At 72.9% G+C, this 56,751-nt stretch carries 52 protein-coding genes (2 of these 52 running past the window's edge); 20 read left to right on the top strand and 32 right to left on the bottom strand.

Translation table 11 applies throughout. From position 1 onward, the window contains the following. Window positions 1–994 carry the 3' portion of a DUF1266 domain-containing protein gene (locus ACGFI1_RS19695; protein ID WP_392786861.1) on the top strand. Its footprint begins 449 nt before the window's first position, so only the last 994 of its 1,443 coding nucleotides appear in the window; the start codon falls outside the window, past its left edge; the stop codon is at window positions 992–994. Between the two features lie 31 nt (window positions 995–1,025). Here the strand turns inward: ACGFI1_RS19695 and ACGFI1_RS19690 are convergent, their stop codons facing one another. Then, the gene (locus ACGFI1_RS19690; protein ID WP_203596557.1) at window positions 1,026–1,484 is read right to left on the bottom strand and encodes a hypothetical protein; all 459 of its coding nucleotides are present in this window, start codon (window positions 1,482–1,484) and stop codon (window positions 1,026–1,028) included. Between the two features lie 245 nt (window positions 1,485–1,729). On the opposite strand from ACGFI1_RS19690, the gene ACGFI1_RS19685 reads away from it, so the two are divergent. Then, window positions 1,730–2,542 carry a hypothetical protein gene (locus ACGFI1_RS19685; RefSeq protein WP_392786858.1) on the top strand — a complete coding sequence of 271 codons (813 nt, stop codon included), beginning with the start codon at window positions 1,730–1,732 and terminating at the stop codon, window positions 2,540–2,542. 117 nt (window positions 2,543–2,659) lie between these two features. On the opposite strand, the gene ACGFI1_RS19680 is transcribed toward ACGFI1_RS19685, so the two are convergent. Beyond that, window positions 2,660–4,396 (bottom strand): nucleotide-binding protein, encoded by a 1,737-nt coding sequence (locus ACGFI1_RS19680; protein WP_301176444.1) that lies wholly within the window; start codon window positions 4,394–4,396, stop codon window positions 2,660–2,662. 143 nt (window positions 4,397–4,539) lie between these two features. Beyond that, on the bottom strand, window positions 4,540–4,824 hold the full coding sequence (locus tag ACGFI1_RS19675) for a hypothetical protein (protein WP_301176445.1): 285 nt from the start codon (window positions 4,822–4,824) through the stop codon (window positions 4,540–4,542). Between the two features lie 208 nt (window positions 4,825–5,032). Between ACGFI1_RS19675 and ACGFI1_RS19670 the strand changes: the two genes are divergently transcribed. From ACGFI1_RS19670 to ACGFI1_RS19625, 10 genes are read left to right on the top strand one after another with little or no spacing between them, the layout of a single operon-like run. Further along, window positions 5,033–5,434 (top strand): YbaB/EbfC family nucleoid-associated protein, encoded by a 402-nt coding sequence (locus ACGFI1_RS19670; protein WP_138641914.1) that lies wholly within the window; start codon window positions 5,033–5,035, stop codon window positions 5,432–5,434. Continuing rightward, complete coding sequence (locus ACGFI1_RS19665) at window positions 5,431–5,733, top strand: WXG100 family type VII secretion target (protein ID WP_138641915.1); 303 nt, start codon at window positions 5,431–5,433, stop codon at window positions 5,731–5,733. The genes ACGFI1_RS19670 and ACGFI1_RS19665 overlap by 4 nt, the downstream gene beginning before the upstream one ends. Before the next feature lie 8 nt (window positions 5,734–5,741). After that, window positions 5,742–16,904 (top strand): WXG100-like domain-containing protein, encoded by an 11,163-nt coding sequence (locus ACGFI1_RS19660; protein ID WP_392786856.1) that lies wholly within the window; start codon window positions 5,742–5,744, stop codon window positions 16,902–16,904. Between the two features lie 39 nt (window positions 16,905–16,943). Then, on the top strand, window positions 16,944–17,798 hold the full coding sequence (locus ACGFI1_RS19655; RefSeq protein WP_392786854.1) for a hypothetical protein: 855 nt from the start codon (window positions 16,944–16,946) through the stop codon (window positions 17,796–17,798). Window positions 17,799–17,807: 9 nt separating this feature from the next. Then, complete coding sequence (locus tag ACGFI1_RS19650; RefSeq protein WP_138640551.1) at window positions 17,808–18,224, top strand: hypothetical protein; 417 nt, start codon at window positions 17,808–17,810, stop codon at window positions 18,222–18,224. Next, complete coding sequence (locus ACGFI1_RS19645) at window positions 18,224–19,204, top strand: hypothetical protein (RefSeq protein WP_392786852.1); 981 nt, start codon at window positions 18,224–18,226, stop codon at window positions 19,202–19,204. Before ACGFI1_RS19650 ends, ACGFI1_RS19645 begins: the two co-directional genes overlap by 1 nt. A gap of 26 nt (window positions 19,205–19,230) precedes the next feature. Next, on the top strand, window positions 19,231–20,667 hold the full coding sequence (locus ACGFI1_RS19640; protein WP_392786849.1) for a hypothetical protein: 1,437 nt from the start codon (window positions 19,231–19,233) through the stop codon (window positions 20,665–20,667). A gap of 54 nt (window positions 20,668–20,721) precedes the next feature. Continuing rightward, complete coding sequence (locus tag ACGFI1_RS19635) at window positions 20,722–21,210, top strand: hypothetical protein (protein WP_386870739.1); 489 nt, start codon at window positions 20,722–20,724, stop codon at window positions 21,208–21,210. 40 nt (window positions 21,211–21,250) lie between these two features. After that, window positions 21,251–22,063 (top strand): hypothetical protein, encoded by an 813-nt coding sequence (locus ACGFI1_RS19630; RefSeq protein WP_392786847.1) that lies wholly within the window; start codon window positions 21,251–21,253, stop codon window positions 22,061–22,063. After that, a complete protein-coding gene (locus tag ACGFI1_RS19625) occupies window positions 22,060–23,259 on the top strand; it encodes a hypothetical protein (RefSeq protein WP_392786846.1) in 1,200 nt (399 codons plus the stop codon). The genes ACGFI1_RS19630 and ACGFI1_RS19625 overlap by 4 nt, the downstream gene beginning before the upstream one ends. Window positions 23,260–23,284: 25 nt before the next feature. Here ACGFI1_RS19625 and ACGFI1_RS19620 read toward each other — a convergent pair whose 3' ends face one another. From ACGFI1_RS19620 to ACGFI1_RS19605, 4 genes are read right to left on the bottom strand one after another with little or no spacing between them, the layout of a single operon-like run. Continuing rightward, a complete protein-coding gene (locus ACGFI1_RS19620) occupies window positions 23,285–23,614 on the bottom strand; it encodes a hypothetical protein (RefSeq protein WP_392786974.1) in 330 nt (109 codons plus the stop codon). Window positions 23,615–23,632: 18 nt separating this feature from the next. Further along, window positions 23,633–24,436 carry a hypothetical protein gene (locus ACGFI1_RS19615; RefSeq protein ID WP_392786844.1) on the bottom strand — a complete coding sequence of 268 codons (804 nt, stop codon included), beginning with the start codon at window positions 24,434–24,436 and terminating at the stop codon, window positions 23,633–23,635. A 50-nt stretch (window positions 24,437–24,486) separates the two neighbouring features. Beyond that, a complete protein-coding gene (locus tag ACGFI1_RS19610) occupies window positions 24,487–24,804 on the bottom strand; it encodes a DUF6317 family protein (RefSeq protein WP_392786843.1) in 318 nt (105 codons plus the stop codon). Continuing rightward, window positions 24,801–25,274, bottom strand: a complete 474-nt coding sequence (locus tag ACGFI1_RS19605) for an SseB family protein (RefSeq protein WP_392786841.1) — start codon at window positions 25,272–25,274, stop codon at window positions 24,801–24,803. Before ACGFI1_RS19605 ends, ACGFI1_RS19610 begins: the two co-directional genes overlap by 4 nt. Window positions 25,275–25,857: 583 nt before the next feature. Here ACGFI1_RS19605 and ACGFI1_RS19600 point away from each other — a divergent pair. Next, a complete protein-coding gene (locus ACGFI1_RS19600; RefSeq protein WP_301177650.1) occupies window positions 25,858–26,292 on the top strand; it encodes a hypothetical protein in 435 nt (144 codons plus the stop codon). Between the two features lie 9 nt (window positions 26,293–26,301). On the opposite strand, the gene ACGFI1_RS19595 is transcribed toward ACGFI1_RS19600, so the two are convergent. After that, entirely contained in the window at window positions 26,302–26,586 is a 285-nt protein-coding gene (locus ACGFI1_RS19595) for a hypothetical protein (RefSeq protein WP_392786839.1), read from the bottom strand. A 243-nt stretch (window positions 26,587–26,829) separates the two neighbouring features. Between ACGFI1_RS19595 and ACGFI1_RS19590 the strand changes: the two genes are divergently transcribed. Beyond that, on the top strand, window positions 26,830–27,645 hold the full coding sequence (locus ACGFI1_RS19590; protein ID WP_392786838.1) for a hypothetical protein: 816 nt from the start codon (window positions 26,830–26,832) through the stop codon (window positions 27,643–27,645). Between the two features lie 16 nt (window positions 27,646–27,661). Here ACGFI1_RS19590 and mycP read toward each other — a convergent pair whose 3' ends face one another. The 7 genes from mycP to eccD all read right to left on the bottom strand — a co-directional run bounded on the left by mycP (window position 27,662) and on the right by eccD (window position 34,590). Beyond that, on the bottom strand, window positions 27,662–28,936 hold the full coding sequence (gene mycP, locus ACGFI1_RS19585; RefSeq protein ID WP_392786836.1) for a type VII secretion-associated serine protease mycosin: 1,275 nt from the start codon (window positions 28,934–28,936) through the stop codon (window positions 27,662–27,664). An 80-nt stretch (window positions 28,937–29,016) separates the two neighbouring features. Beyond that, window positions 29,017–30,168 carry a hypothetical protein gene (locus ACGFI1_RS19580; RefSeq protein ID WP_392786834.1) on the bottom strand — a complete coding sequence of 384 codons (1,152 nt, stop codon included), beginning with the start codon at window positions 30,166–30,168 and terminating at the stop codon, window positions 29,017–29,019. A gap of 26 nt (window positions 30,169–30,194) precedes the next feature. Continuing rightward, the gene (locus ACGFI1_RS19575; protein WP_392786832.1) at window positions 30,195–30,800 is read right to left on the bottom strand and encodes a hypothetical protein; all 606 of its coding nucleotides are present in this window, start codon (window positions 30,798–30,800) and stop codon (window positions 30,195–30,197) included. Between the two features lie 98 nt (window positions 30,801–30,898). Beyond that, window positions 30,899–31,195, bottom strand: a complete 297-nt coding sequence (locus tag ACGFI1_RS19570) for a WXG100 family type VII secretion target (RefSeq protein WP_240808131.1) — start codon at window positions 31,193–31,195, stop codon at window positions 30,899–30,901. Between the two features lie 45 nt (window positions 31,196–31,240). Next, window positions 31,241–31,528 carry a WXG100 family type VII secretion target gene (locus ACGFI1_RS19565; RefSeq protein WP_138638848.1) on the bottom strand — a complete coding sequence of 96 codons (288 nt, stop codon included), beginning with the start codon at window positions 31,526–31,528 and terminating at the stop codon, window positions 31,241–31,243. Between the two features lie 208 nt (window positions 31,529–31,736). Next, complete coding sequence (eccB, locus tag ACGFI1_RS19560) at window positions 31,737–33,182, bottom strand: type VII secretion protein EccB (protein ID WP_392786829.1); 1,446 nt, start codon at window positions 33,180–33,182, stop codon at window positions 31,737–31,739. 7 nt (window positions 33,183–33,189) lie between these two features. Then, on the bottom strand, window positions 33,190–34,590 hold the full coding sequence (eccD, locus tag ACGFI1_RS19555) for a type VII secretion integral membrane protein EccD (RefSeq protein ID WP_138638846.1): 1,401 nt from the start codon (window positions 34,588–34,590) through the stop codon (window positions 33,190–33,192). Between the two features lie 174 nt (window positions 34,591–34,764). Here eccD and eccCa point away from each other — a divergent pair, with 174 nt between their 5' ends. Next, window positions 34,765–38,739 carry a type VII secretion protein EccCa gene (eccCa, locus tag ACGFI1_RS19550; protein ID WP_387073544.1) on the top strand — a complete coding sequence of 1,325 codons (3,975 nt, stop codon included), beginning with the start codon at window positions 34,765–34,767 and terminating at the stop codon, window positions 38,737–38,739. 100 nt (window positions 38,740–38,839) lie between these two features. Here eccCa and ACGFI1_RS19545 read toward each other — a convergent pair whose 3' ends face one another. Next, window positions 38,840–40,141: a S8 family serine peptidase gene (locus tag ACGFI1_RS19545; RefSeq protein ID WP_364545885.1), complete on the bottom strand. Its 1,302-nt coding sequence runs from the start codon at window positions 40,139–40,141 to the stop codon at window positions 38,840–38,842. A 102-nt stretch (window positions 40,142–40,243) separates the two neighbouring features. Between ACGFI1_RS19545 and ACGFI1_RS19540 the strand changes: the two genes are divergently transcribed. From ACGFI1_RS19540 to ACGFI1_RS19530, 3 genes are read left to right on the top strand one after another with little or no spacing between them, the layout of a single operon-like run. Beyond that, the gene (locus ACGFI1_RS19540; protein WP_392786826.1) at window positions 40,244–40,858 is read left to right on the top strand and encodes a hypothetical protein; all 615 of its coding nucleotides are present in this window, start codon (window positions 40,244–40,246) and stop codon (window positions 40,856–40,858) included. Then, a complete protein-coding gene (locus ACGFI1_RS19535) occupies window positions 40,855–41,451 on the top strand; it encodes a hypothetical protein (protein ID WP_392786824.1) in 597 nt (198 codons plus the stop codon). The genes ACGFI1_RS19540 and ACGFI1_RS19535 overlap by 4 nt, the downstream gene beginning before the upstream one ends. After that, entirely contained in the window at window positions 41,448–42,026 is a 579-nt protein-coding gene (locus ACGFI1_RS19530) for a hypothetical protein (protein ID WP_138638841.1), read from the top strand. Before ACGFI1_RS19535 ends, ACGFI1_RS19530 begins: the two co-directional genes overlap by 4 nt. Here the strand turns inward: ACGFI1_RS19530 and ACGFI1_RS19525 are convergent. The 10 genes from ACGFI1_RS19525 to ACGFI1_RS19480 form a co-directional block, all read right to left on the bottom strand. Beyond that, window positions 41,914–43,215: a hypothetical protein gene (locus tag ACGFI1_RS19525; RefSeq protein ID WP_392786822.1), complete on the bottom strand. Its 1,302-nt coding sequence runs from the start codon at window positions 43,213–43,215 to the stop codon at window positions 41,914–41,916. The genes ACGFI1_RS19530 and ACGFI1_RS19525 overlap by 113 nt on opposite strands. 214 nt (window positions 43,216–43,429) lie before the next feature. Continuing rightward, a complete protein-coding gene (locus ACGFI1_RS19520) occupies window positions 43,430–43,738 on the bottom strand; it encodes a DUF1416 domain-containing protein (protein ID WP_138638839.1) in 309 nt (102 codons plus the stop codon). Between the two features lie 31 nt (window positions 43,739–43,769). After that, window positions 43,770–44,609 (bottom strand): sulfurtransferase, encoded by an 840-nt coding sequence (locus ACGFI1_RS19515; RefSeq protein ID WP_301176962.1) that lies wholly within the window; start codon window positions 44,607–44,609, stop codon window positions 43,770–43,772. Further along, window positions 44,606–45,043 carry a DUF4395 domain-containing protein gene (locus tag ACGFI1_RS19510; RefSeq protein ID WP_301176961.1) on the bottom strand — a complete coding sequence of 146 codons (438 nt, stop codon included), beginning with the start codon at window positions 45,041–45,043 and terminating at the stop codon, window positions 44,606–44,608. Before ACGFI1_RS19510 ends, ACGFI1_RS19515 begins: the two co-directional genes overlap by 4 nt. Before the next feature lie 78 nt (window positions 45,044–45,121). Beyond that, a complete protein-coding gene (locus ACGFI1_RS19505; protein ID WP_353070578.1) occupies window positions 45,122–45,187 on the bottom strand; it encodes an Ms5788A family Cys-rich leader peptide in 66 nt (21 codons plus the stop codon). Between the two features lie 116 nt (window positions 45,188–45,303). Continuing rightward, on the bottom strand, window positions 45,304–45,693 hold the full coding sequence (locus tag ACGFI1_RS19500) for a TlpA family protein disulfide reductase (protein WP_387073710.1): 390 nt from the start codon (window positions 45,691–45,693) through the stop codon (window positions 45,304–45,306). 122 nt (window positions 45,694–45,815) lie between these two features. Continuing rightward, entirely contained in the window at window positions 45,816–46,550 is a 735-nt protein-coding gene (locus ACGFI1_RS19495; RefSeq protein WP_392786820.1) for an anti-sigma factor family protein, read from the bottom strand. Then, window positions 46,547–47,062 (bottom strand): sigma-70 family RNA polymerase sigma factor, encoded by a 516-nt coding sequence (locus ACGFI1_RS19490; protein ID WP_171069452.1) that lies wholly within the window; start codon window positions 47,060–47,062, stop codon window positions 46,547–46,549. Before ACGFI1_RS19490 ends, ACGFI1_RS19495 begins: the two co-directional genes overlap by 4 nt. A gap of 47 nt (window positions 47,063–47,109) precedes the next feature. After that, window positions 47,110–47,817, bottom strand: a complete 708-nt coding sequence (locus tag ACGFI1_RS19485) for an LmeA family phospholipid-binding protein (protein ID WP_392786818.1) — start codon at window positions 47,815–47,817, stop codon at window positions 47,110–47,112. Window positions 47,818–47,902: 85 nt separating this feature from the next. Further along, window positions 47,903–48,157 carry a MoaD/ThiS family protein gene (locus ACGFI1_RS19480; protein ID WP_392739780.1) on the bottom strand — a complete coding sequence of 85 codons (255 nt, stop codon included), beginning with the start codon at window positions 48,155–48,157 and terminating at the stop codon, window positions 47,903–47,905. Between the two features lie 197 nt (window positions 48,158–48,354). Between ACGFI1_RS19480 and ACGFI1_RS19475 the strand changes: the two genes are divergently transcribed. Next, a complete protein-coding gene (locus ACGFI1_RS19475) occupies window positions 48,355–49,071 on the top strand; it encodes a winged helix-turn-helix transcriptional regulator (protein ID WP_138641547.1) in 717 nt (238 codons plus the stop codon). Window positions 49,072–49,088: 17 nt separating this feature from the next. Here the strand turns inward: ACGFI1_RS19475 and ACGFI1_RS19470 are convergent, their stop codons facing one another. From ACGFI1_RS19470 to arfB, 4 genes are all read right to left on the bottom strand, one after another. Continuing rightward, a complete protein-coding gene (locus ACGFI1_RS19470) occupies window positions 49,089–50,693 on the bottom strand; it encodes a phospholipase C (RefSeq protein ID WP_392786816.1) in 1,605 nt (534 codons plus the stop codon). Window positions 50,694–50,722: 29 nt separating this feature from the next. After that, complete coding sequence (locus ACGFI1_RS19465) at window positions 50,723–51,919, bottom strand: Dyp-type peroxidase (RefSeq protein ID WP_392786814.1); 1,197 nt, start codon at window positions 51,917–51,919, stop codon at window positions 50,723–50,725. Then, window positions 51,916–53,031, bottom strand: a complete 1,116-nt coding sequence (locus ACGFI1_RS19460; protein ID WP_392786812.1) for an EfeM/EfeO family lipoprotein — start codon at window positions 53,029–53,031, stop codon at window positions 51,916–51,918. The genes ACGFI1_RS19465 and ACGFI1_RS19460 overlap by 4 nt, the downstream gene beginning before the upstream one ends. A gap of 155 nt (window positions 53,032–53,186) precedes the next feature. Beyond that, window positions 53,187–53,612, bottom strand: coding sequence for an alternative ribosome rescue aminoacyl-tRNA hydrolase ArfB (arfB, locus tag ACGFI1_RS19455; protein ID WP_138641601.1), 426 nt, complete (start codon window positions 53,610–53,612; stop codon window positions 53,187–53,189). Window positions 53,613–53,701: 89 nt separating this feature from the next. On the opposite strand from arfB, the gene ACGFI1_RS19450 reads away from it, so the two are divergent. Then, complete coding sequence (locus ACGFI1_RS19450; RefSeq protein ID WP_392786810.1) at window positions 53,702–54,526, top strand: oxygenase MpaB family protein; 825 nt, start codon at window positions 53,702–53,704, stop codon at window positions 54,524–54,526. A gap of 142 nt (window positions 54,527–54,668) precedes the next feature. Here ACGFI1_RS19450 and ACGFI1_RS19445 read toward each other — a convergent pair whose 3' ends face one another. Together ACGFI1_RS19445 and ACGFI1_RS19440 are read right to left on the bottom strand one after the other, a co-directional pair. Beyond that, complete coding sequence (locus ACGFI1_RS19445; protein ID WP_392786809.1) at window positions 54,669–55,631, bottom strand: S1C family serine protease; 963 nt, start codon at window positions 55,629–55,631, stop codon at window positions 54,669–54,671. A gap of 302 nt (window positions 55,632–55,933) precedes the next feature. Continuing rightward, window positions 55,934–56,751 carry the 3' portion of a sensor histidine kinase gene (locus tag ACGFI1_RS19440; protein WP_386870690.1) on the bottom strand. The gene runs 655 nt beyond the window's last position, so only the last 818 of its 1,473 coding nucleotides appear in the window; the start codon falls outside the window, past its right edge — the gene reads right to left on this strand; its stop codon occupies window positions 55,934–55,936.

Below are 56,751 nucleotides of genomic sequence, written 5' to 3'. Positions count from 1 at the left end.
GCAGCTCGCCGGGTTCTTCGGCAGCGAGGAGCGGCAGGCCGAGGAGTTCCGGAAGCGGCTCTGGGAGCTGATCTCCGCGCCCGACCTGCCCGGCGCACCCGGCGTGCCCGGCGTCCCGCTGCGCGGCGGCGACCTCACCCCCGTGCAGCGCTGGATCATCGGCGCGGGCGCGCCCTACGGCGCGATCAACGGGTTCCGGGTGGACCGCCTCGGCGCCGGCCCCGGCGCCGCCGCGGCCGCCGACCGGCGCGCCGCCCAGGAGCTGCTGCAGGACCCGTGGGGCGCCTACGACCTGGAACAGCTGCTCGCCGCCCTCAACTGGCTCGTCCAGGACGGGCACCGCGCCGACTTCACCCAGGACGCCGACCTCGCCGCCCGTCCCCCGGCCGCGCAGGAGGAGTACGCGGAGCTGCTGCGGGAGGTCGACGGGCTCATCTCGGCCGACCGGCTCGAACCGCCGTTCGTCGAGCGGCTGATCGAGCTGGTCCGGGTGCGGTACGGGGACGAGGGCGACGAGTACGCGCGGCTCGTCCCGCCGCTGCTGCGCGACGAGCCCGGCGCGGACGCCAGCGAGGAGGGCGCCGAGCTGGCGCAGTTCCTCCACCAGCTGTTCAACGACCGCAACCACGCCGCCGAGGAGCTGCACCGGCTGAAGGTCCTCGCCGACCCGGCGCTGCGGGCCAACGTGGGGCGATTCCTCATCTGGGACTACGGCCGCGCCCTGATGCTCTACCGCTGGGGCCACATGGTCGGGTGGCTGACCGAGGAGTACTGCTGGGAGCGGATGCTCCCGCTGGCCCTCGACATCCAGCGGCGGTACTCGTCCTGGCGGGACATGGCCACCTGCTACCTCCAGGGCCGGCTGCTCTGGTCGGGCGGCGGAGGCAAGGCGCAGGACGAGTACGAGCGGCTCGTCGACGACCTCGCCACCGAGCCGCGCAGCCCCTGGAACCTCGTCCCGTGGGACCTGGACCTCACCCGCGACTGGACGTGAGCCCGGCGCGCGGGACGGCGCGCGGGACGGGTCAGCCGATCACGCCGCCCTGGTAGGCGTCGCCGGGCAGGCCGCCCGGCTGCGGGGCGTCCTCGCCGTGCTCGGCCGCCCTCCAGCTCTGCGCGGGCGGGTCGGTGGCGCCGTCGGGGTAGACGATGCCGCCGAGCCAGCGGACGAGGGAGTCGGCGAACGCGCGGGCGACGCGCATCGCGTCCGGGACGTCGGCGACGGCGCGCACGTCGACCCACCAGACCGGCACCCCGACGCGGTCGGCGAACTCGGGGCCGAGCAGCCGCCGGATCTCGCTCTGCGCCGAGACGTGCACCGCGTCCTCGATGGAGACGAGCAGCCGGCCCTCGGCGTCGTACAGCAGGGTCGGTTCGGGCTCCCCGCCGCGCAGCTCCAGCCGCTCGCCCATGGCGATCATGCCGTCGGCCACGGCGTGCACATCCGGATCGCGGCGCACCAGCGCCACCAGGTCAGTGCTCATCGGTCACCTCGGCGTCGGGCGGGACGGAGCGGGCCGCCGCCGCACCGGGCGGCCGGTCGCCGGCTTGAGTCGGACACGTGCCTCCCCTCTTCCCCGCAACTTTATGAGAGATCCGGACGCACTGCCCACGGGACGACCCTGCCTCCGCCGACATACCTACCATCTACCGCGATATCGGAACGTTCCGCCCGCTACTCTGGTCCGACCTTTCGCCACCCCCGCATGAGCATCGGCACGGAGCCAGCATGTACCCCCCTCAGCAGCCGGGCCCTCCGCCCGGCGGCCCCGGCTACCCGCCGTCCGGCGGCCCGGGGTTCCCACCGCCGCCGGCCCCGCCCGGCCCCTACGGCGCCCCCGGATTCCCTCCGCCGCCACGGAGCGGCGGCGGCGCGCTCGTCCCGCTGCTGATCATCGGTGTGGTGCTGGTCCTAGCGCTGGTCGGGGTCGGCGCGTTCCTCATCCTGGGCGGGGACGACGACGACCGCTCGGTCGCGGTCCCCTCGTCCACGCCCTACTCGCCCCGCTACAGCTCGTCGCCGGAGCCGACGTCCACCCCGACGAGCGAGACGCCGTCGGGCGACCTGTCCGAGGTGCTGTCGACGACCATCCGGACGGCGAAGGGCAACACCTTCACCCGGGCCGGCACCCGCACCCAGTCGTGCACCTCACGGGCCAACGACCGGCTCCGCACCGCGCTGCGCGCGCACCCGTGCACCGGGCCGATGTACTCGGCGGTGTACGCCGACCCGGACAAGAAGATCATCACCGCGGTGTCGGTCATGACGCTGGCCGACCCGTCCGCGGCGAGCAGCGTCAGCCGGGCCACCACCGAGAAGGGCTGGCCGCTGCTGCTCACCCCGTCCAACGCCAGCGGGCTGCCGCAGCCGCAGCCGGACCCCGCCTACTGGACGCGGTCGTGGACGCAGGGCTCGCGCGTGATCTACGCCCAGTCGTACTGGACCACCGGCGCCGCGACCGGCGGCCGCGAGGGACGCGTCTTCGCCACCGCTGGGGAACTCGGCGTCGAGGTCACCAACACCCTCATCTGGAAGAGCTGACCCCACGCGCGAGCGGCCCGCTCAGCGCGAGCGGCCCGCTCAGCGCGAGCGGCCCGCTCAGCGCGAGCGGCCCGCTCAGCGTGACCGGGCCGCTCAGCGTGACCGGCCCGCCCGGCGTCAGCGGGCCGCGCTGGGGGTGAGCGCCCGCGCGAAGACCTCGTGCACGACCCTGGTCACCGCCGTCCGCGCGGCGGCGGAGACCTTGCTCATGTCGACCGAGCTGCCCGTCGCCAGATGCCGGTCGTACGGCACGAAGACCACGGGCAGGCCCCAGGCGGAGAGCATCTGCTGAGCGCGGTGCAGGTCGGCGCCCACCTGCGGCGCGTGGGAGACCATCGCGATGACCGTCCGGCGCAGGAGGTCCTGCAGGTCGTTGGCCGCGTACCATTCGAGCGCCCCGCGCGCGCTTAGCGCACCGTCCACCGTGCCGGGCGTCACCAGGACGAGGCCGTGCGCGCTCGCGACGACGCCACGGTTCAGCTCGGTGAGGATCCCGGCGCCGCAGTCGACGACGGTGGTGCCCACGTACCGGCCCACGACGCTGAGGGCGCTCTGGAACATGTCCAGCGTGAACTCGCCCGCGATGCGCCCGCCCCGCGTCGACGACAGCACGAACAGGCCCTCGGGGGTGCGCGCCAGGTACCGCGCCGCCTCCTCGAACGTGCTCGGGTTCTGCCCCGCGAGGTCGAACAGCGACAGCTCGGTGCGGACGCCGAGGCGCAGCGGCAGCGAGCCGAGCTCGGCGTCGGCGTCGGCGGCGAGCACCCGGTCCTGCCGGTAGCGGGCCAGCTCGGTCGCGACGAGCGCCGCCATCGTGGTCTTGCCGGCGCCGCCGCGCACGCTGGCCACGGCGATCCGCCGGGTGCTCGGGACCGGCCGCTGCATCAGGTCGATGAACCCGGCGTGCTCCCTGGCCTCGCGCCCGCCGCCGCCCATCGCGTTGCGGACGCCGCGGCCCACCCGGCGGGCGAGCGGGTCGCCGTGCTGGTTCCGGCGGACGAGCTCGTGCGCCGGGATCTGGTGGCCGACGCCCGAGGCCTGGTCGGCCGGCGCGGGCTGCGCGGCGGGGGCGGGCGCCTGCGGCGCCGGGGCGGCGCCCTCACCGGTCGACGACGACACCCCGCCGAGGACGGGGTTGACCGCCGACTCCCAGTCGAAGTCGGAGTGCACGAGGGGCTCGACCGGCTCCGGCGCGGCCTCGGGGGCCTGCGCGGTCTCGGGCACCGGCGCGGGCTGCGGCGGCTGGGCGTTCTCGGGAGCCGGCGCGGGCTGCGGCGGCTGGGTGCTCTCGGGGGCCTGCGCGCTCTCGGCGGGCTGCGCGCCTTCAGCAGGCTGCGCGGTCTCGGGAGTCTGCGGGTTCACCGGCCACGCGGCGGGCTGCTGGACGTTCTCCGGCCGCGGCGCCTCCCGCTGGGCCGTCGCCTGCTGGTCGGTGGCGGACGCGTCCTGCTGCGAGGGCCGCTCGTACCACTGCGGCGCGGTCTCGGGCTGCGGCACGCGGGCCTCGGGCCGCGGCTCGGAGGGCGGCTGCGGGTTCTGGTGCTGCGGGTCGGGCAGGAGCGGAGCCGGTTCGCCGGACCCCGCGGACGACTGCATGGCGGGCGCGGCGAACGGCGGTGCCTCGGGAACCGGCCCGGCGGCGCCCTGCGCGGACGGGGCGGGCTGCGGCGCGGGCGGCACCGGCTGCGCGGCGGGAGCGGCGGGCTGTGCCTGCTCCGGCGCGGGACGGGGCGGAGCCTCCGCCCCCCACGACGCTCCGCCGAGGCCGAGCGGAGCGCGGTCGAGCCGCCGCAGTCCCCGGCGCGAAACGCCGATGTCACGCAGGACCGCATGCTGCCAGCTGGAGTCGGACACCTGCCTCCCCTCTCACCGGCCAGCCTACGAGACGCGCGTCACCGCACGCACCGGAACGGGGTGCGCGGGACACGCCCCCACACCCTAGGAGCCTTCGCGTCCCAGCGTTTCACCGGCGGGGGGACCTGCACAGGGGAACGCGGTCACGAATCGGACGCCTCGCCGGACCGGCGCGCCTCCTGCCGGGCCCGCGACGCCTCGTAGGCGGCGAGGGAGCGCTCCCCGCCGGGCCGCATCTCGAAGCGGATGCCGCGGTCGCCCTCGAACGGGTTGCGGTGGTCGAACCCGCCGCGGTAGATCTCGTTCGGCACCCGCTCGGGGAACGCGTCGCAGTACGGGATCCAGCGGTCGAGCGACGTCTCGGCGCCAGGATTGGACCTCTTCTGCAACCGCACGCAGGCGTCACAGATGTTCGGTCTCCTGCGCATCGTCAGCCACCCTCCAAGGTCGTACCACCGGTCCCAGCAGTGTTCCACACCCCCACCGCTGCGCGCCGCATCCCTCTATTGTCTTGGATCGCTGCATACCGGTTGCTAAAACCGGTTTGAAACCCGTATACATTGATCAATCCCTGTGTGTCTGTGATCGTGCGCGGTCGCGGGCTATCGCAAGCTCCCGACGAACAGAGGGGTGACCGTGCGCGCTGAATGGCAGGCGCATATCGACGAACTCCTGCAGACCTACCAGGAGAAGCGCCGGCAGATCGCGGACATGCAGTCCCGCCTGGAGACGATCGAGGCCGAGGCGGAGGCCGCCGACGGCATGGTGCGGGTGAAGGTCGACCGGCAGGGCCGGCTCACCTCCCTCGAGTTCGACCCGCGCGTGCAGCGCAAGCTCGGCTCCGAGGAGCTCGCCGAGGCGGTGCTGGAGGCGTCCCGGGACGCGCAGGCGCAGGTCGCCGACCAGATGCGCGCGGCGATGCAGGGACTCGTCCCCGACGGCCCGGCCGAGAGCGGCTTCGACATCACCAAGCTGCTGCCGGAGCGTCCCGACGACTTCGACGCGGTCCGCGAGCGACTGGGGATCCCGCCGCGATGACCTACGAATACCTAGAGGTCGACACAGAAGAGCTGAAGCGCGCCGGCAAGGGGTTCACCACCGGCGCCACGCAACTCGAGGCGATCTTCAACCGGCTCAGCTCCGCCCTGTCCGCCGAGGGCGAGTGCTGGGGCGCCGACGAGACCGGCAAGACGTTCGCCGAGGGCTACAAGGAGCCGAGCACGCAGGTGCTGGAGTCGTTCCCGAAGCTCAAGGAAGGCCTGGAAGGCATCCGGAAGGGCGTCGACCAGATGGCCAAGACCTACAAACAGGCCGAGGACACCTCAAGGCTGAAGTGAGCTGATCCGTGGGTCTTGAAATCCCAGAACCGGTCCAGTGGCTGTCCTGGATCATCGGCGCCGACTGGCCCGAGGGCGACGAGACGGCGATGCGCCGCTGCGCCGACGCGTGGCGCGCCGCCGGCACCGAGGTCGGCGAGCTGATCGAGGAGCTCAACCAGGCGGCGAACGACGTCCGCGGCGCGCTCGACAGCGGCGCCGCCGACGAGTTCGGCAAGAACTGGGAGAAGTGGGTTTCCACCGACCCGCAGATCCTCACGAAACTCGTCGAGTCGTGCGGCCAGTTCGGCGAGACGCTGGACGGCGGCGCACTCGACATCGAGTACGCGAAGTACATGTTCATCGCGCTGCTGATCATCACGGCGATCGAGATCGCCTATTTGATCGCGGCGGCCTTCGCGACGTTCGGCGCCTCCACCGCGGCCATTCCCGCCGTCGAGGCGGGGGCGCAGATCGCGTCCAGAACCATCTTCCAGCGGCTGCTGGAGTGGCTGAGCAGGCGCTTCCTCGGCGCCGTCCTGAAGGGCGCGCTCGTCGGCGCGCTGGAGGGCGGCGGGCTGGACCTGCTCGTCCAGGGCATCCAGATCGCGCAGGGCAACCGGGACGGCGTCGACTGGAAGAAGACCGGGGCGGCCACCCTGGACGGCGCGATCGGCGGCGCCATCTCCGGCGGCATCGGACACGGCATCGGCAAGATCCCCGGCGTGAGCGACGCCGCCGACACCGCGGCCGGCAACATGGTCAAGGGCATGGTCCGGGACGGCGCGTCCGAGGCCATCAGCGGCGTGGCCGGCACGGTCGCCACCGCCGCCATCCACGGCGACCCGCTGACCTGGGACGCCATCGCCAAGGGCGCCACGTCGGGCGCGTTCGGCGGCGCCGTCGGCGGCGGCAAGGACGGCCTCAACGACTACAACTCGTCCGTCCCCGGCGGCGACCCGCCCGCTCCGGGCACGCCCCCCACTCCCAGCCCCACCCCCACGCCGACCCCGACTCCGTCGACGTCGACCGACCCGGGCGGCTCGCCCTCCCCTTCCGGCGGTGGCGGTGATGGAGGCGGCTCCAACACCGGCGGCGGCGGAGGCGGCGGAGGCGGCTCCAACACCGGTGGCGGAGGCGGCGGTGGCGGCTCGCACTCCGGTGGCGGCGGGGGCGGCGGAGGCGGCGGCTCCCACTCCGGCGGCGGAGACGGCGGCGGTTCGTCCTCCGGCGGCGGCAACCGCATCTCGACGCTGCTCGGCGACACCGGCGGCGGAGGCGGCGGCGGAGGCGGCGGCTCCCACTCCGGTGGCGGCGGCGGTGGCGGCGGCGGAGGCGCCACGCTGGCCTCCTCGGCCCCCGACGGCGGAGGCGGCGCGCCCTCCGGCGGGTCCGGCGGCTCGGGCGGATCGGGCGGCGGCCTCGGCGGCAACCCCGCCGCGTTCGGCGGCTCGTCACCGTCCGGTGGCGGTATGCCCGGCGGCGCTCCCGCGGGCGGTGCGGCACCCGGCGGCATGGCGCCCGTGGGCGGCGGTGCCGCTCCGGGCGGCGCGGCCCCCGGCGGTGCCGCCCCAGGAGGCGCCGCACCAGGCGGTGCCGCCCCCAGCGGCGGATCGTCCTCGCCCGGCGGAAGTTCACCCTCGGGAGGCTCGACCTCCTCCGGCGGAGGGTCGTCCTCGTCCTCGTCCGGTGGCGGATCGTCTCCCGGCGGCTCCTCCTCGTCCAGTGGCGGGTCGTCCTCGTCGCCCGGCCGCGGTTCCACTTCTTCTTCGAGCACCGGTGGTTCTTCGAGCACCGGCGGTGCGCCCGACGGCGGCTCCAGCCCGCACGGCGGTTCCACTCCCCACGGCGACGGGTCGTCCACACCGCACCCCGGCACCGGCTCCACCAGCCCCGAGACGACGGGCGCGGGCACACAGCCGTCCAACGGCACCCCGTCCCCCACTCCCGGCAGCTCCCCCACCCCGGACGGCGCGACCCCGAGCAGCGGCCCGACCCCGGGCGACAGCCCGGCGCGCAGCGACGCCCCATCGCGAACCGACGGCACGACACCGGGCGACAGCCCGGCCCCGGGCGACGGGCGGTCCCCCGGCGACCGCACCGGCACAACCCCGAACGAGGGCACGGCACCGGGCGACGGCACAACGCCGGGCGACGGCCGAGCACCGACGGACGGCACGACACCCGGCGACGGCACGACACCCGGCGACGGCACAACGCCCGGCGACGGGACAACGCCCGGTGACGGCACGACCCCCAGGGACGACGCGGCGCCCGACGAGGGCACCGGCGCGACGCCCGACGACGGCACGACACCGGACGAGGGGACGCCTCCCGCCGAGGAGCCCGCGCCCGGTGGCGAGCCGGCCCCTCGCGGCGCGGGGACCACGAACACCGCCTCCGAGGCGCCTCGCGGATCCGACGGGTCCGACGGCACGAGGGACCCCGCCTCGCCGTCCGAGGACGGTTCCGGCGTGCAGCCCGGTCTCATCGCGCCCATGCCGATGGGCATGATGGGCGGCCCCGCCGGCACCGCGTCGGCGGGCGGTGTCGGAGGGCCCTCCTCCGGCGGACCCTCCGTCGGCCCCTCCGGCGGCGGGTCCGAGCGGGCCCCCGGGTCCACGTCGCCGTCCACGTCCCGTGCACCGGAACGTCCCGCCGGGGACGGCAACCCCAACCTGGAGTCCCCGCGCCCGAAGCCGGACTCCCAGTCCCACGCCCCCGTGGACTCCGACGGCGTCGTCCGCAACGAGCAGGCTCCGCCCGCGAACGAGTCGACACAGCCGGACGGGGATGCGCCCCACAAGAAGGAGGCGGACGGCACCAAGCCGGACGACGGCTCCTCCGACGACGGCTCGTCCAGCGAGGGCACCCCGGACAAGACCGACCCGGCCGACGAGGCGCAGCAGCTCGCGGACGCCGAGCAGCAGGCCCGGGACATCCTCGCCCAGTTCGGCGACGACGCGCCCACGGTGGACTTCACGTCCAGCCCGATCGACCCGGCCGCGGTCCGTGAGGTCAACAACGCCCTCCAGGCGCTCTCCGCGGACTACCCCAGCACCATGCAGGGCCTGACCCACATCGGGTCGGAGGACTTCAACCAGTCGCTCGGGCCGGGCAACGACGACGTCCTCGCCTACGCGACGCCGGAGTCGAACGACCCCGGCATCTACCTCAACGACGACGCGTTCGCGGACAACCAGCAGCGAGCCGAGGACGGCGCCGACGAAGAGGCGACCGGCTTCACCGTGCCCGGCGGCGGCTCCACCGAAGGCGTCTTCACCCACGAGTTCGGCCACCACCTCGGCGAGCAGCTCCTCAACGACCCGCAGATGCTCGCGGACCTGAACCAGGCGGTCTCCAACTCCCTCGGCATCCCCTACGACGCGACCCAGCCGCACGACCCGGCCACGCAGCAGCGCGTGGAGAACGCCCTGTCCGACTACGGGTCCGGCGACCCGCACGAGATGATGGCGGAGGCGTTCACCGAGTACCGCCTCTCCGAGAATCCCCGCCCGCTGGCCCAGGCCATCGGCCAGGTCATGGACCGCCACCTCGGCGCCAACAGCGGCAACACGCCCGCGCCGGACGGCACGAGCGGCACCACGCAGAACGGCGACTCCACGCAGAACGGCGAGGGCAAGCCCCGCATCGGGGAGAACCAGCCGGGCTCGGACCCGGCTCAGGACGTCCCCGGCGGCGACACGCCCCGCACGGACGACGCCAACCCTCAGCCGGACGAGGGCAGCCCGCGCACTGACAACGAACAGCCCCGCACCGACGAGGGCCAACCACGCGACGGCGAAGGCCAACCCCGCGACACCGACCAAGGCCAGCCCCGCAACGACGCAGAAGGCCAACCCCGTAACGACGGCGAGGGCCAGCCACGCGACGGGCAGCCGCGCAACGACGCGGAAGGCCAACCGCGCAACGACGGCGAAGGCCAGCCGCGCAACGACGGCGAGGGCCAGCCCCGCGACGGCGAGGGCCAGCCCCGCGATGGGCAGCCGCGCGACGCCGACGAGGGCCAGCCGCGCGACGGGCAGCCGCGCAACGACGGTGAAGAGCAGCCCCGCGACGGGCAGCCGCGCGACACCGACCAGAGCCAACCGCGCGACACCGACCAAGGCCAGCCCCGCAACGACGGCGAAGGCCAGCCCCGCAACGACGGCGAAGGCCAGCCCCGCAACGACGGCGAAGGCCAGCCCCGCAACGACGGCGAAGGCCAGCCGCGGGCGCGGGAGGGGCAGCCGGAGGACTCCGCCGACGGGCAGCCCGGGCGGCGGGACGTCCCCGAGGGGCTGCCGGACCGGCTTCACGACACCTGGCGCAACAGTGCGGAGACCCCGGCGGGGCGGGCGCTGTACGGCCCCGACGAGCCGCACATGCGCGGCGCGGCGGCGATGGTGCCGCCCGATCCCGCGGGCCGGTTCGTGCTCGACGCGCACGGCGACCGCAACGGGCTGATCGTCGGCGACCAGCGGATGAACGCCACGGACCTCGCGGCGCTGATCCGCAGCGACCCGAACTGGAACGGGCGCGACCTGCTCCTGCTGGCCAACAACAGCGGCGACGGCCGGCTGGCGGCCGACGTGGCGCAGCAGCTCGGCGTCCGCGTCACGGCCCCGATCGGCGCCGTCGACCTCAACGCGCTCGGCCACCCCGAGTCGACGGGCTGGACGGTCCACGACCCGGACGGCGGCCGCGTCGCGCCCGACCCGGTGCGCCGCTTCGACACCAACGACGAGGGCCAGCGGTACGGCGACGAACGGCTCGGGGACCAGTACCGGAACCTGCCGCCGGAGCTGCGGAACGCGCTGTACCAGTACACGGTGCAGTCGATGCCGAATGCGTTCCTGCGTCCCGGCGCCGACCTGCCCGGGTACCTGAACCACCTGCAGGGCGAGTACGGCACGGCGTGGGCGCTGAACAACATGAACGGCGGCAACGGCCTGCCGACGCTCGACACGCTGAACCAGTGGGCGTCCAACCCGAACCTGACGCCGGACCAGCGCGCGCTGGTCGACCACGTGATGTCCGCGGCCGACCCGGCGGACCGGCTCAACCAGATCGCCGGCAACGCGAACTACTGGTCGTTCCTGCACGGGTACTTCGGTGAGACGCCCACCGTGGACGCGTTCAACGCGCGCGTCGGCGAGCTCGACCAGGCGCTGAACCAGCCGCTGCCGGAGCCGGTGCAGACCGAGCGCGGCCTGCACGACGTGAGCTTCATGCGGCTGCCCGACGGGACGGCGCTCGGCCCGCGCGACGCGCAGTTGCTCGTCGGGACGGTCCAGACCGAGCCGGGGTACATGTCGACGTCCCTCGGACGCGACCCCGCCGTCGTCGACAACAGCCCGTTCGGCTACCGGATCCACATGGACCTGCCGGAGGGGTCGCGCGGCGTGTGGATGGGCGGCGAGAGCGCCTACCCGGACCAGCGCGAACTGGTCCTGCCGCGCGGCACCCGCTACGAGATCACCCATGTCGACCCCGACGCCCGGGACGCCGACGGCAACCCGATCGTCGAGATCCGCGCCACGGTGATCCCGCCGGACCCGGACCCGGGCGCGCCCGGCACGGGAGGCACGCCGACACCGAACGGCGACGGCTCGTGGCCCGGCGGCGCACCGCCCAACCCGGGCCCCGCGCCCAGTCCCGGCCCGGCGCCGAACCCCGGCCCGGCCGGTCCGGGGTCGGCCGACCCCGGTTCGTCCCCGTCGGGCCCGTCGCCGCGGTTCCGTTCGACGCCGCCGTCCGACCCGGGTTCCGCGCCCGGGACGCCCGGCGGCAGCGACGCGGGCCCGCGCCCCGGCAGTGACGGCCCGGCCGCACGCGGCGGCGACGGACCGGCGGCACGCGGGGACGACGGCCCGGCCGCACGCGGCGGGGAGGGTCCCGGCGCCCGCGGCGACGATGGTCCGGCGGCGCGGGGCGGGGACGAGCCCGCCGCGCGCGGCGACGACGCGGCGCCGCGCTCCGACGACGGCACCCGGCACGGTGACGAGGACGGCCCGGCCCACGACGGCGACACGGGCGAGACCCCGCCCGAGGGCCTCCCCGACCACCTGCACGACGTCTACCGCGGCAGCCAGGAGACGCCGGCCGGGCGCGCCTTCTACGGGCCCGGCGAGGGCTCCATGCGGGACCTCGCCTCGCGCGTGCCCGCCGACCCTCAGCGGTTCATCGTCGACGGGCACGGCGACCCCGACGGCATGCGGGTCGGCGACCGCCGGCTCAGCGTGGACGAGGTCGCCGACCTGATCCGCAACGACCCGAACTGGGACGGCCGCGAGGTGATGCTGCTGTCGTGCGAGACGGGCGACGGCCAGTTCGCCGCCCAGCTCGCGCAGCGGCTCGGCGTTCCGGTCACCGCGCCGCACGGCCTCGCCTGGTCCGACTCCGACGGGAACGTCTACGCCTCGTCCGGCCGCCCCGGCGAGGACGGGCGGACGCGTCCCGACCTGCCGCCGAACGGCGGCTGGCAGACCCACCGCCCGGACGGCTCGGCCGCCCCGGCCGGACGCGACGGCTACGCGCCCGGCCATCCGGTGCAGGACGGCGGGACGAGCGGCCCGGCGCGGCCCGGCGACGGGGACGCCACCCGCGGTTCGCCCTCCCAGGACCCGTGGAACCCGCCGCAAGTGGACAGGGCCGCCACCCAGGACCACGCGCTGCGGCCCGACCAGCACGCCGCCGACGTCGACTACCCGAAGCGCGAGGGCCGACACCGCATCCTGGCGCTGGACGACACCGGCGCCCCGGTCCTGGACCCGAGCGGGCAGCCGGTCGTCCGGTCGATCGTGTACACGAACGCCGACGGCCAGGTCACCCACGTCACGAACCCGCAGGCGGAGGGCGAGCCCAGAGCGCTCCGCGATCCCAACGAGAACATCGACCTGACGCAGCCGAGGCCGGGCGTCGTCCACCAGATCGACTTCGGCCAGGGGGACCCGCACGTCTTCGTCGGCGGCGAGGACGGGCGGTCGCCGGCCGCGGCGCCGTTCGACCCGCCGACTCACACGGCCGACGGCGAGCCGCTCAACGAGGTGACCCGGACCCACAATCCCTCGGACGGGCCGTACAGCGCGAGGCAGCCGCTGGACGCGGACGCCAGGATCGAGGTCCGCGACGGGGACGGCCGCCTGCACGGCATCTTCTGGACGGACGGCGACGGCAACATCACCCACGTCCGGACGTGGTTCGGCGACAAGGACGGCGTCGCCAACTACAACCCGGAGCTGGGGCTCCTCTCGCACAAGAACGACGGGGTCCCGCTTCCCAACGTCAACTACATGGTCGAGCCGCGGGACCGCTTCGCGACCCTCGACCCCGCGGACTTCGACCCGAGCGACGCCGTCCGCCGCGGCGACCTCGGCGCGCTGCGCGAGGACGACCCGAACGGCATCCCCGGGCAGACCACCACGGCCGGCGCCAACGGGCCGCAGCACCAGGTCCCTCCGGGCACGTTCCTGTTCCACACCGACGACAACGGCCAGACCGACATGGCCACCGGCCGGCCCGACTACGCGGTGGGCGGCGGCGCCCGCTACGGGGCGCAGGGCCACGTCGGGCACATGGGGAACAAGGAGTACTCCGGCACCCGGTTCAACGGCGGCCACATCTTCGGCCACCAGGGGCAGGGCCCGCGCGAGCGCATCAACTACTTCCCGCAGTGGGAGGTCGAGAACCAGGGCCAGAACGCCCACCAGGTCACCCGCCCCGAAAGCTGGTTCGGGCTGGAGGAGCGGCTCGCCGCCCTCGACCAGGACCCGCTGAACAACCGGCGGATCGGCCGGTTCGAGTTCTTCGCCGAACCGAACCACACCGCGGGCGGCGACCTCGCCTACACGCCGCGGGTGATCCACGCGCGGTGGTCGGAGACCGACTTCAACACCACCCCGCCGACGACGACCGTCCACTACCGGTCGTTCTACAACCTGCCGCCGAACCAGCACGGCACGGCGCCGACGCTGCCCACCGACGCGAACGGCAACCCGAAGGGTCCGGCGCGCCCGTTCGGCTGGACGGATCCGGCGCCCAGGTCGGCGGGGGAGCCGCCGGAGCCGATGGCCCGCTCGGCGGACCCGACGCCGCCCGACGACGCCGCCTCCCGCCCGGACCCGGCGGACGCGCCGCGCCCCGACCGGCCGGACGCGCAGACCCCGGAGACGCAGCAGACCCCGGAGACGCCGCAGCGGGCGTCCGACGAGGTCATGCGCGCCGTCCACGATGACCCGGCCGTCCGGGACATGCTGGACCAGGCGGGCGAGCCGCTGGGCGACCAGCTCCGCACCCAGCTGCGCGACACGCTGCCGAACCACCCCGAGCTGGCCCGGATCATCGCCGGCGACGGCCTGAACGACGTGGAGACCTCGCTCCGCGAGTCGCTGCTCGCCCGGCCGAAGACGCTGAACAGCGTGCTCACCCACCCCGAGGCCGTGCGGATCCTCGAAGGGGCCGTGCACGACGTCAACGAGCGCGGCGCGGACGCCATCCTCGGCGGGGACCGGGTGAAGGCGCAGCCGACCCCGCTCACCCCGGACCAGGAGCGGATCAGCCGGGACCTCGCCGACTCCGTCGTGAACGAGCGGCGGCCCGGTGAGAGCCGCGAGGCGCGGGTGGCCCCGGACCAGCCGGACTTCGACCCGTCCCGGGTCGACCCGGACCAGGGGCGCGACGACCCGTACCTCAACGAGTACCTGGACGGCCTCTACGCGGCCAAGCACGAGTCCGAGGCGCTGCTGCACGCGCTCGTCCACGACCCGGAACTCGCGGAGATGGGCGCGGACCCGAAGCTGCGCCCCGGCGACAAGGACCGGGTCCGCGCCCTCGACAAGATCATGGGCGACTACGAGGGGGACGCGAGCCGCCTCAACGACCTGCTCGGCGCCCGCATCCAGTTCCGCTCCGTGGACGGGCTCTACCAGGCGCTCGGCAACATCCAGCGGATCGCCGGGGAGCACGGCGTCCAGATCGTGTCGGTGAAGGACCGGATGCAGAACCCGGTCCCGAGCGGCTACCGCGACGTCCAGCTGACGATCCGGATGCCGAACGGGCACATCGGCGAGCTGCGGCTGCACCTGCGCTCGATCGACGACGTGGCGTCGTACGAGCACTCGCTGTACGAGGTGCGCCGCGACCTGCCGAACGTCGCCGACAACCAGAACCGGGCCGTCACGCCGGAGGAGCGCGCGCTCGACGAGGCCATCAAGCAGCGCGTGATCGGCCGCTTCCAGCAGGCCCTGGACGAGGCGCTCACCGACCCGCCGCCGCGCGCCCGCACCGCGGGACCGCAGCACACGCCCCCGGCCGACGCCCCGGCGGCGCGCCCCGAGCCGGCGTCCCGTCCCGAGCCCGAGGCACAGCCCGAGCCAGAGGCACGGCCCGAGCACGAGCCCGCGCCCGAGGCGCGGCCGGAGACCTCGCCGCGGCCGGACGTGGCGGCCAAGTACGGCTGGTACTCCGAGCCGTCGCCGCAGCCGCCCGCGCCCGGCGGGCCGGCCCCGGACCGCGGCCCCGCCGACACCGGCCACCCCGCCACCGACCGGACCGGCACGGACCGGACCGACACCGACCCGGCCGAGACCAACCCGGCCGCCACCGACCGGACCGACCAGACCGATACCGACCCGGCCGCCACCGACCAGTCCGACACCGACCAGTCCGACGCGGACAAGGCGGACGGCGGCGACACGGTGCCCGGCGACCTGCCGCAGCACCTGCACGACGTCTTCCGCGACAGCGACGGCACCCCGGCCGGCCGGTCGTTCTTCGGCCCGGACGAGACCGCCATGCGCGACCTCGCCCGGCGCGTCCCGCACGACCCCGACACGTTCGTGGTCGACGGGCACGGCGACCGGGACGGGCTGCTGGTGAACGGGCGGCGGCTGAGCGCCGACGACCTGGCCGACCTGATCCGCAACGACCCGAACTGGGACGGCCGCCAGGTCATGCTGCTGTCCTGCCGGACCGGCGAGGGCGACTTCGCCGCGCAGCTCTCCCAGCGGCTCGGCGTGCCCGTGGTGGCCCCGCGCGGGCTGGCCTGGTCGGACGCCGACGGCAACGTCTACGCCTCGTCCGGCCACCCCGACGCCGACGGCCGGCAGCGGCCCACCTGGCCGCCGGACGGCGGCTGGGACGTGCACCGCCCGGACGGCACCGTCCTCGCCGGCGACGGCGCCCACCCGCCCGGCCGCACCCCGCCGCAGGACGCCGACGGCGGCCCGCCGCAGGACGCCGAGGCCCGCGGGATCCGCGACTGGCTGCGGCCCGAAGGCCGGACGCACGCCGACGGCGTCCACCGGTTCGACACCGACCGGCAGGGCGAGCGGTACGGCGAGAGCCGTCTCGGGCACGTCTTCCGGAGCCTGCCGGAGCCGCTGCGGCGCGCCGCGTGGTGGTACACGCGGCAGTCGATGCCGAACCGGTTCCTGCGGCCCGGCGGGCCGGACATCGGCACCCACCTGAACCGGCTCGCGTGGTCGGAGTGGTCCGCCCGGCAGCTGCACCACCTCAACGGCGGGCGGATGCCGTCCCGGATGGAGGAGATCGTCCGGCTGCGGAGCCGCACCGACCTCGACCCGCACCAGCGGCAGCTCGTGGACCGGCTGCTGGCGCCGCCGCTGACGTCGGTGACGGCGCGCCTGGAGCAGCTCACCGCCGACTTCCAGGAGCGGAACTGGCTGCGCCAGTACCTCGGCGAGGAGCCGACGGAGCAGGCGTTCTGGCGGCGCATGGCCGAACTGGACCAGGCGCTCCACCAGCCGCTGCCCGAGCCCGTCCAGGCGGTGCGCGGTCTCGACAACCTGAACTTCCTGATCGGCCGGGACGGGCTGCCGCTCAACGGGCGCGACCCCGAGGTCCTGGTCGGCACGGTGCAGACCGAGGGCGCTCCCATGTCCACGTCGCTGGGGCGCAACCCGGCCGAGGTGGACGGGCAGTCGTTCGGCAACCGCGTCCACCTGGTGCTGCCGGCGGGCAGCCACGGGCTGTGGATGGGCAGCCGGAGCGCCTTCCCGGACCAGCGGGAGCTGATCCTGCCGCGCGGCACCCGGTACCAGATCACCAGCGTCGTGCACACCGGCTACGAGACGGTCACGCTCCGCGACGGAACCTCGGTGCGCCGGCCGACCTACGATGTAGAGGCCGTGGTCATCCCCCCGGGACCGCCTCCTCCGCCCAGGTCATGACCGTGATGGGCGGACGTCGACGTGAAAGGTGCGCGCGAGATGAGTGACCTGCCTCCCCCATGGGACCCGGGCGCTCCCGCCGGCGTGCCGGGGGCGCCGTCGGCGTTCCCGGACGTCCCGGAGCCGCCGGCCGCGGCCCCGTCGTACGCGCACTGGACCCGGGAACCGGTGATCTACTACTGGGTGCGGCTGCGCGGCCGGGTGATCGGCTGCCTGTGGGGGTCGACCGGCCGGCAGGCGGCCGGGTTCCTGCTGGCCCCCGACGTCTCGGAGGCGGAGATGTTCGCCGCCGACCGCTGGGAGGACCGGCTCGCCGAGGCGTACGCGGCCGACGTGCCCGCCGCCGAGGCCGTCCGGCGCTGGAAGGGCGCCGCCGAGGACCCGACGGCGGGCGCGATCGCGGCGGACGAGCCCGAGCGGCAGGCCCCCGACCTGCGGGCCCTGCACCAGATCGTCGCGCCCGGCCACCCGGCGCCGGAGGGGCCGTCGGTGCAGGACGGCCGGTTCGAGGACGGGACGCCGGCCGACCGGTCAAAGGGGTTCGGGCCGCTGTTCAGCGTCCTGCCGCCGACCTACCCGGAGCTGACCGCCGCGCCCGTCCGGTACCTGCCCGTCACCCTCGACGGGACGGTCGTGGGCTTCGTGTGGGCGTCGGTGGACGGCCGGGCCGCCGGGTACCTGAGGCGGGAGCCGGCGGGCACGGCGGGCGAGGTCGCGGCCGGGCTGTGGAAGCTGCGGCTGAGCGACGCCCACCGGGAGGGCGTCCCGTCCCTGCAGGCGCTGCGGCGGTGCGCGCTCGCGCCCGCGGACCGGCTGTCGGGCGTCATCGGCCAGGACGCGCCCGTGCGGGAGCTGCCCGGCCTGGACGCGCTGCGCGAACTCGCGCGGCGGTGAGGGGGCGAAGTGGCCGAGAAGTATCCGCAGTACTACGCCTACGAGGGCAGGCCCGTGGCGTTCGTCGAGGCGCCCGACGGCGGGCTGCTCGTCTGGGCGCTGTCCGGGCGGACCGGCGAGTTCACGCTCGACCGGTCGTACGTGGACAAGATCTGGTTCGGCACGACCGCCGACATCGACACGCTGACCCGCGACGAGTTCGTCCAGCGGGTCGAGGAGTACCGGGGCCGGCGGCTGCGCGGTGACGGCCCGGCGTACGCGCTCTACGAGACCATCAACGGCCTCGAGGACGCGTCGCGCGCCGAGGCCCGCGACCTCACGCCCGAGGAGCGGGCCCTCATCCGCACGCTGCGCCTCCGCGTCCACGACCTGTTCGAGGCGGAGCTGCGCGAGCAGGGACGCCAGGGGACGCCAGCGGATTCGTAATGGCCCCTGAAACGCTCCCCGAGGTCCCGCAGGACGAGCACGCCCTCGTCGGTCGGCTCTACCCCGAAAGCGCCTGGACGTTCGTCTGGGCGCGCCGGGTCCTGCGCGACCTCGTCGGCGACCGGGTCTCGCGGTTCCTGGTGGGGCGGATCGCACCCGGCCACTGGTCGGTGCTGCGCGGGGACGGCGCGTGGCTGGCCGTTAGGTGCGCAGACGCGGAGGGAGGCGGCGAGACGAGGCCGTCCCACACGGCGTCCTTCGACTCGGCCGGGGACGCGGTGGCGTACGCGGCGGCGGGGCTGGTCGTCGACGCGAAGGTGACCGTCCACGAGGACCTCCTGCGGTTCCAGGGCGTCCTCGGCGAGTCCTGGGACGGTGCCGCGGGACGCCTCGTCCTGAGCCTGACGGACGAGGGCGAGCGCCTGGTGGAGGCGGCCCACGACGAGACACGAACCCGCTACGGGACGTCCTTCCTCCCTCTCGGGCCGGTGATCGAACGCCCGAGGGGGTACCAGGTGATCCCCCGCGGACCGCGTCCTGACAGCGGCCCCTTCCTCGCCGAGCACGACCTGTTCACCGCGCACGTCCAGGGCCGCCTCCCCGGCGAGTTCGGCGCGAGCACCGGGGAGGAACTCCCGGCGGACACCCTCCTGGACACCTACGCCCCCGCCGCCGACGAGCCCTGCCTGTTCGCCCTGGAGACCCCGTTCGAGCGCCGCGGGCTGCCGGGGACGGGCGCCGGGCACGAGCGCAGGTTCTACGTCGTGCGGCGCCCCCTCGCCGTGTACGCGGGGTTCCCGGTCCGGGAGACCACCGTTCCCGCGCGCGGCACGGGCCCCTCGGACGCGGGCCGGGGCTATCTCCTGCCGCGTCCGATCGGCGCGCTGCTCGACGGCGGCGACATCGCCCGGATCTCCGAGGCGGAGACGCTGCGCCGCTACCGCGAGCAGCGCGAGTCGCGGCAGCGGCGGGACGGCTGACCCATCCGGCGAGGAGGTGAGAGAGAGTGCTGAGCACGGCTGAACAGGACACGCGGCTGGACGCGATCGCGTCCCTGCTCGCCCGGCTGGCGCCCGACGGCGCGGAATCCCTGGAGTTCGCCTACCGCGCGGTGGGCTCCTCCTTCGAGCACGCCGGCCTCCCCTTCACCGCGCGGAACATCGAGTCGCTGCTCCCGTCCTCGGGCGTCTACCCGCTGGTCCGCGAACTCCGCTCGCTGATGCACGTCGACGGCGACGGCACCTGGCTGGAGATGCACCTCAAGCTCCGCCTCCGGCCCGGCGCCGCCCCCGAGTGGGAGGTCCGGTTCAGGAGCGTGGACGAGATCACGTTCATGGACGACGTGCCCCCGGCCGCCGCCGCCGAGGAACTGCGGACGTTCCCGCAGGCGCCCCACCGCGTCCCGGAGTGGATGGCGGAACTGGCGGCCGTCCAGGACGCGGCGGACCGCTTCGACCCGGACACCTTCTCCCCCCAGCCCGAACCGGACCTGGTGGCGGCCCTGCCCGACGGCCTCGCGGAGCTGTTCGACGCGGCCCGCGCCAGGCTGCGCGACCAGTTGCCCGAAGGCCCGGCGGGCCGGTTCCTGGTCGGCGAGCTCGCCGACGGCTGCTGGTCGGTCCTCCACCTGGCGCCCGCGTGGCTCGCCGCGCGCATGGACGGCGGCGCCTGCGTCGAGCAGCGGGCGTTCGCCGACCCTGCGGCGGCCGTGGCGTTCGCGGCGGGCGCCGTGCTCGCCGAGGCCGGCGCGGAGGTGAACTCCTCGGTGCTGCGGGGTGCCGGGGTCCTGAACCGGACCACCGACCGCCGCAACGGCGTCGACGCCTGGCGGCTGACGTCCGGTGAGGGAAACGGAGCCCGCCAACTCCGGCGCTCGATCGCCGCCGAACGGCCGCGCGGCGCCGACGTCCGGGAACGCCGCTTCTTCGCGCTGTCGCCGCTCGACAACAGGCCCGGCGGGTACTTCATCGTCCAGCCCGGCACCGTGCCCGCCGAAGGCGACTTCGTCAGCACCCACCAGATCTTCGAATGGCACATCGGGAGCTCGCTCCCCAAGGCCGGCGCGCCGGAGCCCGCCCCGGTCGAGGACGTGGTGCTGGAACCCGGCACGGAACTCGACACCTACGACTTCACCAGCACCGGCAGGCTGTTCACCATCGGCACGCCGTTCGAGTGGCGGCAGCTGGACGGCTACCCCGAGGACGTCCCGCACCGCTTCTTCCGGGTGCTGCGGCCCCTCGGCGCGACGCCCCTCCCCCTCAGCGGCCGGACGCTCTACCGTCCCGGGGACCGGGGCCCCAAGCGGCTGCCGGACGCGCGCGGCCGGGGGTTCGGCCTCCCGCACTCGATCATCGACCATGTGGAGTCCGGCGATCTGACCGAGATCAGCGGCCCCGGCGGCGACCCCGTCCCGCTCCGGGACGACTGGGACGCGGACGGATAGCCGGTGGGCACGAGACCAATAGACTTGCGCGACGAAGAGAGGAGCAGCGACGCGATGACCCAGCCCCCCGCCGAGGTTCCGGTGCCGCCGCAGGGACCGCGGCCGTACGACCGGCAGCGCTACGAAGAGCTGACGCAGCAGCTCGGCATGGCCCTGCTGCAGGTCGCCCCCGCCGGCTGGCGCCGCATCGACCTGCGGATCCTCATGCTCGCCGGCGTCACCGACCTCCGGCTCTCGGTGATCATGCCGGACGGCTCCTCGCCCGCCGCCGACCCGCCCCGCGACTGCGCGCAGATCGCCGCGGAGCTGCGGTCCATGATGTACCGCACCGGCGAGGGCACCTGGTTCGGGATGCGGTTCATGATGGACCCGCCGAGCGCCTACTGGGTCAGCTTCAACGCCGACTTCGACCCCGGCTGGGACCCGCCGGCCGCGCCCGAGGAATGGGCCCGCGACCTCGCCCTGTTCCCCCGCGACGACGAGCACGTCCCCGGCTGGCTGCGCGAGCGCCTCGACCGGACCGCGGGCGCGCACGGCGGATGACTCCCAGGCCAGCCCCCGGACGGACGGAAAGAGGTAAGTCGTGAGCGAGAACGGGTCGCTGAACCCCGCCGAGCAGAACGACCTGCTCCAGCAGATCACCCTGCTGCTGACGCACACCCTGCCCCCCGGGTGGGGGGAATGCACGGTCGTGCACCGCTCGCTCGGGCGGCACACCGAGACCCTGGGGCAGCTGAGCCTGGTCACCGGGCCGGGCCTGCCCGCCCCCTTCGACGTGCCCGCCGCGCTCGGCGAGCTGTTCGAACGGCTGCGCGCCGGCATGTACGCGCCCGGCCTCGGCACCTGGTTCACCGCCACCTTCACGCTGACGTTCCCGTTCTCGTACGACGTCCGGTACGACCGCGACGGCGAGCCGCGCTGGCAGGCCCCGCCGCCGCCGGACGCCGCCGAGGCCGAGCTCCGCAGGTTCCCGCGCGACGCCGAGCACGTCCCCGCCTGGCTGGCCGCCCCGCCGGCGCAGGGCATGCGCATCGCCCGCCCCTTCGACGGCACCGCCCCCGACGGGCGGCCCGAGGTGCGGCGGCCCGACGTCCCCGGCGCCGAGCGCGAGGCGATGGTCCGCTACCTGGAGCAGGCCCCGATCGTGCTGGCGGCCCGCAGCTACGACAGCGACGCCCTCGACCCCGGCCACGCGCGGAACGTCCCGCTGACCTACCACACCGACGGCACCTGGATCTGGCCCGGCGCCGTCGGCTACTACCTGCGCGCCCACGGCGTCCCGCCGGAGCCCGAGCTCGCCGCCCACATCCGGCGGACCGGGTTCGCGGTCCCGGACGTCGCCGACGGCGTCCGCTCCGCCGCGGTCGCGGCCATCACCGGCTCGGAGTCGTCATGAACAACGTCCCGCCGCAGAGCGGCGCCAGCGGACCGCCGGTGCCCGCCTACCAGCCGCCCGAGGGCTACGCCACCTCGACGCGGCACCCCGTCGTCCACCTCCCGGTGATGCTGAACGGCCTGCACGTCGGCTACCTGTGGGCCGGGACGGACGACCGGTCCGCCGGGTTCGTCCGGCGCAAGGAGACCCTGCGGCAGGCCTACGAGGCCCCGCTCGTGTGGTCGCAGCGGCTGCGCGAGGCCCACGCGGCGGGCCTGCCCGCCCGCGAGGCGATCCGCCGGTGGATCGGCCGCCCCGAGGACCCGCGCGGCGGCGGCGTCCCCGCCGGCGCCCGCGAGGAGGTCGCCGACGGCAAGCAGGACGTGCTCCGCCTCGCCGACCCCGGCGCCGAGCCCTCCCCCTGGGAGTCGGTGCGCCCCGGCGAGTTCCCCGACGGCACCCCGATGGACCGGTCGCAGGGCTGGGGCGGGCTGCACTTCGAACTGCCCCCCGGCTACGACCTGACCACCGACGGCCCCGTCCGCTACCTGCCGGTCGTCCACGACGGCACCGTCCTCGGCTACCTGTGGACGGGCGGCACCGCCGCCCTGTTCCTGCCCCGCGCCGACGCGGCAGCCCTCGGCAGCGACGCCATGGGCGCCTGGGTGCAGCGGCTCCGCGACCTCTACGCGCAGCACGTCCCCGCGCCGGAGGTGCTCGCCCGCTGCCGCGCCATGCCCGCCGACCCCGTCGCGGGCGGCGTGCCGGCGGACGCGACCGAGCAGGAGGCACCGAACCTCCAGCACCTCCGCGACCTCGCCGACGTCCACGAGCAGTCGCTGCGGCTGGCGAACAACCCGGTCCCGGGCGACCCGGAGATCATGAAGCGCCCCGCCCTGGACCCGGCCGAGCACGCCGCCGTCCTGCGCTACCTGCGCGAGGCCCCGGTCGTGTACGACAGCGGCCGCCTGTTCACCGACGCTTTCGACCCCGCGCGCCCCGCCAACGTCCCCGACACCTACCAGACGGACGGCACCTGGGTCTGGCTCGGCGGCGTCCCCCACCACCTGGAGCACCACAACATCCCGCCAGAGCCCGACCTCCTGCGCCACATCCGGGACAACAACGCCCAGCTCCCAGCGGAAGACCCGACCACCCGCGAGCGCGCCAAGCAGACCCTCCGCTGGCACCGCATCCTCGTCCCGCCCCCGATGTGAGACCGCGCGTCGTGACCGAGTGGGGCTAGCTCGCCTTCTGCCGCGCGATCTCCTGCGCTGCCCTCCGCAGCCCCATCTGGATCACCACATAGGCGACGAAGGAGCAGAGCGCCGCGACGAAGAGCACCGCCACGGCGGCCTCCGGCAGGACCCCGAACGGAGTGCACAGCAGCAACAGCGCGCCGAGCACGAGAAGCGCATTCCCCGTGCGCATCCGCTCCCGATGCGGCAACTCCTCATAAGGCACCTTGACGCTGCGTGAAACCGTATAACTCCCCACACCGTTGCGAGTCCGCACTCCCGCGGCGACACAGGCGAGCCCCAGCAGCGCGTACGCCACGGTGCCGATGATCACAGGCACAACGAAACCTCTTCAGAACCAGTCATCGAACTGATCGATCGTCCACTTTCCGCCACCTACCACCGCACCGGCCACAAGGCCGACTCCGCCTCCGACAACGCCACCGGGGATGGCTCCGATCCCGCCGCCGAACGAACCGATGGCGGCGCCGATGCCAGCCCCGCCTCCGACCCAGCTCACGAAGTCAGTCCATGGAAAGTCATCGTCGGGTAGCCCGTCATCGAGATCGTCCTCGACGTCTCCGAGCTTGTCCCTGAGCTTCTTCGAGACGTCATCGTCCTTGGAGCGGGCCTTGACGGCGTCCAGCACCGACCACGCCCCCTTCTTCTCACCCGAGTAGAGCGAGACCAGGTTCTTCGCAGCGTCCGACTGCATGTCCCTGGCCTTGTCCTGCGCGTTGCGCAGCATCACGGCCAGGTCCTGCTTCACTTGCGGATCGTTGGCTGGCTTGGTGCTCTTGCGCTCGTACTCGAGCTTGCGGTTGTTCGCCGCGAGCTGGAGCTCGGCCAGCGCCGAGGCCAGATCATCCAAGATCTTGGCCGCGTCGTCGGTGAACATCGAGAGCTTCTTGGCGTCGCTGGCGTCGGCGCCCCACGCGTCCTCGAACGAGTTGGCGTCGCCGCCCGTCCAGCCGGCATCTCCGACCAGCCTCTTGACCGACTTCTGGATCTCCTCGACGACCTTCTCACTCGCGGGCGCGTAAGCGTAGAGCTTGGTGGCCAGCGCCGCCAGACCCCGGATGTCCACCCCGAGGCTGAAGAAGCCCCCCACCGGCTGCACGCCTGCTGGAATCGGCGCGGCTTCCTTCGGAGCCATTTTTACCTCCAGGTTCTGTTCATCATCGAAGGGCGGACTTGGCGTCGGACTCAGAACTTGGGTTGGATGTTCTCCGGGTCATCGATCCTGGCCAGCAGGTCGTCGATATCATCCTCTGTTTTCCGGTACTTGTCGTGCACGTACTTGAGCTTGTCCCCGTGCGATTGCATGGAGGAGCCGAGCGCGTCGTGCATGACCTCGATCGCATCGAGGACGGAGGAGATCGCGTTCTCCAGCGACCCCTCGGTCACCTTGGGCACCGCCCCGATCTTCGCCGGAACGATGTCGGCGAACTTCTTACCGTTCTCCTTGAAGACGCCGGAGGACTTGAGGATGTCGGCATAGACGACCTTGATCTCTTTGCTCATGAGTCCGTCCCCGACACGGTCGGCGCTACGGCGAGTCCCGGATCCAGCCGCGGGTTCACGGCGACTCCGATCCTCTTCTTGCCCACCAGGTAGAGCAGCTCCAAGAGCGACGCCTCGGACCAGGGCTGGTCGTGTCCAAGCGCTTCCTTGAGGCGGTCGACCGACGTGTAGACCGCGACTCCCGCTCTGCCGTCCTCCATCGCGCGCAGCTGGTACTTCGGGTTCTCGCTGGCCGCCGTCGGACGGGTGGTGGGGACGAAAACGCTGGAGAGCCCACGCGGCGCTGTTTCGCCGGAGGACGTGGACGGCGCCAGGGAGACGGCTTCGGCGGGCGCCGCGGGCGGGACGGAACGTGCGGCGGCCATGCGCTCCGCGGCCTCTTCGGCGTCTCCGGGAGCATGCGGAGTACTCCGATTCAGCTGCGCCATCAGAGAAGAGGGAACGTTCGGCTCCACCTCGGCGACCTCCAATCGATCGACGGAACGCGATCACGCATAGGGCCATGACCGCCGCAGGATACTTTCCAGTCGACCATTCAGTAAAGCGCTTTGAAGATTTGGAACCGTCCAATACCCGGAACCAGCGACGCCGGCATCAACTCCGTCCTGACTCCGGCGAGGCGAGCGAAGCCACCGACTGACACATTATCGCCGGTCAGACCGGAAATTTCCGCACACTGACGCTTGGATGCGTCCGCGCAACGCCCGCCGCACCACCATCTTCTACCGAAATCCGGACCGACCTCCTGCAACCGCGCGGAACGCGCCACACCCAGCCAAAGGAGTCTTTTCGCAAGGGCCATACCAGATCGATCAAGACGATGACACACCTCCGAATGGAAAATTTCCCACTGCGGACCGTCGCGCGCTGCGCATTGGCGACCGAGTCTGCCAAGCTCATGGGCGAGGACAGACCGAGAGGTGGATCGGCCTTCCAGCGGAGTTCAAGGCCGCTTCTCACCAACGACTACCAGGGGGACTCTTGCTGGTCGCGAGACCGCCGCACCTGCTCTGGCGGGGATCTTCGCGTCGATCTGCTCGAATGAGGTGCACCATGTCGCTCCGTATCATCGTCGCGGCGGCGGTCTTCCTGCCGATCATCGCCGTGATACTCCTGCTGGGGATCGCCGCGTATCGGGGGCGCTGGCATTCCTGGCATGGGAACGACGACTTCTTCCATTGGCCGTACGCGCCCCTTGCCGGAGCCTGGTTCGGGGCGTCCATGCTGCTCGTCATGGCGGCCCTGCTGGTCGGCACGGTCGTGCCCGCCGCCGTGGTCGCGGTCCTGGTGGTGGTCGCCCTCCTCCTGCTGCTGGTCGCGATCCTCGTCTACGTGCATTCCCCCAGGTGGCTGCTGCCCGGGTACGTCCGGTGGTTGGACGGCGACGCCGGCTTCACCGAGCGGCCCGCATGCCTTGACACGTACCGGAATTCGCGGCTGAACAGAGTGATGCGCAAACTCACCCTCGACCCCCGCCAGGAATTCTGAGGCGCGCGGTCAGTCGAAGGGGTCGTTCCTCGCCCTGCCGATGGTGTTGATCAGTACCAGTACGCCCGCGCCCAGACCGAGGACCATCGACACCAGCATCACGGTGCCGGTCACCCCACCCGACCTGTCCAGAGCGAACGTGATCAAGAACAGACCCATGAAGAAGTTGGAGACGGCGACGTACTGCAAGCCCTCGAGTTCCATGCCGCGCCCGGCCCGGAACAGGCAGGTGCCGCAGCAGATCAGGCCGAGCACGATCAGGCCGGCCCCGACCGCCAGTTCCACGTCCTTCATGCGCCTTTACTCCGCATGCCACCATCCGATGAGGGGATCGGTCCGGCGACGACCGGACCGCCATCACAGGCCACACGTCCTGACAAGTGTTCTGACTGTTGCGCGGTACGTACCGTAACAGGGCGCCGAACGCGTGTCATCAAGTATGCGAACACGGGCGGGTGGGCTTTTAATGATCGGGGGCGGTGCGTCCGCTCCGGGATGTTCGCCGCGCGGCAGATCGTCTGCGGGAAGGCTTGGGGGTTGCAGTTGTCCGATGGGTCGCGGCCGGAGTTCATAGCTTCGGAGCAGGAGCTGGACGGCTCTACGCGGGTGGTCGAGGACGTCGCCGTCGAGGCGCCGGAGCCGGCCGCGCGGCGGCGGTGGTGGTCCGGTTCCCGGCGGCGGTGGGCGGCGGGTGCCGGTGCGGTGGCCCTGGTCGCCGGCGGGGTCGGCTGGGGGGTGCACGCAGCCTCCGGTGAGGACGAGCCCGCCCGGTTCACGTCCATGCCGGAGCCGTGCTCGCTGGTGCCCGGCGAGATCCTCGAACGGTACGTGCCGCTTTCCGATCCGCCCGTCCCGGACAAGGACGCGAAGTCGGCGGGCGAGCGATACGCCGCCTGCTCATGGGCGGAGCGGCCGGGCCTGGCGGGCGTCCAGGCGTCGCGGCGGCTCGACGTCTCGGTGCGGCTGCACCTGGAAGGCGTCGCGCCCGCTAAGGCGGAGTACGACGCGGCCTGGAGCGGCGCCCGGACGATGGAGGGGACGTCGAAGGGCGCACCCGGATCCCTGCGCGCCGAAGCCCCCGTGCTCCTCCGGGTCGGCGATCAGGCGTTCGCGCAGCACCTGACGCTGACGGGCCCGCTGGGACAGTCCGGCACGGCCGCGGCCACCGTCCGTCTGCGGAACGCGGTCATCACGGTGCGGTTCCGGGCCACGGCGTCACCGGCCGGCAAGGACGCCTCCCCCAAGACCCCCGAAGCGCCGCTCGACAAGGCCAACGGCCGGGCGGCCGCCGAAGCCGCCGCCCGGAGCGCCACCGCCGCCCTCGCGGCCTGTGGCACCTGCCTGAGCCGTTAGGCCCTGCGGACGTTCGTCAGCGGCCGGGGGGCCGGTTGTGGGGCCCGCCGGGCGGGGGGCCCTGCTGCGGGCCGGGCCCGGGCGCCCCGAAGGGCTGCGGCGGCGCCATCGGCGCCGGACCGGACGGAGCGGCGGGCTTCTTGCGGCCGCGCATCAGCAGGAAACCGCCGACGCCCAGCACGAGCAGCACCACCACGACGCCGCCCACGATCAGGATCGGGAAGCCGCCGGAGTCGTCCTCGCCGGCCGCGGACGGCTTGGTGGCGCCCGCCCCGGCCTTCGCGCCGCCCGCGACCTTGTCCAGCCGCTCGTAGACGGGGTTCGGCGCGGTGTCCGGCACGTTCTGCTTGAGCGCACGGGGGATGCTGATGACGCCGTACCCGAGCAGGTCGTCCTTGCCGGTGGGGCCGAAGTCCTTCGCCGTGGCGGTGATCCGCTGCACGACCTGCCGCGCCGACATCTCCGGGTAGCGGCTGCGGACGAGGGCGATCGCACCAGAGGCCAGTGCGGACGCCTGGCTCGTACCCTCGCCCGAGCGGAAGACATGGCCTTCCTTGTTGATCCATCCGACCTCTGCGCCGGGCGCGGCGACGGTGACGTAGGACTGCCGCTGCGTCGACCTCCATGGCTTGGCGTCATGGCCGATCGCCCCCACGGCGACGACGCCCGGGCATGCCGCCGGGTATGCGGCCTTGTTGTTGACGTCGCCGGTGTTCCCCGCGCCGGCGACGATCACGACGTCCTTCTGCGCAGCGTACTTGATCGCGTCGAGCAGTTGCGGCGGGCAATGGTTCGGGTAGAGATCGGCGCTCTCACTCGCCTGGGAAATGTTGATGACCTTGGCACCGTGGTCGACCGCGAAGCGCACGGCGTTGCTCGTCGCCACCGGATTCAGCGATGGAGCAGCGACCGGAAGAATCTTGGCTTCGGGGGCGATGCCCACGAACCCGGTCTTCGATCCCTGCGAGGCGATGAGGCTGGCCATGCCCGTGCCATGGCCGTCCTTGTACGAGTCGTAGTCCCGCTGACCGTTCCCCCCCTTGTCAGGGAAGTCGGCCCCAGGGAGCAGGGCGGGCCGTAGATCGGGCAACTGACCATTAACACCCGTGTCGATGACCGCGACCGTCACACCCTTGCCCTTGGTGACGGGCCACACTTCCTTCTGGATGCTCCAGGAACGGAACCACCACTGTTCCGCCCTGGGGCCCGGGGCGGCGTGCGCGGGAACGGCGGGGGCCGCCGCCAGCCCGATCGCCGCCGTCGCAGCCACCGTCCGAAGCAGCCACCGCATCTGTCGCACTCCCTAGTCCGTTGTGCCGGGGAGGGCGGCGCGGCGGCCGCCGGCCGTCCGCCCCGCCCGTGTCCAAGAGGTCAGCCGATCACCGGTGGAGCGGTGTCGTCATCGGCTCCCCACACATCCTCGTCCTCGGTGAGCCAAGTGTTACGTTCGCGCTCCTCGCCCTTGCCGCCCTGGGCGCCCTGGCCCATCGGCATGCCGCCCATGGGCATGCCGCGCGCGCCGGCACCCGCCGCGCCGGGCCCGGCGCCGCCGGGACCGAGGCCACCGGGACCGCCGGCCGGGGACGTGCCGGCGTTCGGGCCGCCGAAGCCGCCCGGGTCGGCACCGAACGGAGCACCGCCCCCACCGCTCAGGCCGGGGCCGCCGCCTCCGGGGCCGCCGCCCGGCATGCCCGCGAGGTCGGTGCCCGAGCCGCCGCCGAACGGCGATCCGCCCGCTCCGCCGAACGGCGAACCCCCGCCGCCACCGAGTGCCGGGTTGTACGAACCCGCGCCATCGGGGGTGAAGGGGCTCGTTCCGCCCGAGGTGAAGGGGCTGGTGCCGCTGCCGTTGGGGTTGAAGGCGCCGGCGCCATCGGACGTCGGGAACTTCGAGCCGGGGCCGCCAAGGTTGCTGGAGCCAGGGTTGAAGCCGCCGGGGCCACCGCCCGGACCGCCGCCGGGGCCCCCTCCGGGACCGCCGCCGGGACCGTTGCCGCCCGGGTCGTCACCACCACCGATCGAAGTCGGCAGGTCCTTGGTGATCTTGAGAGGGTGGCCCTCGAACGCCTCTTTCATCCGGCCGATGAAGTTGTTCATCAGCTTGCGGGCGTTGTCGTCGTCACCGCCGGTGTGGACCCAACCGTCGGTCATCGTGTCGCCCTGGGTCTTATACCAGTCGAGAATGTCGTGCTTGTACCAGGCGTAGAGCGTGGCGTTGTTGTGGCTGTCGTCCGACAGCTTGCCCGCCGTGTTGTAGACCTTGCCGAGCTGGTCGAGCGCCTTCTGGGCGGAGTCGCCCTTCCAGTGCTTGATGATCTTCTTGGCGAAGTTGTTGGTCAGCTCGTCGGTCATCTCGGCCAGGACGTCCGCCGCGTCCTTGTAAGCGGTCGAGGCTTCGCCGACCTTGCCGGGATTCAGGGCCTTCAGCTTGTTCTTGACGTCCTCATGGCTCATGCCATCCGCGTTGTGGGAGCCGAAGCTCATCCCATCCCGGATGGGGTAATGCTCGGTGTTCTTGCCCATCGATACCTCCTCTCAGGGCCGACGAGTCAGCTGAAGTTGGGGTCACCGGTCGGATTGACGCCGTCTACGTTCTTCTTGGTGTTGCCGTGGGCGTTCTCGTACTGGTCCGCCGTCCGCTTCAGGTTCTCGATCACACCGAGGTAGGCGGTCTCGATGGCGCCGATGTACTCCTGGAAACCGGTCTTGCTCGCAGTCGCCACATTGACGAATTGCTCGGAGCCCTGAATGTTGCCGAGGTCGGCCTGGGTGATCGACGTGGCGCCGACCTTGTTGAGCTTGCGCTTCCAGATGTCCAGCTTGTACTTCATATCGCCGGCGAGGCTCCGGAGCTCCGCCGGATCGACCTCGTAGCCGTCTTCGGCCTTGGCCTTCCATTCCCCGCGTTCAGGCTGCTGGCCGCGCGGGAGCGCATTGCTCGGGTCGTTCCACTTGCCGGCGTCGGCACCCGCGCTGTAATCGAAGTACAGTTCGCGCTGCCGCGATTCCGAGAGGTTGTTCCATTCGTCGCGGGTCATTCCCGTGACGGTCTGGTACTCCGGAATCTCCCCGCTCTCGTCCCGGCCCGCGGCGCCCACGTAGCGGTCGTGCACGACCTTCGCGAGTTCCGCGTCTGTCAGATAGTAATCACTCATCGCTGACCCTCCGGCGGATCACATCATCCCCGGCACATCTGCGTCGTGCGAGTCCTCCTCGGACCCGCACGACGTAGACGGACCTTGCTGACCCTGCGTCAGCCCGCCCAGATGTTCTGGTTGGCCCGCTCGGCCCCGCTGTAGTTGCTGTGCGCGTCGCCGATGACGACGCCGAGCTGGTTCAGGACCTGGCCGATGTGGGCCGCGGCGGCGTCCCACTGGCGCTTGGCGTCCCAGTAGGCGGACTGGGCGCCGCCCTCCCACTGGGCAAGGTTCTGCTCGAGGTTCTTCTCAAGGTCGTCGAGCTCGTCGACGAGGGCGCGGTAGGCCAGCGTGAAGTCGGCCTGGGCCTGCTGCATCGCGCCGAAATTGGCCTTGGTGTAGCTGTCGCTCACGATCGGAGTCCTTACGGTCGGAGGGATGGCGGAGGCGGTGGCCGATCAGGTGGCGCCGTTGAGCAGCTGGTTGATCTTGTTGACCGCGTCCTGCTGCTCCTGCTCCGTGCTCTCGTACGTGATCTTGGTCTGGACGAGCTTCTGGTGCATGCCCTCGAGGGCCGTCCGCACCTTGCCCATCTCGGTCTGGAACTCGGTGAAGACCCGGTCGAAGGACACCGCGGCGTTACCGGCCCAGCCGGCCATCAGCTGCGACTTGTGTCCGTCGAGCTGGCTCTGCAGGCCCTTGACGATGCCCGCGGAGTCCTCGATGCGCGTGGCGGCCTGCTGCATTGCCGCTCTGTCGGCTGCGGATGTGTTCCCCACAGTGTCACCTCCGTTTTCCGATTTCTGGTTGCGTCATCGGGAGAGTGAAGACGGACCGTAACCCCGGCCGGTCTGGGAGCAATCCCAATGACACGAAATGTCAGCGATCATAAGCCTTACGCCCACCTATGTCGACGCAACTGATGATCTAGCGGTTCATGTGATCTACATTACATTATGCCTTCGACGCCGAGACGGGCTGCCGAGCGAGCTTGGGGTCGAGGGCGGGGCCCTGCGGGATCAGGTGGATGACGCTGGACGGCACCGGCGCGGCCTGCTTGGCCTCGTAGCCGAGCTTCTTGGCGATGTCCGCGGACGGCAGCGCGAACCGGACGCCCTGGTCGTTGACGAGGGACAGCGAGCCGGAGCCGGCCGTGGAGGTGCTGTCGTCGCCGGCGGGCACCAGGCTCATCAGCGCCGCCCCGCCGGGCGGCAGCACCATCTGGTCGATCGTCCCGGACGAGCCCGAGGTGCCGGCGCCGAGCGCGCCCGCGGCCGGCACCGGCAGCGACCCGCCCATCGTCAGCTGCGCCGTCGACGAGCCGATCGGGAACACCGAGCACAGCGGCGTCCCGGCGTCCCAGGCGACGAACTTCGGCAGCGTCGGCGGCAGGTTGTTGTCCAGCAGCCGCGTCCCGGAGGCGATCGCCTGCGCGGACGGGACGTCCGTCGGCAGCGGCACGGCCTGCTCGCCGGGGTAGGCGGCGGTGGTCCGCACGTCGCGCAGCAGCAGCTGCGCCTGCGTCTCGTTGATCTGCGAGAGCCCGTCGGCCAGCATCACGTACCACAGCGCCTGCCCGCCGGCCCCGGTCTCGGCCTTGAACACCTGGCCGACGCGCGCCGTCCCGTTCCGCGGGCCCGCGACCGACTTGCCCCGGCCGGGGACGTTCGGCGCCGCGAAGTTGCCCGCCGCGGGGATCGCGTTCAGCCAGGTCGCCGAGACCTCCACGGCGGCGGGGCCGCCGGTCAGCGCCGTCACCTGGTCCCCCGGGATCGTCATCTGCATCCGGTGGTCCTTCCAGACCACCCACGGGACGCCGCCGCTCTGCACGACGACGGCCTCGGTGTCGGCGAGCCGGCGTCCGCCCACCTTCCGGCCCGCGGCGAGCGCGCTGATCTGCCGCCGCACCCCGTTCGCCCCGGCCGCCTCGCGCGTGCACACCGACCAGGGCCCGCGGATGAGCTGGTCCTTGCCGGGCAGCGAGTCGGGCGCGCCGACGATGCCGATCATCGCGCCGCGCTCGAACTTCGCCAGTGACTTGCGCGAGACCGTGCGCCGCTCCGGCGTGCTGTCGGAGTCGAGGGCCAGCAGCGCGGACGCGTAGTTCGCGACCGGGAACATCTTCCCGTTCTGGGCGTTGTAGATGTACTTGGTGCCGGTCTCCTTCTCGATGATGAGCTGGCCGGCCTTGTCGAGACCTTTGGCCCCGCCCGGGGACAGGATCCCCCAGATGCCGAACACGGCGATGATCAGCAGCCCGACCATCACGCCGGCGAAGGCGCCCACCGACAGCCGCCGCATCGGCGACTCGGCCACGTCCGGTTCGCCCTGCAGCAGGGCCAGCCCGACGCGCTGCGTCATCAGGCGGTGCGCCTGGTAGAGATCCCGCCGGTTCTGCATCAGCGCGTCACCCGGCCAGCCCGCGGACGCGGGAGTAGACGTCCAGCACGGCGAGCGCGAGCGGGATCAGCGCGATCATCACGAGCATGTCGAGGATGTCGCCCCACCGGCCCCAGACCGGGGTGGGGCGGTGGCCCGGCAGCCACAGCGTCACCGCGACGACGATGCCGGTGAGCACCAGCAGCGGGACGAGCGCCACGGCGAGCGCGACGACCTGGCTGCCGTGCAGCGCCATCCCGATCGTCGTCAGGACCAGGCCGAACAGCCCGATCACGAGCATCCAGGAGCGCTGCCCGACGCCGCGGAAGATCCGGGCGCGCAGCAGCAGCGACACCGACATCGCGGTCGCCGTCGCCGGTCCGGCCCAGCCGCCCTCGCCGCTCAGGAAGAGCATCGCCCCGGCCGCGACGAGCGCGATCGAGGCGATGAGGCCGGTGGAGAACCGGTCGGCGGCCGCGGTCCGCGCGAGCACCTCGCGGCCGTTCACCGTCTCGGTGTCGCGGCGCAGGTCCTCGGCGCTGCCCGGGACGGGCGGCAGCGGCATCCGCGCCAGCTTGAACGACAGCGACGGGACCGCCGCGATGAACATCATCATGACGACCGCGCAGATGGCGGCGATGCCCGCGGCCGGGAGGTCGTCGAAGAAGAACCCGACGGCGGAGCCGATCACGCCCATCAGCGCGGCGAACGCGATGCCGAGGAAGACCGGCAGCCCGTCCGCGATGGCGAACGCGGCGATGATCGCGGCGAGCGCGGTCAGCCCGAACCCGGCCAGCAGGTGCGGTGCGCCGAGGTCGAGCAGTTCCAGGTCTTTGCGGGCGGGCGCGGCCAGCCCGGCGAGGAACGCGTACGGGAGGGCCGTGTAGCCGATGATCACGCCCGCGCCCGAGTCGGCGACCGCCCGCGACAGCACCGTCGCCATGATGAGCGCGACGAGCGCGACGATGCCCGCGGCGACCGCCGGGACGATCCACGGCGGCCCGGACAGCGCGATCACGACCGCGCCGACGAGCAGCGCGATCCCGCCCGCGCCGAGGCCGAACGAGCGGGTCGTGGTGGGGCGCCACCGGTCGGTGCGCTCGCGGATCCCGGACGCGATGACGTCGGCGACGTCGTCGAAGGACATCTCCGGGAGCTGCGCCATCCGCGGCCGGAAGTACAGGATCTCCCCGTCCCGGATGCCGAGGGCGCTCGTCGTCTGCGCGGCGTCGAACGGGTTGCCGTCGAGGCGCTGCAGCACCCAGCCGGAGTGGGCGAGACCGGCGTCCGCCATGTCCTCGCCGGCCGCGCGCAGCAGCGTGGGGAGCATGTGGGCGAGGGGTACGTCGGCGGGCAGGGAGACATCGATGCGCCGTTTGGGGGCGACGATGGTGACCCTGCACAGTTCGGTCATGGCAGGCGAGTTCACGGGAGCTCCCGTCCTCCAAATCAGCTCAGGGGGCGGATCCGAGCAACGCGCAGCTTAGGATGTGACGTCCGCCTACGCTAAAGCAACCTCAAAGTTTGACAAGTATCCCCCAAACGGGCCGGCCGTCTCCCCGCACCGGCCGCCCCGGCGTCGAAGCTCCGGAGGAACGCCGAGGTGAGCACGATCCTCGTGCGGCGCAAGGAGCGCCGCAAACCCCCGCCAGCCCCCAAGGGCGAACTGCTGCTCGAATCGCCGCCGGAGATCCCGGAACTGCAGAGCGGCGGCCTGCAGAACGTGCTCACGTACCTGCCGATGGCCGTGATGCCCCTGATGATGGGGCTGATGTTCCTCGGCGGCGGCACCCGCAGCCCGATCATGATGATCAGCAGCGGCGGCATGGCGCTGGCGATGGGCGGCATGATGCTCGGCCAGCTCGGCCGCGGCTCCGGTGAGCGCAAGTTCAAGCTGAACGGGGCGCGCCGCGACTACTTCCGCTACCTGTCGCAGGCCCGCCGCAAGGTGCGCCGCGCCGCCGAGCAGCAGCGCGAGTCGCTGGAGTGGAACAGCCCGGCCCCCGACTCGCTGTGGTCGCTGGTGATGAGCGCCCGGATCTGGGAGCGCCGCCCGAGCGACCCCGACTTCGGCAACGTGCGGATCGGCGCCGGCCCGCAGAAGCTCGCCGTCCAGCTGATCCCGCCGGAGACGCGCCCGGTGGAGGACCTGGAGCCGATGACGGCGGGCGCGCTGCGCCGCTTCGTCCGGGCGCACTCGACGGTGCCGAACCTGCCGGTCTCGGTGTCGCTGCCGTCGTTCGCGCGGATCCTGCCGATGGGCGACCCGGAGGCGGCCCGCGGCATGGTCCGCGCGATGATCGCGCAGCTCACCTCCTTCCACTCGCCCGACGACATGCGGGTCAGCGTGTGCGCGTCGGCCGAGGCGATGCCGCACTGGGACTTCGTCAAGTGGCTGCCGCACGCGATGCACCCGACGGTGACGGACGCGGCGGGGCCCGTCCGGCTGATGGCGGGCAGCCTCGTCGAGCTGGAGCGGATGTTCGGCGCCGAGGTGAAGGACCGGCCCCGGTTCACCCCCGGCCTGCAGCAGAGCGACCTGCCCTACCACGTCGTCATCGTGGACGGCGGCGCCGTCACTCCCGACTCGCAGATCGGCTCGGACGGCATCGAGGGCGTCTGCGTCATCGACCTCAGCGGCGCCGTCGCCCCGACCACCGACGGCACGATGCTGCGGCTGCGGGTCGCGCCCGACAAGATGGCGATGCTGCGCCGCGACCGCACCGGCAAGGACGTCCCGAGCATGCTGGGCCGGCCCGACGCGTTCAGCTACGTCCAGGCCGACGGCCTGGCCCGGCAGCTCGCGCCGATGCGGGCGAGCGCCGCCAGCGGCCCGGAGATGGACGCGCTGTCGGCCGCGACGACGCTGACGACGCTGCTCGGCGTCCCCGACCCGGCGCGGATCGACCCGCGCCAGGCCTGGCAGCCGCGCGCGCCGCGCAACCGGCTGCGGGTGCCGATCGGCATGGACGCCGAGGGGCGCCCGATCGAGCTGGACATCAAGGAGGCCGCGCAGGGCGGGTACGGCCCGCACGGCCTGTGCATCGGCGCGACCGGTTCCGGTAAGTCGGAGCTGCTGCGCACGCTGGTGCTCGGCCTCGCGATGACGCACTCGTCCGAGGTGCTGAACTTCGTCCTCGTCGACTTCAAGGGCGGCGCGACGTTCCTCGGCATGGACGGCCTCCAGCACGTCTCGGCGATCATCACGAACCTGGAGGACGAGCTCCCGCTCGTCGACCGCATGTACGACGCGCTGCACGGCGAGATGGTGCGGCGCCAGGAGTGGCTGCGCGCCGCCGGCAACTACGCCTCGCTGCGCGACTACGAGAAGGCCCGCGAGCAGGGCGCGCCGCTCAAGCCGATGCCGACCCTGTTCGTCGTGCTGGACGAGTTCTCCGAGCTGCTGTCGGCCAAGCCCGACTTCGCCGAGCTGTTCGTGATGATCGGGCGGCTCGGCCGCTCGCTGGGCGTCCACCTGCTGCTCGCGTCGCAGCGGCTGGAGGAGGGCAAGCTGCGCGGCCTCGACACCCACCTGTCGTACCGGATCGGCCTGCGGACGTTCTCCGCGGCGGAGTCGCGGGTGGTCCTCGGCGTGCCCGACGCCTACGAGCTGCCGCAGGCGCCCGGCAACGGCTACCTGAAGATCGGCACGGAGACGATGACGCGGTTCCGCGCCGCCTACGTCTCCGGCACCTACCGGCCGGAGGACAACCAGGCGCCGCAGTCGCAGCAGGGGCCGCGCCAGGCCGCGCAGATCGTGCCGTTCACCCCGGCGTACGTGCGGCCGCAGATGCTGGAGCAGGCGCGGCAGCAGCGCCCGCAGGAGGAAGACGGCCCGCAGATCAGCCTGTTCGACCTCGTCGTGAAGCAGCTCGCCGGGCACGGCCCGCCGCCGCACGAGATCTGGCTGCCGCCGCTGGCGGAGCCGTCCACGCTCGACCAGGTCCTGCCGAACCTGCAGCAGACGCCCGAGTTCGGCTTCAGCACGGCCGGCTGGGACGGGCGGGGCCGGCTGCACGCGTTCGCCGGCATCGTCGACAAGCCGTTCGACCAGCGCCGCGACCCGATGTGGCTGGACCTGTCCGGCGCGGCCGGGCACATCGGCGTGGCGGGCAACCCGCAGGCCGGCAAGTCGACCCTGCTGCGGACCCTCATCACCTCGCTGGCCCTCATGCACACGCCGCAGGAGGTCCAGTTCTACTGCCTCGACTTCGGCGGCGGCGCGCTCGCGGCGCTGGCCGACCTGCCGCATGTCGGCGGCGTCGCGAGCCGGCTGGACCCCGACCGCGTCCGCCGCACGGTCGCGGAGGTGTCGGGGCTGCTGGAGTCGCGGGAGCGGTTCTTCACCGAGCGCGGCATCGACTCGATCGCCACCTACCGGCAGATGCGGGCCGCGGGCCAGATCGCCGGGGACGGCTTCGGGGACGTGTTCCTCGTCGTCGACAACTGGCTGACGGTCCGGCAGGAGTTCGAGGCGGTCGAGGCGACCGTCACCGACCTCGCCGCGCGCGGCCTCGGCTACGGCATCCATGTCGTGGCCTCGACGAACAAGTGGTCGGAGTTCCGGCTGACGATCCGCGACCTGCTGACGACGAAGCTGGAGCTGAAGCTCGGCGACCCGTACGAGTCGGAGATGGACCGCAAGATCGCCGCGAACGTCCCCGAGGGGCGGCCCGGCCGCGGCATCACCCGCGAGGGGCTGCACTTCCTCGGCGCGCTGCCGCGCATCGACGGCACCGCCTCGGCGGGCGACCTCGGCGACGGCGTCCGGCACCTGGTGCGGACGGTGCAGGCGGGCTGGCAGGGCCGGCCGCCCGCGCCGCCCGTCCGGATGCTGCCGGACGTGCTGCCGCACACCTCGCTGCCGGCGGTGGCCGAAACCGGCAAGCGGGTCCCGATCGGCATCGACGAGGACACGCTGTCGCCCGTCCTGCTGGACTTCGACAACGACCCGCACTTCGTCGTGCTGGGCGACAACGAGTGCGGCAAGTCCAACCTGCTGCGGCTCATCGTCGAGTCGATCAAGGAGCGGTACACGACCGCGGAGGCGCGGATCATCATGCTCGACTACCGCCGGGCGCTGCTCGACTCGGCGGAGAGCGAGCACGTCATCGGCTTCGCGGCGTCCTCGACGGCCGCGGCGGGGCTGATGAAGGACGTGCACGGCGCCCTGGTGAACCGGCTCCCGCCGTCCGACCTGACGCCGGAGCAGCTGCGCAACCGGTCCTGGTGGAGCGGGTCGGAGCTGTTCCTGGTGGTGGACGACTACGACCTGGTCGCCACCCCGTCCGGGAACCCGCTCGCGCAGCTCGCCGAACTGCTGCCGCAGGCCCGCGACATCGGCATGCACCTGATCATCTCCCGCACCATGGGCGGGGCGGGCCGCGCCATGTTCGACCCGATCCTGCAGCGGCTGAAGGACATGGCCAGCCCGGCGCTGATCATGTCCGGCAACAAGGACGAGGGCAACCTGTTCGACGTGCGGCCGAGCCCGCTGCCGCAGGGCCGGGGCACGCACGCCGACCGGCGCGCCGGCAAGCGCCTCGTGCAGACGGCCTTCTACGGCCAGGAGAGGTAGGCGTCCCAAACGAAAGAGCCCCGGGCCGGCCGGCCCGGGGCTCTCCGTTTTCCAGGTGCTTTCGGTGCGCGTCCCGCTCGCCTTAGCGGCGGCGTCGGGGTCAGTCGCGGTCCTCGGTGGGGAGGGCGGCGCGTCCCGGACGCCAGCCGCGCCGGCGGCCGAGCGGGATGATCGCCCCGGCGAACGCGACGGCCAGCGCGGTCGCGACGGCCCCGCCGCCGACGGCCAGCGCGATGCCGCGGCTCCGGTGGTCGACGGGCTCCGGCTTGGGGAAGTTGACGGCCCCGCCCAGCGGCCGCGGACCGGCCGCGCCCGGCGTGGCGGTCGGGTCGACGAGCGCCGACACCGCCTGCAGCGGGCTGATCATGCCGTGCCCGCTGCCCTGCCCGTTGCCGCCCTCCGCGGTGATCAGGATCCGGTTGATGACCTGCTGGTAGGTCAGCTTCGGATGGCGGGCGCGCACCAGCGCCGCGACGCCGGCGGCGTAGGGGGCGCCGAAACTCGTGCCTTGCAGGCCCCCGGCGTAGCCGTCGCCGAGGGTCGAGATGACGTTCTCGCCCGGCGCCGACACGTCGATGCGGGACTTGATGTTGGAGAACCCGGTGATGGTGCCCGCCTCGTCCACCGCTGCGACCGACAGGACGCCCTTGTAGCTCGCCGGGTAGGCGGCGGTCTCCTTGCCGCGCTGCTGCTCGGTGACGTTCCCGGCGGCGGCGACGATCAGCGCGTCGCGGCGCTGCGCCCCCCGGACCGCCGCGCGCAGCGCGGGCGTGTCCGGCGCCGCGGACGACACGTTGATCACCTTGGCGCCGTGCTCGGCGGCCCAGGTGATGGCCTTCGCCAGCAGCGTGTTGTCCACCGTGTTCTCGCCGGAGGCGAACTTGGCGTTCAGCAGCTTGACCTGCGGGGCCACCCCGACGAAGGGGACGTTCTTGGCGCGCATGTCGGCCCCGGCGATGATGCCGGCGACCTCGGTGCCGTGCCCGAGGCAGTCGTCCGGCGTGGTGCCGGACGCGTCGTAGGCGCCGACCACCTTGCCCCGGAGCTGCGGGTGGCGGGCGTTGACGCCGCTGTCGACGACGGCGACGGTGACGCCCTGACCGCGGGTGATCCGCCACGCCTGCTCGAAGTCGAGCCGGCGCTGCGCCCACGGCTCGACGGTGATCGCCGACGCGGGCTGCCCGATCGGCCGGTTGCACTTCGGCGCGGGAGCGCGGGGCGCCCTCGCCGGTGCCGACGGCTTCTTCGACGGCTTCTTGGTCGCCGGGCTCTTGGTCGTCGGAGCCGCCAGGGGCCGGTCCGCCGGGGCCGCGCCCGGGGCCGCGGCCGCCGCCGGCGCGAACGCCAGAACGGACGTCAAGGCCAGACTCGCGGCGCCCGCCGCGATTCGCCCTTCGCGCATACCTCGTCTCTCCTGACGTGTGCGGACCCCAAGACTCTAAGGGATCGCGGGGCGGAGCATCACGCCCGCGCGACCACATCCCGGTGCATTATCGTCGTGCGGGTGAATTCCACCGCACCGGTCTTTCCGCCCCCTGCGGGCGAGACGCGGAGCGCGCCCGCGCGGCGGTGGATCGTGCCCGTGTGCGGGCTGGTGCTGGTCGCCGTCCTGGCCGCGGGGGTGTGGGCCGCGGGCGGGTTCGAGGAGAAGCCGGAGCAGCCGGCGAAGAAGGCCGGGGAGCGGCTCGACCTCGGGCTGTTCGAGGTGACCGTCCGCGATGTGCGGATCGGGCTGGCCAGCACGTTCGGCAGCGACAAGAAGCGCTTCCTCATCATGCGGATGCGGGTGCTCAACAAGGGCAAGGAGACCAAGTCGCTCGGCACCGGCGGCCTGACGGACGGCGTCGTCGCGCTCACCAAGGCCGGCAAGTGGGTCAAGCCCGAGCGGATCGAGGGGGTCGCGGGCGGCGCGGGCACCGGCACTGCCCAGCCGGGGCTGCCGGTGGAGGCGTCCGCGATGTGGGAGATGGGCTCGGCCGACGCGCCGAAGAAGCTGACCGTCGGCCTGCGCGAGTGGAAGTACGAGCACGGGTTCACCGACACGAGCTTCAACTGGATCGTCGACCAGCGGAGCGACGAGTTCGCCGGCCGCCTCACGCTCGCGGTGGGCGCCTCATGACCGCGCGGCGGGTGCTGCTGCGGGGCGGCGCCGCGATCGGCGGGACGGCCCTGCTCGCGGGCGCGATGTGGCTGCACTCCGTCCGGCCGGAGGTGCGGGCGGCGGAGCTCGACCCGATCCGGACCGGCGGGACGGTCGGCGAGGAGGTCGAGACCCGCGACTTCACCGTGCGGGTCGACGGCGTGGACGCGGCGCGGTCGCTGGAGCCGAGCCTGACGCTGGGCGGCAAGCCCCCGGTCGGGACGGACGGCGTCTACCTGATCGTCCGGCTCAGCGCGACGGCGGCGCGCGAGCCGCTGCAGCTCAGGACGGCGGAGCTGGAGACGCCGGGCGGCTACACGTTCCGGCAGGATCCGCGCCCGTCGGACGTGTCGGTCAACCAGCCGACGTACCAGCCGATGATCTGGACGTCCACCAAGGTCGTGTTCGAGCTGCCGAAGGAGCGGGTGAAGGGCGCGCATTTGGTGGTCGGCACCGGCGGGCTGCTGCCGCAGCTGTCCTCGGCCGCCGACATCGACCTCGGGCTCGGCGAGGAGAAGGCGGCCCGGCTCGTCGCCGAGGCGGCCGAGCGGTACAAGGTGAGGACGCCGTGACGGCCTCCGAGACCCGTCCGGACGGGATCCCGCTGCCCGACCTGTCCGGGCGGTCCGGGATGCGGCCGCGCGACCGGCGCGTCGTGCAGGCGGTCGCGCTCGTGTGCGCGATGGCGGCGATGCTCGTCATCCCCTGGGCGGACGAGACCGGCCTGGTCCGCGACTCGCTGAAGCCGCCGGAGAAGGTGACGACGCTCCCCGAGGGCCAGATCGGCGAACTGGTCGGGGCGCAGTGGAAGGTCTTCGACCGGCGGACGGCCGCGCCGCTCGGCGACCAGGGCGGCGGCGACGTGGTGGAGCTGCGGATGGAGCTGGCCGTCCGGCCCGCTGACGACGCCAGCGCCAAGGCGGTCGGCTCCTACGGCCTGCAATACCGCTTCCACGACGGCGACGGCCGCGTGTGGTTCGCGAACGCGCTCCGGACGGCCGAGCCGAAGGCGGGCGTCGCGATGCGCGTCACCGTCAGGGGGACGGTGCCCCGTGCCAAGGCGGACGAGCTGGAGCTGCGTATCCAGGCACCGAAGGAGACGCGGAAGCAGGGGACGCCACTGGCTTCGCTGCGTTTCTCGCGCTGACCCGCGCCATCACCAGGTTGAACGCCGCCGCCAGCAGGCACACGCGCAGGACCTCGAAGACGAGCCCCGTCCCGTAGCCGATGGCGGGCAGCCACTGCATCCACCAGGTGACCTCGTGCGGGCCGATCAGCTCGTAGACGAGCCGCCGGGACGCGTCCTCCCCCACGTAGAGCCCGGCGAACAGCAGGCAGAACGTGGCGAACGGCATCATCCCGGACCGGCGGACGAGCCGGAGCCCGTACCAGGCGGGCAGCCACATCTCCCGGAACCCGCGGGTGAGCAGCTCCCGCGGGCTGTTGACCCGGTCGATCGCGCCCGCCCGCGCGAGCCGCCGCCCGGCCCGGCCGCCGCCGAGCACGACCCGCTCGTCCCCCGCGTCCAGGCCGAGGATCACCCCGGCGATCACCAGCCAGATGAGGGCGCCGAGCACGGCGTCCTTGAACGGCGGCCACACGTCGAAGGCGGGCCCGGCGATGCCGGTCACCCAGCCCCACACCTCCCGCCCGGTGAGCCAGTCGGTGCCGAGGCCGCGCAGGTGGTCGATCGTGAAGATGCCGAACAGCGCGAAGTTGATCTCCAGGAAGGCGACGAGCGCGCCGATGGCGCGGGGCAGCCGCTCCTCCAGCCGCCACTCCGCCAGCACCTTCAGCACGAACAGGCCCGCGGTGAGGCCGATCGCGAGGCCGATGTGCTTCTCCAGCGACAGCAGCATCCCGGCGGCCTCGATCTGCCCTTCGAGACCGCCCTCGGCGAACCCGCGGCTCGCCGCCGCCGACGCGAACTCGCGGGCGTCCTCGCTCTGCAGCCCCCACGCCAGGTAGAAGATGACGAACGGGAGCGCGGCGCGGCCGATCGCGCCGATCACCGGCTCCTCGTTGCCGACCGCCCACGGCGTGAGGTCGCCGTCCGCCTCGCGGGCGTGCACCACGTCCAGGCCCTCGCGGACGCTGTGCACCATCAGCACCGTGACCGTCAGCGTGATCACCACGAGCAGTCCGATGGTGACGATCGGCGCGACGGACGCGGCGGTGCCCTTCATCGCGCCGAGCCGGTAGCCGCCGTACATCGCGCCGTAGCGCAGCAGCTCCCCCACGGTGAACCACAGGGCCAGCGGCAGGGCGAACCGCCCCGCGAGCTTCAGTGCGGCCCACGGGAGGATCAGCGGCGAACGGGCGGACGGGCGGGCCATGGCGCCCGATCGTAGAGGATTCGCACGAAACGCCGGTCCAGGACACCGGCACGTGCGGTACGGCTAAGGCGAACGGCCCCCCGGGACGAAGGTGAAGAAGCCCCCGGAACACGACGGACCCCGTCGTCCCGGGTGGGGCGGGACGGCGGGGTCCGAAGGTCCGGGCCGCCGCCGCGCCGGACGGGCCGGCGCGGCGGTCAGCCGGTGGGCCGGGTCAGATGGCGACCTCGAGGCCGGCGACCTCGCCGGTCTTCGCGGTGACGGTGCTGTCGATGCTCACGCCGCCCGCCGCGAGGACGCGGACGGTCCAGTCGCCGTCGGCGGCGAAGAACCGGAACACGCCCTCGTCGCCCGTGACCACCTCGGCGGTGAACTCGCCGGACGAGTCGAGCAGGCGGGCGTAGGCGCTGGACACCGGGACGCCGCCGCGGGTGACGGTGCCCTGGATCACGGCCTCGTTGGTCAGGTCGACGGTCGCAGGCAGGTGCGCCGTCTGCTCGGGCGCTGCGCAGCCCTGGGTCATTGCTCCTCCAGTCCTCGGAAGGTCAGCGGACTTACTTGCCGGCGCCGAGCTCGATCGGCACGCCGATCAGCGAGCCGTACTCGGTCCAGGAACCGTCGTAGTTCTTCACGTTCTCGATGCCGAGCAGCTCGCGCAGCGCGAACCAGGTGTGCGAGGAGCGCTCGCCGATCCGGCAGTAGGCGATGGTGTCCTTGTTCAGGTCGACGCCGGCCGCCGTGTACAGCTCGCGGAGCTCCTCGTCGGACTTGAACGTGCCGTCGTCGTTGGCCGCCTTCGACCACGGGATGTTGGCCGCGGTCGGGATGTGGCCGGCCCGCTGCGACTGCTCCTGCGGCAGGTGCGCCGGGGCGAGCAGCTTGCCGCTGAACTCGTCGGGGGACCGGACGTCCACCAGGTTCTGCTTGCCGATCGCCTCGACGACCTCGTCGCGGAAGGCGCGGATGGACAGGTCCTGGTCCTTGGCCTTGTAGTCGGTGGCCGGACGGGACGGGACGTCGGTGACCAGCTCGCGGGAGTCGAGCTCCCACTTCTTGCGGCCGCCGTCGAGCAGCTTCACCTTGTCGTGGCCGTACAGCTTGAAGTACCAGTACGCGTAGGCGGCGAACCAGTTGTTGTTGCCGCCGTACAGGATCACCAGGTCGTCGTTGGCGATGCCCTTGGCGGACAGCAGCTGCTCGAACCCGGTCTTGTCCACGAAGTCGCGGCGGACCGGGTCCTGCAGCTCGGTCTTCCAGTCGATCTTCACGGCGCCACGGATGTGGCCCTTGTCGTACGCGGACACGTCCTCGTCGACCTCGACGAGGACCAGACCGGGGTCGTCCAGGTGGGACTCAACCCAGTCGGTGTCCACCAGGACGTCTGAGCGGCTCATGCGGGAACCTTCCTCTCGGAGCGGAATTTCGCGGTGACACGTCGGAAGAGCAGGTACATCTCGCAGCCGAGGCAGAACCCGAACACCGCGTTCAGGAACGCCGCCGCCAGCGCGAGGGCGGTGGCACCGATGCCGAGCCAGGTGGTCCCCGTCGCGTATCCGGCGGTTCCGGCCAGGGCGAACGCCAGCCCGACACCCTGCGCGAAGCGGGGCGCGGCGGCGTCCTCCAGTTCCCTGGGCGGCGCGAGCCGGGGACGGATCAGCACTCTGAACAGCAGCCCGTACGGGGCGTACCGCAGGCCGAGGAAGGTCGCGAGAGCGAACACGGCGGCCTGGGCGGCGAGCAGGGCCCCGCTTCCGGTGACCAGGACCACGATGAGGACGACGGTCGTGACCGCCGCGCCGAAGCGCGGCCCACGGGGATCAACCTGCATCGGGACTCCTGGCGGAGCGGAAGCGTGCGTACGAGCTGGGAAAGTCGGAAATGCTCGGGGGCGGACGGGCTCGATGCCTCAGGCCGGGCGACAGAGCGAGGCGGCCACGCGGCAGAAGTCGACCGCGCGGCGCTTCGTGAGCATCTGCTCTGTCCAGTAACGCACGGACTCGATGTTAAGCGGCAATCCACGCGCTGTCACATCTGTCTCGCCTTCCGAGACGGTGACAGTCGTCTTGACGCAGGTCGCGGGGCTGCCGATCACCGCACGACCTCGCCGAGGGCCGCGATGACGTCGGGCTTGCGGGGCGCTCCGGTGGCGCGCCGGACGACCCGTCCGGCGGGGTCCAGCACGAGGACGGTCGGGGTCCGCACGATGTTCAGCCGGCGGACGAGATCGAGGTGCGCCTCGGCGTCCAGCTCGACGTGGGCGACGCCGTCCACCATCCCGGTGACCTCGCCGAGGACGCGGCGGGTGGCGCGGCACGGCGCGCAGAACGCGCTGGAGAACTGGAGCAGCGTGGCCTTCGCGCCGAGTTCGGCGCCCAGGTCCTCGGGCCGGACGGTCTCCGCCACCTCGTCGTCCTTCCCCCGCCGCGCGCGCGTCGCGTCCCGGCCCGCGCGCAGCACGCCGTCACGGCGCCGCCGCACGAGGCCGAACGCCGTGGCCGCGATCAGGACCGCCGCGGCGATCAATGCTCCGGTCATCGATAGGCACAACCTCGCGGGACCGCGTGTTTCTTCCCCGGACCGGGCCTGGCCTGGCAGGGCGCTCAGGTGGGGATGGTGAGGATCGGCCGCCCGTCCAGCCCGACGACCTCGAACGAGAACAGCTGGCCGCGGGGGAACATCGTCGACCCGCGGTACTCACCGTAGCCCTCGTCGTACGGGACGTACCAGCTGCCGAGGGCGTCGCGGCGGCCGTCCCGCGCGATCACCTGGAGCCGGCAGTGCGACCCCTTCGGGACCCCGGCCAGATGGAGTTCGACCTCGGTCCCCCACGCCTTCTTGCGGAGCACCACGTAGCCCTTGACGTCGCCCTTCGGGTTCGCGGCGCTGATCTTCTCGGCGGTCGCCGCCGGGGAGGCCGTGGCGGACGGCGACTCCTGCGCCGCCGCGCCGCCGCCGTCCCGCCCGATCGGCAGGACGAACCCGCCGAACAGGCCCCCGATGACCAGCAGCAGGCACGCGGCGGCGGCGAGCGGGGCCCACCCCGCGGGGCCCCGCCCGCCGGCCAGGCGCCCCAGGGGTCCGAGCCGTCCCCTCCTCCGCTCGGCCGCCCTGGCGAGCAACCCGTCCAGCAGCTCGGGCGGCGGCCCGGCCAACTCTTCGAGCTGCTCACGCTCGACCCGCCCGAGCAGTGCGGGAAGGCCGGCCAGCCCGGCGAGCTCGTCCCGGCAGGCGGGGCAGCGCTCCAGGTGGCCCTCCACCTGGCTCCGCTCGCCGGGGTCGAGCGCTCCGAGCACGTACACGCCGAGTGAGGTGCGCACGTCCGTGCAGTCGTTCATGGCGCCAACCCCCGCTCCTCCAATGCGAGCTTGAGCGCCCGCAGTGCGTAGAAGGTGCGGGACTTCACCGTGCCGGGCGGGATGCCGAGCGTCTTGGACGCCTCGGCCACCGACCGGCCCTTGTAGTAGGTCTCCACCAGGACGGCCCGGTGCGACGGGCTCAGCCCCGCCAGGGCCTCGGCCACCGTCCAGGACTCCAGCGCCCGGTCGATGTCGTCGGAGCCGTCGGCCGTCATCATGACGTGCTCGTCGATCCCGGTCTCCGGCGGCCGCGCGCGCTTGGCGCGGTGCGCGTCGACGACCAGGTTCCGCGCCACCGTGAACAGCCACGGCCGCACGGGACGCCCCGCCAGCGCCTCCGGATGCCGCCACGCGCGCAGCAGCGTCTCCTGCACGACGTCCTCGGCCTGCGTCCGGTCCCCTCCCGTCAGCCGCAGGACGTACCCGAGGAGGGGACCTCCGTGCTCGCTGTACAGGGCGCGAAGCAAACCCTCATCGGCGGTCGGACCCACACCACTGTCACGTACGCCCCGACCGGGCGGTTCACCGCCGGCGCGGACTATCTGCGGCCCTGCTGGAGATCGTTCAGGTGGACGTTCTCGGCGGTCGCGGCGACGCGCAGCCCGTCCGGCGTGGGCTCGATCTGGCTGATCCGCGACCCGACCGGCAGGTCGGCGACCGGCACGACCCAGGTGAGCTGCTTCTTCACCAGCCCCAGCGGGATCTGCGCGGCGCCGTCCGACCCCACCGAGACGGGCGAGATCGCGATGCCCTTGGCGGTCGGCTGCACCTCCACGACCGCGGTCCCGGAGACGGGGAAGCCGAGGATGCTGCCGGTGAGGTCGACCGAGAGGTCGTCGCCCTTGGGCCGCAGCGCCGTGACCTCCTTCGGCGCCTCCTTGCGGATCACGTCGTAGGGGATCACGGCGGACGCGGTCGCCGTCTTCGCGGTGACGTTCGCGGAGCTGCCCTTGCTGACCTCCGACAGCGGCGCGTTCACCCCCCGCATGTCGACGGTGACGCCGGAGACGGTGACGCCCTGCTCCGTCCAGTCGCCGATCTCGACCTCGATGTGCTCGTACTCGCCGCCGACCGCCTGCGTCAGGAACGGGATGCCGTGGATCGTGACGTCCGGCCGCTGGGACAGGTTGTACTGCGCCGCCACCTGCTCGCCGATCTTGTCCTGCGCGACGCGCACGCCGAGCCGGTCCGCGGCGACCAGCACCACGGCCACGAAGATCAGCAGTACCAGCAGTACCTTCCGCATGTCTCTCCTCCGACGACGGCATGCGATCGCCACACCTTAATGCGGGTTCACACCGAATCGGGACACACCGGAAAATGACCTTGCGTCACCCGCCCGCGAACGGCGGCAGCACCTCCACGACCCCGCCCTCGGGCAGGGCGACCGAGGCGTGCGGCCGGCTCCCGACCGGGTCCCCGTCGATCAGGAACGAGCTCCGCCGGACGACCCGCGCGAACTCCTCGTCCCGCCCCGCCGACGCCGCCGCCAGCGCCTCCGCCAGCGTCCCCGCCTCGTACGGCTCCTCCGGCGTGCCCGCGGCGGCCTTCGCCGCCGCCCAGTACCGCATCGTCCCCTTGGCCATGGGACCAGTATTCAACGTCCTGCCTCGGGGCCGCCGGGGACCGGTCCGTTATGCTCTGGGGGAGGGATCCGGGCGACGAGGCCATGGAGTTCATCCGAAAGGCCCTTCATGGTCGCCTCGTCGTAGAGTCGCCGACCCTGGGCGGGGCTGGGGAGATGAGCCGTCCGGGTCCTACGTCTTTGGACGGGAGGCGGCACTTGAGCAGCCTGCTCTTGCTGACCAACGCGTTGGAGCCCTCCGACGAGGTCCTGCCCGCGCTCGGACTTCTGCTGCACTCGGTGCGCGTCGCCCCCGCGGAGGCGTCCGCGCTGATCGACACGGACCCGGCCGACGTGGTGCTGGTCGACGCCCGCCGCGACCTCGTCCAGGCCAAGAGCCTGTGCCGGCTGCTGCGCACCACCGGACTCGACTGCCCGCTGCTCGCCATCGTCACCGAGGGCGGCCTCGCCGCCCTCAGCCCCGAATGGGGCCTGGACGACGTGCTCCTGCAGACCGCGGGCCCCGCGGAGGTCGAGGCCCGGCTGCGCCTCGCCGTGGGCCGCGCCGCCGCGGGCACCGACGACGACGAGGTCCCGGGCGAGATCCGCAGCGGCGACCTCACGATCGATGAGGCCACCTACACCGCCCGGCTGCGCGGCCGCGTCCTCGACCTGACCTTCAAGGAGTTCGAGCTGCTGAAGTACCTCGCCCAGCACCCGGGCCGGGTCTTCACCCGCGCGCAACTCCTCCAGGAGGTCTGGGGCTACGACTACTTCGGCGGCACCCGCACGGTCGACGTGCACGTCCGGCGCCTGCGGGCCAAGCTGGGCGCCGAGTACGAGTCGCTGATCGGCACCGTCCGCAACGTCGGCTACCGCTTCGTCCCCGACCACCGGCCCGGCGACGCCGAGGAGAAGACCCCGGCCCGCGCGTAGCCTCCCTTGGTCCGCCGCTAGCGCAGGACGGCTCCGGTCCTCGGTTCGAGGAGGACGCGGCGTGCCTTCGGGCGGTCGAAGTCGAACAGGTGGGCGAGGGTTCCGGCGCGGGCGGCGAAGGAAGCGCCGCCGATGCGTCCGGTGCGCCAGTTGTCCTCGATGAACCGCAGGATGGACGCCTGTTCGAGCAGGTGGTGGTCCACGTGGTTCGCCTTCGCGTAGGGCGAGACCACCAGCATCGGGAGGCGCTGGCTCGGGCCGCAGCGGCCGTCGCGGCCGCCGTCGGCCCGGACGCGGCGGCAGGCGGGCTCGTCCTGGGCGGCGTCGTCCGAGCCGTTCGTGATCCGCGGCCGGACGTGGTCGTACCAGCCGTCGGAGTCGTCGTAGGCGAGGACCACCGCGGTCGACGCCCACTCGGGCGACCTCTGGATCTTGTTGATCGTGGTGGCGATGAACCGCTGCTCGTCGAGCGGGTCCGAGTAGCCGGCGTGGCCGTCCTGGTAGGCGGGGGCCTTCAGGAAGGAGACGGCGGGCACGGTGTGCGCGGCCAGGGCGGTGTCGAAGTCCGTGAGGTCGTACTGGTGGTTCGCCTGGTCCGTCCGGCCGATCGCGGCGGGCGACGAGGGCGGCAGGTGCTTCTCGTTCGCCGTCGACTTGTAGTACTGGAACGGCTCGTGGTGCGGGCTGTAGTCGATGACCCGGTTGCCGCCGATGTTGGCGTGGGCGGAGCCGCACACCTTGTAGCCGTTCTTCGTCCCGGTCGGACGGAATCCGCCCTGGAACCAGCCCCACGTGACGTTCTTGGCGTTGAGCAGGTCGCCGATGTTCCGGCCGGTCATCACGGCGAGGTTGTTGTCGGACGTGTGGCCGTCGTTCGAGCAGTCGTCGAACGCCGGGTCCGGGTCGGTGATGACCGTGCCGATGCCCTCCGCGTTCGGGGACGTCACCACAGAGGGATCTGACACCTTCTGGTGCGTCTTCGGGTCGACCGCGTAGCCGCCGTACGTCTGGCCGGAGACCAGGTTGAGCGCACCCGGCGTGGACGGCCCGAAGACCGAGTCCCATGAGTTGTCGCTCATCGCGTAGTGCTGCGCGTAGTTCCACATGGCGGTGACGGTGTTGCCGTCGAAATAGTCCATGACGAGGCCGGGTTCGCCGAACAGGACGGGCTGCCCGGTGCACTTGTCGTGCTCGGTGAATTCGACGAACTTGTTCATGCGGCCGCCGTTGACGGCCTTCTGCTCGGCGGCGTAGCCGTGGTTCTGGTCGCAGGTGAGGGCCTGGGAGTGCTTCAGCCGCTTCGGGTTGAAGCGGTTGGGGTTCCGCTTCAGGAGTTTCTTCGTCAGGCCGTTGGCCTTCGGGGTGTTCCGGGCGGCGCGGAAGGGCGTGCCGTCGGTGTTGGCGGCCTTCGGGTACGTCCCGAAATAGTGGTCGTACGAGACGTTCTCGCCGTAGATGACCACCAGGTGCCTGATGGGCGTCAGCGGCGCCTCCGGCGGCGCCTGCGTTTCCGGGCTCCCGGTGGCCGCGCGGGAGTCGTGCACCGGGCGGCAGGCGGTTCCGGACGCCGCCAGCACCCCGGCCGCCACCGCGGACGCGGCCAGCACTACGGGCCTGCGCATGTCCCCTCCTTCTCCGCCGACCGGCTGGTCTACATCAGCAGAGCCCTTCCGAAGTGGTCGGAGGCGTCCACGACACCCGGAAGTGCGAAGAAATAACCGCCGCCGAACGGAGAGATGTAGTCGGTGAGGGGCTCGCCCCGCAGGCGCTCCTGGACGGCCTCGAACTGGCGCGGCGGATCCTGCTGGTAGCAGGTGAAGGCGAGCCCCATGTCGAGGTCGCCGGCCTCGTCCACGCCCCGGTCGTAGTTCCAGGCGCGGCGCAGGATCCGGCTGCCGTCGGTCTCCGGGACGCGCGGGTTCGCGCGCCGGATATGGCTGGTCAGCGGGATGACCTCGCCGATCGGGTCGCGGGCGTAGCGGGGGACGTCCCGCTCGCGGGTGCCGTCGAGCGGCGCGCCGGTCTCGCGGGCGCGGCCGAACATCCGCTCCTGCTCGGTGAGGGAGACGCGGTCCCAGAACTCCACGAGCATCCGGATGAGCCGGACGACCTGGTACGTGCCGCCGGCCGTCCAGGCGGGCTCGGATCCGTCCCGCGCGGCCCAGACGAGACGGTCCATCTCGGCGCGGCGGGCGGTGTCGGGGTTGGCGATGCCGTCCTTGAAGCCCATGAGGTTGCGGGGCGTCCCGGACGGGCGGGGCCGGCTGGTGAATCCGCTGATCCGCCAGCGGACGCGCATCGCGCCGCGCGTGTGCCGGCAGACGTCCCGTAGCGCGTGGAGGACGGTGTCCTCGTCGGCGGCGCCGAAGCGCAGCAGCAGGTCACCGTGGCACCAGGCCGGGTCGAGGTCGTCGTCCGGGAATGTCCGCATCGCCGTCAGCCGTGCCGGGCGCCGCGCCGCCAGGCCGAAGCGGTCGTCGAACAGCGACGCGCCGATGCCGAGCGTCAGGGCGAGGCCGCCGGCCGGGACGTCCGGGCCGAGGACGCCGGAGTCGGGCGGCGGCCCGGTCACGCCCACCTGGGCGGGCGCGCCGCCACTGGTCAGCGCCCTGGCGCGGGCGGTCAGCGCGCGGAAGAGGTCGGCGAGTTCGGCGCGCTTCCCGGTGAGCACGTCGCACGCGGCGATGATCGCGCGTGGCTCCGGCTCGTCCAGGATCCCGGCCTGGTGGACGCCGTGGAACCCGCGAGCGCCCGGTCCCGCGGGCGGCGGCGCGCCTCGGGCGACCGCGCCCGCGACCCCGGCGGCCATCGCGCCGCGCAGGAACGTCCGCCGCCCCGGCGCGGTCACGGGGTTCTCCGCACTTCGGCGATGGTCGCGACCGATGACAGCCGTTCGACGAGTTCGCCGATCGCGCCGTCGATGCGTTCCCGCTCGATGGTGGTCAGCCGGGCCAGGGGCGTCCAGTGGCCGTGCCTGTGCTCCGCCCTGATCAGGCGCGCGGCACGGTCGAGCCAGGCGTCGATCGCGGTGAGGTCCATGCGGTCTTCGAGCAGGGGGCGGAGCGGTGCGAGGACGGCCCGCGTCCCGTCGAGGTTCGCGGCGGCCGTGGCGAGCATCGTCCCGCTGCCCTGGTCGGCCTTGCCGGTCAGCTCGAACTGGAGCGTGTTCTCCAGGATCTCGTGCGCGCGGAGGCCGAGGTCGTTCGGGTCGATCTGCTGCTGCGGGAAGGCGTCCCGTAAGGCCGCGACGTCGCGGGCGAGCCGGTCGGCCGGAGCGCGCAGCGAGGCTGTCGGCTCGCCGTGCCACAGCCCCCGCTCGACCCGGTGGAACCCGGTGAAGCCGGGATCGCGCACGCCGTCCGGCAGCCCGGCCGGGCGCCCGTTGATCTCGTCGGCGGCGTCCCCGAACGTCCCGTAGGCGGCGCCGAGCCGTTCCCACTCCAGGTGCGCGGGCAGCCAAGCCCTTCGCGCCGCGCCGAGATCCCCTGATCGGATGGCGTCGCGCAGCTCATCCGTGCGCTGTCGCAGCGTCCGCAGCCCTTTGACGATGTAGGCGCGGTAGGCGCGCACCGCCGGATACAGGTCGTTCCGGGTGATGGGCCGGACGCCGCGCGCTCCCCCGCCCGCCCCCGTCACCCGCACCGCAGGCCCGGTGACGGACGCCGCGTCCGCCGGCCGGCAGGCGACCGCGTACGTTCCGGCCTTGAGGCTGACGTGCAGCGGACGAGTCGTCCCCGGCCCGACGTCCTCCAGCTCCGCGAAGATCTCGCCGCCGGAGACGACGGCGACATCGACGGCCGCCCTGTCCGCGTTCCGCACGAGCAGGGTCTCTGTTCCGGCGTGCGAGCGGGACCACCCCTGCCCGCAGTGCGTCCGCCCCACCTGGACGGTGACCGGGGTCTTGCCCGTACGGGCTCCTCCCCCGCATCCCGCCAGCGCGGCCGCGACGACCAGCGTCACGCAGCCACGGCGGAGCGCACACCCGCCCTTCCAGCCAACGGCCATACCGCCTTTCGCCCCCACGTCGGCAGCCTTGAGCCCGATCCAACGGAACCGTAGACCAGTTCGACGGCGGCGGCCGTCACCTCAGGCGGCGTGGCGCGCGGCGGACCCGCTCAGTCCCAGCGGGCGGAGCGCTGGCGCTTGACGGCGGAGCGGCGCTTCTTGTTCTCCAGGCGGCGCTCGTTGATGCCGCGCGGGACCTTCTTCGGGATGCGCTTCTTCGGCGGCGGGGCCGTCGCCTCGGCCAGCAGGGTCGCGAGGCGGGTGCGGGCGGCGTCGCGGTTGCGCTGCTGGGAGCGGTACTCCTCGGCGCGGATCGTCAGGACGCCGCGGACGAGGCGTCCGGCCAGCCGGTCGAGCGCGCGGGCGCGCAGGTGCTCGGGGAGGGACGGGGAGTTCGCGACGTCGAAGGAGAGCTCGGCGGCGGTGGCGCTGGTGTTGACGTGCTGCCCGCCCGGCCCCGACGAGCGGGAGAAGCGCCAGCTGAGCTCGGTCTCCGGGATGGTGACCGAGCCGCGGACGTGGATCTGGGCGGGCATGCCCCCATTGTCGCAGGGGCGATGCGGGCTTGTCGTCCGGTTAAGCCCCGCCTGGCACCAACTGCAAGCACTTACTTACAATGCTCGCCATGACTGCGGGAATCTTCCAGGACGGCGACCTCATCCGCGTGATCTCGCGGGAGGGCGCGCTCATCGCGGCGGGCGGGGCCGCGTCGCTGCTGCAGACGGCGCACCCCAAGGTGGCGCAGGGCGTGTACGACCACAGCTACACGGCGGACGACCCCGCGCGGCGGCTGCGCAACACGATGGGATGGCTCTACGTCGTGCAGTTCGGGACGCGGGAGGAGGCCGAGACCCTCAGCGCGCTCGTCACCAAAGGGCACGAGTCCATCACCGGCCCCGACTACGAGGCCAACGACCCGGAGCTGCAGGTGTGGGTCGCGTCCACCCTGTTCGCCGTGGCGACGCAGTTCTACCAGGTGCTCTTCCGCCGTACGTTCACCGAAGCCGAACTGGAGGAGTTCTACGGGCAGACCAAGATCTACGCCACGATCCTGGGCTGCCCCGAGGGGCGGATGCCGGAGACCTACCGCGATTTCCGCGCCTACTACGCCGACATGCTCAACACGTTGGAGATCAGCGACGCGTCGCGGGCGGTCGCCGAGCAGGTGCTGCACCCGAAGCTGCCGGGCGGGCCGCTGAACGCGCCCGGCCTGATGATGATCCGGCTGCTCACCGCGGGGCTGATGCCGCCGCCGATCCGCGAGCAGTACGGCTGGAAGTGGACCAGGGCGCGGGAGGCGCGGTTCCGGCTCCTGCTCGCCGTGCTGTCGGCGGTGTACCCGCGGCTGCCGCTGCGGATCCGGACGCTGCCGCGCGAGTACTACCTGCACTCGACGCGCAAGATGCTGGCCAAGGTGAAGCGGAAGCCCGCGATCAGCGTGCGCGGCTGAACGGCCGCGTGATCCACAGGCAGACCACGCGGCCGTTCTCCCTTGCCGGCCCTCCCGAACCCGGCCCGGCCGGGAGGACCTTCTGACCGGTCCGCCGCCCGTCCGCCCGCTCCCCCCAGAGCCTGGCCGGACGGCGGCCGGGTCAGACCGAGGCGCCGGCGATGATCTCGTCGGCGGTCTTCTTGGCGGAGTCGATCGGGATGGCGAAGCCGACCCCGATGTTCCCGTCGCTGCCACCGGACGTGGCGATGGCGGTGTTGACGCCGATCACCTGGCCCGACGCGTTCACCAGGGCACCGCCGGAGTTGCCGGGGTTGATGGCGGCGTCCGTCTGGATCGCGTTCTTGATGACCGTCTGCTGCTGCTGGGACAGCTGCCCGCGCAGCCCCGGCGGGAGCTGCTGCTCGGAGTCGCCCTCCTGCACCTCGCGGCCGAGCGCGCTGACGATGCCGGACGTCACCGAACCGTCCAGGCCGAGCGGGCTCCCCACGGCGAGGACCTGGTCGCCGACGGCGAGCCGGTCGCTGTCACCGAGCGTCGCGGGCTTCAGGCCCGACACCCCCTGCGCCTTGATCACGGCGACGTCGGCGCGGGAGTCGGCCCCGACGACCTGCGCCGCGGCGGTCCTGCCGTCGCTGAACTTCACCCCGACCTGCCGGGCGCCCGACACCACGTGCGCGTTGGTGAGGATCACCCCGTCCGAGCGCAGGATGACGCCGGACCCGCCGGAGACGCCGGACGAGGTCTGCGCCTGGATCGACACCACGCTCGGCTGGACGGCGGCCGCCACCTGCGCGGTCGTGCTGGTGGACGAGGCCCCCGAGACCGCCGTCGGGCTCGCGTAGACGGTGCTCTCGTGCGTCAGCGCGAGCGCCACCGCCGCGCCTCCGGCGCCCGCCCCGAGCGCCAGCGCCGCAGCGGCCCCCACCGCCGCGAGCTTCCGCCGTGCCGTGCCGAACAGCCCCGGAGCCGCCGGTCCGGCCGGCTCCGGAGCGCCCATGCCGGGCGGCGCGGCACCCTCCCAGGACCACTGCCCCTGCGCGGCGAAGTCCGGTTGTCGCGGCTCCCATGGTGACGGCTGCGGCCGTCCGGCATCGGTGTTCATGCGGATCCCCCTGTCGTTCGCTCACCATCGAGAGTGCGCGCCGGGGCTGCAGGCCGCCTGGATTGAACCTGAAAGTGTGCTGAAAGCCGACAAGACATGAAAAAACCGCGACCGTGGGCGGCGCGTCCACGGTCGCGGTGCCCCCGGGGGGGGGCGACCCGGGGGTGAGCTGGCCAGGGCGCGGACTCCCGTTCCCCGTCGAGACCGGGGCGCGCCCTGTCCGTCCACCTAAGCGCACTTACCTGAACATTGCCTGAATGTGACCCAGGTCTCCGCCGAACGCCCCGTTCGCCCCGCTCCGGCTAGTCGTCGGCCAGCGGGAGGACGACCCTGAACGTGGCGCCCCCGCCCGGCGTCGAGTCGGCCTCCACGATGCCCTCGTGGGCGGCGACGAGCGCGGCGACGATGGCGAGGCCGAGCCCGGCGCCGCCGTAGTCGCGGGACCGGGCCTCGTCCGCGCGGTAGAACCGCTCGAAGACCCGTTCCGCCTGCTCGGCGGACAGGCCGGGGCCCTGGTCGGCGACCGCGATCACCGCCGCCGGCCCGCCGCGCAGCGTGCCGGGCAGGAGCCGGACGTCGACCGGCGTCCCCTCCGGAGTGTGCGCGATCGCGTTGGACAGCAGGTTCCCGAGCACCTGGCGCAGCCGCGGCTCGTCCCCCCGCACCTGGTACGCCAGCCCTCCCTCGACGGACAGGTCTATCTTGCGCTCCGGCGCGAGAACCCTCGCCTCCTGGACGGAGTCGGCGGCCACCGCGAGCAGGTCCACCGGGCGCCGCTCGATCGGGCGCTGCCGGTCCAGCCGGGCGAGCAGCAGCAGGTCCTCCACCAGCAGCCCCATCCGGGACGCGGTCTCCTCGATCCGGCCGATCAGCCGGTCCAGCTCGGCCGGGCTGCGGGCCGCGCCCTGCCGGTAGAACTCGGCGAAGCCGCGGATCGCGGTCAGCGGCGTGCGCAACTCGTGGCTGGCGTCCGCGATGAACCGCCGCATCCGCTCCTCCGAGCGCAGCGCCGTCTCCTCCGAGCGCCGCGCCGCCGCCTCCGACTCGGCGCGCGCCCCGAACGCCGCCTCGATCTGCCCGAGCATCGTGTTCAGCGACCGGCCGAGCCGGCCCATCTCGG

It is taken from the genome of Actinomadura geliboluensis (assembly GCF_043197915.1).
Taxonomy (GTDB): Bacteria; Actinomycetota; Actinomycetes; order Streptosporangiales; family Streptosporangiaceae; genus Spirillospora; species Spirillospora geliboluensis.
The sequence above is the reverse complement of the archived record's forward strand: the minus strand, read 5'-3'. Positions and strand labels throughout refer to the sequence as shown.

Excerpts from the sequence above, each read along its gene's own strand:
- ACGFI1_RS19625 (WP_392786846.1), top strand. The coding sequence starts at position 22,060 with ATGAACAACGTCCCGCCGCAGAGCGGCGCCAGCGGACCGCCGGTGCCC.
- ACGFI1_RS19565 (WP_138638848.1), bottom strand. The coding sequence starts at position 31,528 with ATGCAGCAGGCCGCCACGCGCATCGAGGACTCCGCGGGCATCGTCAAG.
- ACGFI1_RS19545 (WP_364545885.1), bottom strand. The coding sequence starts at position 40,141 with ATGCGCGAAGGGCGAATCGCGGCGGGCGCCGCGAGTCTGGCCTTGACG.
- ACGFI1_RS19510 (WP_301176961.1), bottom strand. The coding sequence starts at position 45,043 with ATGCAGGTTGATCCCCGTGGGCCGCGCTTCGGCGCGGCGGTCACGACC.
- ACGFI1_RS19575 (WP_392786832.1), bottom strand. The coding sequence starts at position 30,800 with ATGAGTGATTACTATCTGACAGACGCGGAACTCGCGAAGGTCGTGCAC.
- ACGFI1_RS19480 (WP_392739780.1), bottom strand. The coding sequence starts at position 48,157 with ATGGCCAAGGGGACGATGCGGTACTGGGCGGCGGCGAAGGCCGCCGCG.
- ACGFI1_RS19600 (WP_301177650.1), top strand. The coding sequence starts at position 25,858 with ATGTCGCTCCGTATCATCGTCGCGGCGGCGGTCTTCCTGCCGATCATC.
- ACGFI1_RS19675 (WP_301176445.1), bottom strand. The coding sequence starts at position 4,824 with ATGCGCAGGAGACCGAACATCTGTGACGCCTGCGTGCGGTTGCAGAAG.
- ACGFI1_RS19645 (WP_392786852.1), top strand. The coding sequence starts at position 18,224 with ATGGCCCCTGAAACGCTCCCCGAGGTCCCGCAGGACGAGCACGCCCTC.
- ACGFI1_RS19595 (WP_392786839.1), bottom strand. The coding sequence starts at position 26,586 with ATGAAGGACGTGGAACTGGCGGTCGGGGCCGGCCTGATCGTGCTCGGC.
- arfB (WP_138641601.1), bottom strand. The coding sequence starts at position 53,612 with ATGCCCGCCCAGATCCACGTCCGCGGCTCGGTCACCATCCCGGAGACC.
- mycP (WP_392786836.1), bottom strand. The coding sequence starts at position 28,936 with ATGCGGTGGCTGCTTCGGACGGTGGCTGCGACGGCGGCGATCGGGCTG.
- ACGFI1_RS19610 (WP_392786843.1), bottom strand. The coding sequence starts at position 24,804 with ATGAGCAAAGAGATCAAGGTCGTCTATGCCGACATCCTCAAGTCCTCC.
- ACGFI1_RS19515 (WP_301176962.1), bottom strand. The coding sequence starts at position 44,609 with ATGAGCCGCTCAGACGTCCTGGTGGACACCGACTGGGTTGAGTCCCAC.
- ACGFI1_RS19665 (WP_138641915.1), top strand. The coding sequence starts at position 5,431 with ATGACCTACGAATACCTAGAGGTCGACACAGAAGAGCTGAAGCGCGCC.
- ACGFI1_RS19450 (WP_392786810.1), top strand. The coding sequence starts at position 53,702 with ATGACTGCGGGAATCTTCCAGGACGGCGACCTCATCCGCGTGATCTCG.
- ACGFI1_RS19635 (WP_386870739.1), top strand. The coding sequence starts at position 20,722 with ATGACCCAGCCCCCCGCCGAGGTTCCGGTGCCGCCGCAGGGACCGCGG.
- ACGFI1_RS19655 (WP_392786854.1), top strand. The coding sequence starts at position 16,944 with ATGAGTGACCTGCCTCCCCCATGGGACCCGGGCGCTCCCGCCGGCGTG.
- ACGFI1_RS19615 (WP_392786844.1), bottom strand. The coding sequence starts at position 24,436 with ATGGCTCCGAAGGAAGCCGCGCCGATTCCAGCAGGCGTGCAGCCGGTG.
- ACGFI1_RS19495 (WP_392786820.1), bottom strand. The coding sequence starts at position 46,550 with ATGAACGACTGCACGGACGTGCGCACCTCACTCGGCGTGTACGTGCTC.
- ACGFI1_RS19685 (WP_392786858.1), top strand. The coding sequence starts at position 1,730 with ATGTACCCCCCTCAGCAGCCGGGCCCTCCGCCCGGCGGCCCCGGCTAC.
- ACGFI1_RS19470 (WP_392786816.1), bottom strand. The coding sequence starts at position 50,693 with ATGCGCAGGCCCGTAGTGCTGGCCGCGTCCGCGGTGGCGGCCGGGGTG.
- ACGFI1_RS19690 (WP_203596557.1), bottom strand. The coding sequence starts at position 1,484 with ATGAGCACTGACCTGGTGGCGCTGGTGCGCCGCGATCCGGATGTGCAC.
- ACGFI1_RS19485 (WP_392786818.1), bottom strand. The coding sequence starts at position 47,817 with ATGCGGAAGGTACTGCTGGTACTGCTGATCTTCGTGGCCGTGGTGCTG.
- ACGFI1_RS19445 (WP_392786809.1), bottom strand. The coding sequence starts at position 55,631 with ATGAACACCGATGCCGGACGGCCGCAGCCGTCACCATGGGAGCCGCGA.
- ACGFI1_RS19580 (WP_392786834.1), bottom strand. The coding sequence starts at position 30,168 with ATGGGCAAGAACACCGAGCATTACCCCATCCGGGATGGGATGAGCTTC.
- ACGFI1_RS19525 (WP_392786822.1), bottom strand. The coding sequence starts at position 43,215 with ATGGCCCGCCCGTCCGCCCGTTCGCCGCTGATCCTCCCGTGGGCCGCA.
- ACGFI1_RS19520 (WP_138638839.1), bottom strand. The coding sequence starts at position 43,738 with ATGACCCAGGGCTGCGCAGCGCCCGAGCAGACGGCGCACCTGCCTGCG.
- eccB (WP_392786829.1), bottom strand. The coding sequence starts at position 33,182 with ATGCAGAACCGGCGGGATCTCTACCAGGCGCACCGCCTGATGACGCAG.
- ACGFI1_RS19535 (WP_392786824.1), top strand. The coding sequence starts at position 40,855 with ATGACCGCGCGGCGGGTGCTGCTGCGGGGCGGCGCCGCGATCGGCGGG.